Origin of the sequence: Salisaeta longa DSM 21114, assembly GCF_000419585.1 — a bacterium.
GTDB lineage: Bacteria > Bacteroidota > Rhodothermia > Rhodothermales > Salinibacteraceae > Salisaeta > Salisaeta longa.
The window spans coordinates 2,395,001-2,452,671 of the sequence record NZ_ATTH01000001.1 but is presented as its reverse complement, the minus strand read 5'-3'; the positions used below and the strand labels follow the sequence as shown (position 1 = coordinate 2,452,671).

At 63.3% G+C, this 57,671-nt stretch carries 49 protein-coding genes (2 of these 49 running past the window's edge); 37 read left to right on the top strand and 12 right to left on the bottom strand.

The window, feature by feature from the left end; all coding sequences use genetic code 11:
• From dut to SALLO_RS0110215, 4 genes are all read left to right on the top strand, one after another.
• Positions 1-398: the 3' portion of a dUTP diphosphatase gene (gene dut / locus SALLO_RS0110230; protein ID WP_022836211.1), read on the top strand. The gene continues 73 nt to the left of window position 1, outside the view; the window shows 398 of its 471 coding nt (coding positions 74-471); its start codon lies beyond the left edge, outside the window; the stop codon is at positions 396-398.
• Positions 399-495: 97 nt separating this feature from the next.
• A complete protein-coding gene (locus tag SALLO_RS0110225) occupies positions 496-2,097 on the top strand; it encodes a sodium:solute symporter (RefSeq protein WP_022836210.1) in 1,602 nt (533 codons plus the stop codon).
• A gap of 605 nt (positions 2,098-2,702) precedes the next feature.
• Positions 2,703-3,344: a pyridoxamine 5'-phosphate oxidase gene (gene pdxH / locus SALLO_RS0110220; RefSeq protein ID WP_022836209.1), complete on the top strand. Its 642-nt coding sequence runs from the start codon at positions 2,703-2,705 to the stop codon at positions 3,342-3,344.
• 131 nt (positions 3,345-3,475) lie between these two features.
• A complete protein-coding gene (locus SALLO_RS0110215) occupies positions 3,476-4,846 on the top strand; it encodes a hypothetical protein (protein WP_022836208.1) in 1,371 nt (456 codons plus the stop codon).
• 39 nt (positions 4,847-4,885) lie between these two features.
• Here the strand turns inward: SALLO_RS0110215 and SALLO_RS0110210 are convergent, their stop codons facing one another.
• From SALLO_RS0110210 to SALLO_RS0110200, 3 genes are all read right to left on the bottom strand, one after another.
• Positions 4,886-5,524, bottom strand: coding sequence for a hypothetical protein (locus SALLO_RS0110210; protein WP_022836207.1), 639 nt, complete (start codon positions 5,522-5,524; stop codon positions 4,886-4,888).
• Positions 5,525-5,608: 84 nt separating this feature from the next.
• A complete protein-coding gene (locus tag SALLO_RS16545) occupies positions 5,609-7,489 on the bottom strand; it encodes a M56 family metallopeptidase (protein WP_022836206.1) in 1,881 nt (626 codons plus the stop codon).
• On the bottom strand, positions 7,470-7,865 hold the full coding sequence (locus SALLO_RS0110200) for a BlaI/MecI/CopY family transcriptional regulator (RefSeq protein WP_022836205.1): 396 nt from the start codon (positions 7,863-7,865) through the stop codon (positions 7,470-7,472). The genes SALLO_RS16545 and SALLO_RS0110200 overlap by 20 nt, the downstream gene beginning before the upstream one ends.
• A gap of 272 nt (positions 7,866-8,137) precedes the next feature.
• Here SALLO_RS0110200 and SALLO_RS0110195 point away from each other — a divergent pair, with 272 nt between their 5' ends.
• The 3 genes from SALLO_RS0110195 to dnaN all read left to right on the top strand — a co-directional run bounded on the left by SALLO_RS0110195 (position 8,138) and on the right by dnaN (position 11,923).
• On the top strand, positions 8,138-8,695 hold the full coding sequence (locus SALLO_RS0110195; RefSeq protein ID WP_022836204.1) for a hypothetical protein: 558 nt from the start codon (positions 8,138-8,140) through the stop codon (positions 8,693-8,695).
• Positions 8,696-9,081: 386 nt separating this feature from the next.
• The gene (dnaA, locus tag SALLO_RS0110190; RefSeq protein ID WP_022836203.1) at positions 9,082-10,671 is read left to right on the top strand and encodes a chromosomal replication initiator protein DnaA; all 1,590 of its coding nucleotides are present in this window, start codon (positions 9,082-9,084) and stop codon (positions 10,669-10,671) included.
• A gap of 118 nt (positions 10,672-10,789) precedes the next feature.
• On the top strand, positions 10,790-11,923 hold the full coding sequence (gene dnaN / locus SALLO_RS0110185; RefSeq protein ID WP_022836202.1) for a DNA polymerase III subunit beta: 1,134 nt from the start codon (positions 10,790-10,792) through the stop codon (positions 11,921-11,923).
• 154 nt (positions 11,924-12,077) lie between these two features.
• On the opposite strand, the gene SALLO_RS0110180 is transcribed toward dnaN, so the two are convergent.
• A complete protein-coding gene (locus tag SALLO_RS0110180; RefSeq protein ID WP_022836201.1) occupies positions 12,078-12,554 on the bottom strand; it encodes a hypothetical protein in 477 nt (158 codons plus the stop codon).
• 888 nt (positions 12,555-13,442) lie between these two features.
• Between SALLO_RS0110180 and SALLO_RS16540 the strand changes: the two genes are divergently transcribed.
• The 9 genes from SALLO_RS16540 (at position 13,443) to plsX (ending at position 20,556) form a co-directional block, all read left to right on the top strand.
• Positions 13,443-14,567: a DUF445 domain-containing protein gene (locus SALLO_RS16540; protein WP_084696252.1), complete on the top strand. Its 1,125-nt coding sequence runs from the start codon at positions 13,443-13,445 to the stop codon at positions 14,565-14,567.
• A 122-nt stretch (positions 14,568-14,689) separates the two neighbouring features.
• A complete protein-coding gene (locus SALLO_RS0110170) occupies positions 14,690-16,231 on the top strand; it encodes an acyl-CoA dehydrogenase family protein (RefSeq protein WP_022836199.1) in 1,542 nt (513 codons plus the stop codon).
• A gap of 44 nt (positions 16,232-16,275) precedes the next feature.
• On the top strand, positions 16,276-17,010 hold the full coding sequence (locus SALLO_RS0110165) for a PIG-L deacetylase family protein (RefSeq protein ID WP_022836198.1): 735 nt from the start codon (positions 16,276-16,278) through the stop codon (positions 17,008-17,010).
• Positions 17,003-17,548, top strand: a complete 546-nt coding sequence (gene folK, locus SALLO_RS16535) for a 2-amino-4-hydroxy-6-hydroxymethyldihydropteridine diphosphokinase (RefSeq protein WP_022836197.1) — start codon at positions 17,003-17,005, stop codon at positions 17,546-17,548. The genes SALLO_RS0110165 and folK overlap by 8 nt, the downstream gene beginning before the upstream one ends.
• A gap of 9 nt (positions 17,549-17,557) precedes the next feature.
• Positions 17,558-18,232: a deoxynucleoside kinase gene (locus SALLO_RS0110155; RefSeq protein WP_022836196.1), complete on the top strand. Its 675-nt coding sequence runs from the start codon at positions 17,558-17,560 to the stop codon at positions 18,230-18,232.
• Between the two features lie 27 nt (positions 18,233-18,259).
• Positions 18,260-18,469: a hypothetical protein gene (locus tag SALLO_RS0110150; protein ID WP_022836195.1), complete on the top strand. Its 210-nt coding sequence runs from the start codon at positions 18,260-18,262 to the stop codon at positions 18,467-18,469.
• Between the two features lie 89 nt (positions 18,470-18,558).
• Positions 18,559-19,071, top strand: coding sequence for a YceD family protein (locus SALLO_RS0110145; RefSeq protein ID WP_028567135.1), 513 nt, complete (start codon positions 18,559-18,561; stop codon positions 19,069-19,071).
• Between the two features lie 180 nt (positions 19,072-19,251).
• Positions 19,252-19,446 (top strand): 50S ribosomal protein L32, encoded by a 195-nt coding sequence (gene rpmF, locus SALLO_RS18235; protein ID WP_084696251.1) that lies wholly within the window; start codon positions 19,252-19,254, stop codon positions 19,444-19,446.
• Between the two features lie 105 nt (positions 19,447-19,551).
• Positions 19,552-20,556 (top strand): phosphate acyltransferase PlsX, encoded by a 1,005-nt coding sequence (plsX, locus tag SALLO_RS0110140; RefSeq protein ID WP_022836193.1) that lies wholly within the window; start codon positions 19,552-19,554, stop codon positions 20,554-20,556.
• A 113-nt stretch (positions 20,557-20,669) separates the two neighbouring features.
• Here plsX and SALLO_RS0110135 read toward each other — a convergent pair whose 3' ends face one another.
• Positions 20,670-21,401 carry a DUF429 domain-containing protein gene (locus tag SALLO_RS0110135; protein ID WP_022836192.1) on the bottom strand — a complete coding sequence of 244 codons (732 nt, stop codon included), beginning with the start codon at positions 21,399-21,401 and terminating at the stop codon, positions 20,670-20,672.
• 73 nt (positions 21,402-21,474) lie between these two features.
• On the opposite strand from SALLO_RS0110135, the gene SALLO_RS0110130 reads away from it, so the two are divergent.
• Positions 21,475-22,335, top strand: a complete 861-nt coding sequence (locus SALLO_RS0110130; protein WP_022836191.1) for a proline dehydrogenase family protein — start codon at positions 21,475-21,477, stop codon at positions 22,333-22,335.
• A gap of 24 nt (positions 22,336-22,359) precedes the next feature.
• On the opposite strand, the gene fabG is transcribed toward SALLO_RS0110130, so the two are convergent.
• Together fabG and SALLO_RS0110120 are read right to left on the bottom strand one after the other, a co-directional pair.
• The gene (gene fabG / locus SALLO_RS0110125; RefSeq protein WP_022836190.1) at positions 22,360-23,109 is read right to left on the bottom strand and encodes a 3-oxoacyl-[acyl-carrier-protein] reductase; all 750 of its coding nucleotides are present in this window, start codon (positions 23,107-23,109) and stop codon (positions 22,360-22,362) included.
• A 607-nt stretch (positions 23,110-23,716) separates the two neighbouring features.
• Positions 23,717-26,188 carry a DNA internalization-related competence protein ComEC/Rec2 gene (locus SALLO_RS0110120; protein ID WP_022836189.1) on the bottom strand — a complete coding sequence of 824 codons (2,472 nt, stop codon included), beginning with the start codon at positions 26,186-26,188 and terminating at the stop codon, positions 23,717-23,719.
• Positions 26,189-26,394: 206 nt separating this feature from the next.
• On the opposite strand from SALLO_RS0110120, the gene nusB reads away from it, so the two are divergent.
• The 3 genes from nusB (at position 26,395) to SALLO_RS0110105 (ending at position 28,521) form a co-directional block, all read left to right on the top strand.
• Positions 26,395-26,850, top strand: a complete 456-nt coding sequence (nusB, locus tag SALLO_RS0110115) for a transcription antitermination factor NusB (RefSeq protein ID WP_022836188.1) — start codon at positions 26,395-26,397, stop codon at positions 26,848-26,850.
• Between the two features lie 150 nt (positions 26,851-27,000).
• Positions 27,001-27,657 (top strand): metallophosphoesterase family protein, encoded by a 657-nt coding sequence (locus SALLO_RS0110110; protein WP_022836187.1) that lies wholly within the window; start codon positions 27,001-27,003, stop codon positions 27,655-27,657.
• 138 nt (positions 27,658-27,795) lie between these two features.
• On the top strand, positions 27,796-28,521 hold the full coding sequence (locus SALLO_RS0110105; RefSeq protein ID WP_022836186.1) for an ATP-dependent Clp protease proteolytic subunit: 726 nt from the start codon (positions 27,796-27,798) through the stop codon (positions 28,519-28,521).
• A 146-nt stretch (positions 28,522-28,667) separates the two neighbouring features.
• Here the strand turns inward: SALLO_RS0110105 and SALLO_RS16530 are convergent, their stop codons facing one another.
• A complete protein-coding gene (locus tag SALLO_RS16530) occupies positions 28,668-30,179 on the bottom strand; it encodes an OmpP1/FadL family transporter (RefSeq protein WP_051141358.1) in 1,512 nt (503 codons plus the stop codon).
• 263 nt (positions 30,180-30,442) lie between these two features.
• Here SALLO_RS16530 and ndk point away from each other — a divergent pair, with 263 nt between their 5' ends.
• Complete coding sequence (ndk, locus tag SALLO_RS0110095) at positions 30,443-30,871, top strand: nucleoside-diphosphate kinase (protein ID WP_022836184.1); 429 nt, start codon at positions 30,443-30,445, stop codon at positions 30,869-30,871.
• Positions 30,872-30,901: 30 nt separating this feature from the next.
• Here ndk and SALLO_RS16525 read toward each other — a convergent pair whose 3' ends face one another.
• Positions 30,902-31,156 (bottom strand): DUF3098 domain-containing protein, encoded by a 255-nt coding sequence (locus SALLO_RS16525; protein WP_022836183.1) that lies wholly within the window; start codon positions 31,154-31,156, stop codon positions 30,902-30,904.
• A 129-nt stretch (positions 31,157-31,285) separates the two neighbouring features.
• On the opposite strand from SALLO_RS16525, the gene dacB reads away from it, so the two are divergent.
• The 9 genes from dacB to SALLO_RS0110045 all read left to right on the top strand — a co-directional run bounded on the left by dacB (position 31,286) and on the right by SALLO_RS0110045 (position 46,923).
• Positions 31,286-32,737 carry a D-alanyl-D-alanine carboxypeptidase/D-alanyl-D-alanine endopeptidase gene (gene dacB, locus SALLO_RS0110085; RefSeq protein WP_022836182.1) on the top strand — a complete coding sequence of 484 codons (1,452 nt, stop codon included), beginning with the start codon at positions 31,286-31,288 and terminating at the stop codon, positions 32,735-32,737.
• Positions 32,738-32,752: 15 nt separating this feature from the next.
• A complete protein-coding gene (gene mreD, locus SALLO_RS0110080; RefSeq protein ID WP_022836181.1) occupies positions 32,753-33,226 on the top strand; it encodes a rod shape-determining protein MreD in 474 nt (157 codons plus the stop codon).
• Positions 33,227-33,343: 117 nt separating this feature from the next.
• Entirely contained in the window at positions 33,344-34,543 is a 1,200-nt protein-coding gene (locus SALLO_RS0110075; RefSeq protein WP_022836180.1) for a PQQ-dependent sugar dehydrogenase, read from the top strand.
• A gap of 417 nt (positions 34,544-34,960) precedes the next feature.
• Positions 34,961-37,984, top strand: coding sequence for a PAS domain S-box protein (locus SALLO_RS17845; protein ID WP_051141357.1), 3,024 nt, complete (start codon positions 34,961-34,963; stop codon positions 37,982-37,984).
• A gap of 212 nt (positions 37,985-38,196) precedes the next feature.
• On the top strand, positions 38,197-42,078 hold the full coding sequence (locus tag SALLO_RS0110065; RefSeq protein WP_169577921.1) for an ATP-binding protein: 3,882 nt from the start codon (positions 38,197-38,199) through the stop codon (positions 42,076-42,078).
• A 297-nt stretch (positions 42,079-42,375) separates the two neighbouring features.
• Positions 42,376-42,699, top strand: coding sequence for a hypothetical protein (locus tag SALLO_RS0110060; RefSeq protein ID WP_022836177.1), 324 nt, complete (start codon positions 42,376-42,378; stop codon positions 42,697-42,699).
• 112 nt (positions 42,700-42,811) lie between these two features.
• The gene (locus SALLO_RS0110055) at positions 42,812-45,214 is read left to right on the top strand and encodes an FG-GAP-like repeat-containing protein (protein WP_022836176.1); all 2,403 of its coding nucleotides are present in this window, start codon (positions 42,812-42,814) and stop codon (positions 45,212-45,214) included.
• Between the two features lie 257 nt (positions 45,215-45,471).
• The gene (locus SALLO_RS0110050) at positions 45,472-46,254 is read left to right on the top strand and encodes a hypothetical protein (RefSeq protein ID WP_022836175.1); all 783 of its coding nucleotides are present in this window, start codon (positions 45,472-45,474) and stop codon (positions 46,252-46,254) included.
• Between the two features lie 156 nt (positions 46,255-46,410).
• Positions 46,411-46,923, top strand: coding sequence for a hypothetical protein (locus tag SALLO_RS0110045; RefSeq protein ID WP_022836174.1), 513 nt, complete (start codon positions 46,411-46,413; stop codon positions 46,921-46,923).
• Positions 46,924-47,024: 101 nt separating this feature from the next.
• Here SALLO_RS0110045 and glnA read toward each other — a convergent pair whose 3' ends face one another.
• Entirely contained in the window at positions 47,025-48,365 is a 1,341-nt protein-coding gene (gene glnA / locus SALLO_RS0110040) for a type I glutamate--ammonia ligase (protein ID WP_022836173.1), read from the bottom strand.
• Between the two features lie 39 nt (positions 48,366-48,404).
• Positions 48,405-48,893 carry an Lrp/AsnC family transcriptional regulator gene (locus tag SALLO_RS0110035; protein ID WP_022836172.1) on the bottom strand — a complete coding sequence of 163 codons (489 nt, stop codon included), beginning with the start codon at positions 48,891-48,893 and terminating at the stop codon, positions 48,405-48,407.
• 310 nt (positions 48,894-49,203) lie between these two features.
• Here SALLO_RS0110035 and SALLO_RS0110030 point away from each other — a divergent pair, with 310 nt between their 5' ends.
• The 3 genes from SALLO_RS0110030 to SALLO_RS0110020 all read left to right on the top strand — a co-directional run bounded on the left by SALLO_RS0110030 (position 49,204) and on the right by SALLO_RS0110020 (position 53,379).
• On the top strand, positions 49,204-50,148 hold the full coding sequence (locus SALLO_RS0110030) for an NAD-dependent epimerase/dehydratase family protein (RefSeq protein WP_022836171.1): 945 nt from the start codon (positions 49,204-49,206) through the stop codon (positions 50,146-50,148).
• Between the two features lie 51 nt (positions 50,149-50,199).
• Positions 50,200-51,390, top strand: a complete 1,191-nt coding sequence (kbl, locus tag SALLO_RS0110025; protein ID WP_022836170.1) for a glycine C-acetyltransferase — start codon at positions 50,200-50,202, stop codon at positions 51,388-51,390.
• Positions 51,391-51,564: 174 nt separating this feature from the next.
• Complete coding sequence (locus tag SALLO_RS0110020) at positions 51,565-53,379, top strand: hypothetical protein (RefSeq protein ID WP_022836169.1); 1,815 nt, start codon at positions 51,565-51,567, stop codon at positions 53,377-53,379.
• A gap of 725 nt (positions 53,380-54,104) precedes the next feature.
• On the opposite strand, the gene SALLO_RS0110010 is transcribed toward SALLO_RS0110020, so the two are convergent.
• The gene (locus SALLO_RS0110010) at positions 54,105-54,389 is read right to left on the bottom strand and encodes a hypothetical protein (protein ID WP_022836167.1); all 285 of its coding nucleotides are present in this window, start codon (positions 54,387-54,389) and stop codon (positions 54,105-54,107) included.
• A 363-nt stretch (positions 54,390-54,752) separates the two neighbouring features.
• On the opposite strand from SALLO_RS0110010, the gene SALLO_RS18465 reads away from it, so the two are divergent.
• The 4 genes from SALLO_RS18465 to pyrR all read left to right on the top strand — a co-directional run.
• On the top strand, positions 54,753-54,893 hold the full coding sequence (locus SALLO_RS18465) for a hypothetical protein (RefSeq protein WP_022836166.1): 141 nt from the start codon (positions 54,753-54,755) through the stop codon (positions 54,891-54,893).
• A gap of 147 nt (positions 54,894-55,040) precedes the next feature.
• Positions 55,041-56,591, top strand: coding sequence for an acyl-CoA carboxylase subunit beta (locus tag SALLO_RS0110000; protein WP_028567127.1), 1,551 nt, complete (start codon positions 55,041-55,043; stop codon positions 56,589-56,591).
• Between the two features lie 167 nt (positions 56,592-56,758).
• Positions 56,759-57,250 (top strand): Fur family transcriptional regulator, encoded by a 492-nt coding sequence (locus tag SALLO_RS0109995; RefSeq protein ID WP_022836164.1) that lies wholly within the window; start codon positions 56,759-56,761, stop codon positions 57,248-57,250.
• A gap of 196 nt (positions 57,251-57,446) precedes the next feature.
• Positions 57,447-57,671 carry the 5' end (the start) of a bifunctional pyr operon transcriptional regulator/uracil phosphoribosyltransferase PyrR gene (gene pyrR, locus SALLO_RS0109990; protein ID WP_028567126.1) on the top strand. It continues 291 nt past the right edge of the window, so only the first 225 of its 516 coding nucleotides appear in the window; the start codon lies at positions 57,447-57,449; its stop codon lies off the right edge, out of view.

Sequence of the window (57,671 nt, the reverse complement as noted above, 5' to 3'; positions counted from 1 at the left end):
GTCATGCCACCGAGCACAGCGCGGGCCTCGATTTGCGAGCGGCCGTTCCAACAGATGATCCCGTTACCCTGGCCCCCGGCGCCCGCGCGCTCGTGCCCACCGGCCTCGCCCTCGCGCTGCCCACAGGCTACGAAGGGCAAATTCGTCCGCGGAGCGGCTGGGCGCACAGACACGGCATCACGGTGCTTAACAGCCCCGGCACCATCGACGCCGATTACCGCGGCGAGGTACAGGTGCTGCTCATTAACCACGGCGCGGAGGCGTTCACGATTGAACGCGGCGCGCGCATCGCTCAGCTCGTGGTTGCCCAACACCGGCGCGTGGAGTGGCGCCCCACCGACGAGCTGCCCGCCTCCACCCGGGGCGCGGGCGGCTTTGGATCGACCGGAACCGCCTAATGGCGCCCAGCGCGTTGCACGCGTGCGGCGCACTTGATTAACTTGGCAGCGCTCTGGCGTTGCCTTCGGCCCCTATTCACCCAACCTGTCGCTCATCATGGACGGAAACGCTCCCATTGGTGCCATTGATCTCTCGATCATTGCCGGGTACTTCCTCATCGTTTTTGGCATTGGCTACATCATTGCCAAGCGCACCGAGAGCGGTGACGACCTCTTTTTGGCCGGGCGCAGCTTGGCCTGGGGGGCCATTGGCTTTTCGCTGTTTGCCTCCAACATCTCCAGCACCACCCTCATCGGCCTCGCGGGCGACGCGTACCGCACCGGCATTGCGGTGTCCAACTACGAGTGGATGGCGGGCGTGGTGCTCGTGTTCATCTCCATCTTCTTCATCCCGTTCTTCATTCGTTCCGGGCTCACCACCATCCCGGAATACCTGGAGAAGCGATTCGATGTGCGCTCGCGCAAGTACTTCTCCGGGCTCTCCATCTTCACCAGCATCATGATTGACACCGCCGGCGGCATTTACGCGGGGGCGCTGGTGCTCAAGGTGTTCTTTCCGGAGCTGCTGCCGGGCCTGGAGGGCACCACGGACTTCATTGCGACGTGCTTTCTGCTGGCGCTCGTGGCGGGGCTGTACACCGCCGCCGGGGGCCTCGCGGCCGTCGTGTATACGGATGTGCTGCAGGCCGTCATCCTAATTATCGGGTCGACGTTTGTGGCGTACGAGACCTTCGCGCAGTTTAATTTTTCGTGGGAGGCCGCCACCGCCCAACTGCCTGAAGGCCACCTGTCGCTTATTCGGCCCATGGACGCTGAAGGCGTGCCCTGGCTGGGCACCCTCATTGGCGTGCCGGTGCTGGGCTTTTACTACTGGGGCCTCAACCAATACATCATTCAGCGCGTGCTGGGGGCCAAAGACCTCGACAACGCGCGCTGGGGGGCCATGCTGGGCGGCGCGCTCAAGATCTTGCCGCTGTTCATCATGGTGCTGCCGGGCGCGTTTGCGCTGGAGCTGTACCCCAACCTCAGCCAGCCGGATCAGGTGTTTCCAACCCTGGTAACCGACCTGCTGCCTGTGGGCGTGCTGGGCCTCGTGATGGCGGGCTTGGTGGCCGCAATTATGTCGAGCATCGACTCGACGCTCAACTCCGCCTCCACCCTCATCACCATCGACTTCATCAAGCCCAACCGTCCGGAGTTGACGCCCAAGCAAGTGGGGCGCATTGGGCGCATCACAACGCTCGTCCTCATGCTGGTGGCCGCCGCGTGGGCTCCTGCGATTTTGGAGTTTCAGGGGCTGTGGAGCTACATTCAGCAGATGCTTTCGTACCTTGTGCCGCCGGTGGTGGCGGTCTTTCTGTTTGGCGTGTTTGATCCGCGCGCCAATGGCAACGGCGCGTTTGCTACGCTGCTGGGCGGACACGCGCTCTCGTTTGTCACCTTCCTGCTGGTCCTCAACGGCTTCATCACGATTCACTTTACCATCATTGCGGGCATTCTTACCGCGCTGTGCTGCGTGCTCATGTACGTAGCGTCGCGGGCGTTGGGCGATGCGCCGGCCGAGGAAAACGTGGACGATCTGACGTGGGCGGGCCGCGCGCTGGAGACGCCCGACGCGCTGCCCTGGTACAAGGATTGGCGGGTGCACGGCGGGGCCGTGCTGACCCTTACGGCGATTATGCTTGTCATCTTTTGGTAGAGGCCGGTAGAGGCACAACCCATGTTATCCACACCGGCCGTGGGGCTGCGTAAACAATTGCGCATGAGGCACCGCCCAATGCAAGCCCCGACCACTAGCCGCAAGGAACACTACGGTTACAACCTAAACCCCTGGAAACAATAGAGTTAGCTCATCATGACGAATCTTCACGGAATCGCGGATCTGCGGCGTCTTACGTGGACAGGCGACGGTGCCCGATACATTACCCACACTTATCCACAAGTTATCCACACCGGATAGAGGCTAAGAAAGGGCTGCCCGGTACGTCGGTTGGCGGGTGCCAGGGCGATCGGCCGGTGGACAAATGAAAAGGCACCGCAGGTTCCCACAGCCTGCCGTGCCTTTCCATCACTCGTTCGGTTACATCAGAGCAAGCATCATGCGAACACTGCTCGTTGATGTATGAGCGATACGTATGAGCAGCCAACATTCGTACAGGATTTGTTCGGGTTAACAAGAAATATACATTCCTGGCATTTCCGTCATAAATCATGCGAAGTCCCTGAGGGGGGCCATGCGCAGAAACGCCCGTTGTTGTCCAGTCGTTTGGGCGGTGTGCTTTGCTTACTGATCTAACCGGGCTTATGGCTGACCTTGCCGACCTCCGCGAAGAATACGCACAACAGACGCTCGACCGCGACACGCTAGCGGCCACGCCGCATGAGCAGTTTGAGCAGTGGTTTGCGGAAGCGACGACTGCTGAAATTGAGGAACCCAACGCGATGACGCTCGCCACGGTGGGCGCCAACGGCCAACCCTCGGCGCGCATGGTGCTGCTGAAGGGCGTCGACGCCCGCGGGTTCATCTTTTACACCAACTACCGCAGCCGGAAGGGGGCCGAGCTGGCCCACACGCCGAAGGCCGCGCTTGTGTTTTGGTGGGAAGCGCTGGAGCGCCAGGTGCGCGTTGAGGGCGCGGTGGCTCAGCTGCCGGACGACGAATCGACCGCGTACTTTCACCGCCGCCCGCGGGGGAGTCAGTTGGGCGCGTGGGCCTCGCCGCAGAGCGACGTGATTGCCGACCGCTCGGTGCTGTCGGCGCAGTTGGAGGCGGCACAGGAGCGGTTTGGCGACGCCTCGGAGATTCCGCGGCCGCCGCACTGGGGCGGCTACGTGGTGCAGCCGCACAGCGTGGAGTTTTGGCAGGGGCGCCCCAACCGTTTGCACGATCGCCTGCGCTACCGGCGCACCGACGACGGCTGGAGAATAGAGCGCCTCGCGCCGTAAACTGACCTCGCCCTTTGGAGCCACAAAGCCACGGTTACCGCATCAGCCAAGCGTGAAAAGGAAGTCCTCTCGACTTCACCGATGGAAAAGTACCTGCGGACCCTTTGCCGACCAAATTACAGGTGCCTGCTATGACGCTAACCGCGTTTTATTCACGTCTGCGGGGCGCTCTGCGTCTCGGTGTTGTCCTGGTTGCCGTGTTTAGCGCCGCCGGGTGCGTGAGCACGCAAGACCGCTACGAGGAGGCGCAAGCCCTCACGGCGGAAGGGCGCTACGTGGAGGCTACGCGCTACTACGTGCGGGTGCTGACCGAAGAGCCGTCATGGACCGACGCCCGCGCTGAGTTGCGGGCGGTGGGCCAGCGCGCGGTGGATCGGCTGCTGCAGACGACGGAACGCCACGCGGCGGCCGAGCGGTACCAAGCGGCGGTCGCGTCGCTCCGCACGGTGGACGACCTGCGCGCGGCGGCTCGGGGCGTCGACGTGTCGCTCACCGTTCCCTCCAACTACCAACGCTACCGCGCCGAGATGCGGCGGGCCGCGGCCGATGCCCTCATCGCACGGGCGCAACGCGCTGAGGACGCCGGCGACTGGCCCGACGCCCACGCGGCGTACACCGAGGCCCGCTCCTACATCGCCACCGAGGCGCGCCGAACCGCCCTCAATCAAGCCCAGGCCCGCGTGCTGGTGCACTGGGGACAACAGAACATACAGAAGGGCCGCTTCCAAACGGCCTACAAGCGGCTGGGCCAGGTGACGCAGTTCGTGAAATCCGGCCATCCGCTTGCCGAAACGAGCCGAAAACTACAAGCCGACGCCGTAGCGCGCGGTACGCGCCGCGTGGCCTTTCTTCCGGTCACCCAAGACGGGCGCGCCGCGACGCGGCTGCCCGACATCTTTCTGCCCGACCTGAACCACGTCCTGGCGTTCGACTACTGGACCGCTGCGCCGCTGTTTGTTGCCCCCGTCAATCCGGTGCGCCTGCGGCGGGCCCTGCGGCGCTATGGCTTTTTCGCCCGCCCGCTCTCCGATGAACAGGCGGTAACCGTGGGACGACGCGTGGATGCCGATTGGGTGGTGGCGGCAACCCTCACCGATATCGAACAGACCGAGGAGGTCACCGAGCAGACGTCCCACCGCGTGCCGTGGCGCCCGCCGTCGAAGGGCCGCCACGCGACGTCCGACCGCGCGCCCAGTACCGCACGAGATACCAGCTACGTCGTCCAAACGGTTGAGAAGGAGCTAGCGGCCACCGCGCACTACCGTATCATCGACGTGGACAACGGATGGGTGTTGGAACGCGGCACTACCTGGCTCCGGCACGAGGCCCCTGTGCAACGGGCCCGGTTTGCCGGCAACTGGCGCCAGCTCGTGCTTCCGCCCGCCCAGCGCCCGCTCTTTAACGGCACGGCCCAGCGCGGCTGGACCAACCAGGCCATCGACCGCTTCGCCGCCGCGCTTAGCGCTTCCGTCTTTGAGGACGTGCTCGACGAAATCGAATAGACACGCGGGCGCAGTCCGCGAGGCGTTTTTAAACACAGCCTAGTCAGCTTGCAGGCACGCGAGAAGACGGGCGGGGGCCACGCCGGGCTTCAGGTCCTCTACCGGCTCGCCGGTGTCGGGAAGCAGCGTCACCGTGAGCCAGCTATCGCCCGATGCGTTCCGGTGCTGGGCCAGCCGCACCCCCGCGCTGCGCTCGCCATGGCTCGTAACCGCCGTAGCCGTGTGCGGGCGTCCCGGAAAGGGCGTGCTGGACGGCAAGGCTGCGCGCACGGTGGCCAACACCTTCCCGGCCCCTTCGATGGACGCATCCGGCAACGCACAGTACAGATCCACGCTATACGAGCGGCCAAAGTTGACAAACAAATAGGTGAAGTTGGGGGCAAGCGGCCGCCAGTGCAAATCGATGCGGCCGTGCCCTTCCGTGAGGCGCTCGACGGCCGTCAGCAATTCCGGAAAGTGGTCCTCCAGACCGTCCATCATGCGGCCGTAGCCCTCCATTTCGGCCTGCATGGGCGGCACTTGCGCCAACCCTTCGGCCGCCTCAAACGACGCCTTGTTGAGCCACTGCTGGATGGCCGGTGTGCTGGTGATGGCCTCGCGCACGGCATGCAAGGACTCCGGAAAGAGCGGCGCGAGCCGGTCGGTCCATTCGTCGACGGTGGGAGCAGGGGCAGCCATTACGGGAGCATCGGGTCGGAGAAACGACAGGACGGCCGTCGGGGGCCGCCCTGTATCTGACGGGTAGCGCGGGCCGCGGTTCGGTTACTCGCGGCCGCCGGGGGTGCGGGTCGAATCGCGTTCCAAACGCTCCAGGCGGCGCTCCAATCGCTTGGCCTGCTGCTCCATGCGCTCGGCCTGACGACGCAGCCTTTCGGCTTGCTCGCGCAGGGCGTCGAGCCGGTACTGCTGCATCGTCTCCGTATGCCGCGACCACTTACGCAGCGCCTCCTCGCGGGCCTGCTCCACACGCTCCACAAACGCCCGGAGGCTGTCGCGCGATAGGCCCTTCGGCGGCCACAAAAGCTCATACTCCTCGTCTGTTCGAATATCGAGCGTGTCCGTTGAAGCATCTAACAACGAGTCGACGTCGACGGAAGCATCCAAGAGCGAATCGATAGCCGTGGACGCGCCGAACAGCGAATCCGCGTCGAGCCGTTTCATCGTCTGCAGCAACGAGTCGCGGTACACCTGGAGGCTATCGTGATGGCCAAGAAAAAGCGCCTGGAGGCCCTCGGTGAGTCCTCGAATGCCCATCACAAAGCCCCGGAGGCCCGTTACAAGGCCGCGGCCCGCCACGATGCCGTCCGCCCACTGCTGCGTAACCGAATCGGGCAGGGTGCTGTACGCGATGCGGCCCTCAGCGCCGATGATGAGGGTATCGGCCGGTCGGCGGCCGGTCTTGATGACGATAACCCGCTGCGTGGAATCCTGCGTGACGGTGACGTCGCGTCTGATCTGTACCGAATCGGGGCGCGCGGCGGGGGCCGGCGACGGCGTCGGGACTGCGGGCGGGGGCACCGCGGCCTGAGGCGGCGCGGGTGGCGCCGATGGTTTTGCAGCGGCCACGGGTGCCGGGCGGTTCGCCTGTGTGGCTTCCTGCGAGGCGCACGCCCCGCCAATGGCTACCAGCAGGAGCGCGGCGATGCTGGCCGTTACCACCGACGCCCGCGCGGGCTGCGCCGGATGGGCTGCGCCCACCAACCGCCGGATGCGCCCCAGCACCGAGCCGTCGGTAGCCGCTAGCGCCGCGGCATGGGGCCGGACCGGTGCAGACCGCTCAACCAGCGCGGCCAGCGCTTGCACATACGCCTGGCGCGGCGCCCCCAACGCCACCGTGCCGTCGTCGCAGCAGTGCTCACGGGCCACATCCACCTGATGCGAGATCCACCAGACCCCGGGATGGTAGAAGAAGATTGTTTCGGCTGCGCGTTGCACCCAGCTCACCAGCACATCGTGGCGGCGCACGTGCATCAGCTCATGCAGCAACAGCGCCTCCACCTGATTCGTGGGCAGGCCGGTGAGCAGCCCGGTGGGCACCAGAATGAGCGGACGCCACCAGCCCATGAGCAGCGGGCTGTCGACGTGCGGCGACTGGCGCACGGTAACGGGCCATGGCAGCTCGGCGCGGGCGCACAGCCGGCACACCCGGCGTATCCACGCGGAGGGCAGCGGCTGCGTGTCGCGGCGCCGCAGCCATGCCGCATAGGCAATGCCGCCGCTGAGCCGCAGCAGAAGCACGGTGGCGCCCACAAACCAGCCCGCAGCCAGCCAGGGCACCCAGGGCTGCACCCACGCCTGTACCAGCGCGGGCCACGGCGCCGGATCGGGCGTCATGGGCGGCAGCGCGCGCACTACCACCACGGCATCAGGGGCAGCGGGCGCCGCAGCCATCGGGGATGCCACCGGGCCCAGGACACTCCACGTAACCAGCGGAGCGACGCCCACAAGCCCCAGCGCGCCCAAGCTCCACCCGTAGCGTGCCCGCGCCGACGGCCGGCGCCATGCGCATGCCAGCTTCAGAAGAGCCGCGACAAGCACGCCCTGCCACAGCGAATGCACAATCACCCAGCCCGCGCGGGCGGCCATGGGATGCTGCAGCAGCGCACGCACGCTATCCGCTACGTTAGGTATCAGATCGATCATCGGAAGCCTCCAAGTCGTCTACGAGGGCACGAATTTCGTTCAGGTCGTCATCCGAGACGCGGTCGCGGCCCAGCGCGCGCATCACAAGGGCCCGCAGCGACCCGCCAAATGCGCGATCCAGCAAGTCATCGATCAGGCGGCGCTGCGTGGCCGGCTCCGAGACCGCAGCTTCGTACACATGCGCCCGTTGCGACTCGTCGCGCGTGACGAGGCCCTTGTCCAGCATAATTTGCAGCAGCTTGAGCACCGTGGTGTAGCCCGCCTCGGCGCCCAGGTGCTCTTGCACGGCGCGCACAGTGGACGGGCCGCGCTGCCAGAGCACGCGCAAAATCGACAGCTCGGCGTCGGTGGGCATGGGCGGATCGGACGAAGCCATAGGCGTCTCGGATAAAGTACGATGTTTTTCGTATGTTTGTACGAAGATATTCGTACGTCCGATGCGCGTTCCCGGTGGCGTCAAAAAAGTTGAGGCGAGGGGGCCGGCGCCTCCGCGTGCATGAATTCTGCTGATCCAGCCGGGCGTTAGAATCCTGGAGCGCCCCACGGCACTTCAATGATTTTGAGTTTACATTGACGCCACACCACAGCCGCGGGCCGTTGCTCCGGTGGCTTTTTCTCCCTAACGCGAACAGGTGAATGAACGCAATAATGCCCTCTGCCTCGCGCGCCTGGTCTTGGCGCTTGGGCGCATGGATTACAGCAACGCTGCTCGTGCTCCTGCCGCTTGCGGCGATGCCCTTCACCGATGCGGTCCACTGGACCGCCGGCGACTTCGTCTGTGCCGGTGTGCTGCTGTTTGGGCCGTTGGCACTGTACGAGGCCGCGGCGCGACGCGTGCACCGCGGTGTGCATCGCGCGGGCATCGCGCTCGGGCTGCTCGCTACGGTCGTTCTGCTGTGGACCAACGCCGCCGTGCACGTCACCGACAGCGCAGCCGATGCGCTGTACAGCGGGGCTGCGTTGCTGGGGCTTGTTGGGAGTATCGTCGCGATCTGGCGGCCGACCGCCGGGGGGCGCGTGCTCCTCGCAACGTGCGGCGCCCTGGCAGGGACCTGTGCCGGAGCGTGGGCCGCCGGGTACGTGCCCAACGTCCACGTCTCGCTCGTTGAGGCCCTGGCCCTCACCGGATTATACGCTGCGCTGTACGGCGCCGCGGCCGTCCTCCTTTTGGGGGTTGCCCGCCAGCGGGCTGCCAACACGGCCTAACCGACGCAATTCGTGGGACGCGTCCGGCACACAACGTAAGGCCGACGCACGGCTCCCGCCTACTCGCCCCGGCCTTTGCCGCGGCACCGCTGCGCGCCCTCACGCACGGTAGGCAGTGCCCGCTCCAACGTCTTTCTTGATTGTACTATTTCTGCACGAACGCATCTTGACGTTCGCCCGTGCAATGGTTACCGTGGGACGTCCAGGGTGCTACAAAAACAAGCGGTCGCCAGCACGAAGCGGTTTCTCAGGAGTCTCCCGCACGCGGCCCGCCTGTGCTTCGGGGAAGATTGCGCCATCGGGTCGTGCCCCACGCCTCATAGTTCACTGATCTCCGTCATCGCCGGTGCGCGACAGTACGCACGGGCTTGCTTGCTGTGTAGCGTATGGATGCTTCGGCTGAATCGGTTTGGAAGGAATGCCTCACGCATATTCGCCCGCAGATCAGCGAGCAGAGCTACAAGACGTGGTTCAAGCCGCTGAAGGCGCAGTCGCTGCGTGAGGAGGAAGGCCTCCAGAAGCTCACCATTCAGCTGCCCAGTCGGTTCTACTACGAGTGGCTCGAAGACCACTACTTCTCGATGCTGCGCAAGGCCGTCACCGAGGTGTTGGGCACGCAGGGGCGCCTCTTTTACGACGTGGTCATTGAGCAAGACAACCCCGACGACCCCTCGCACGATGGCGCGTCGATGCAACTGCCCGCGCGGCGTTCGGACGAGCAGCCCCCCGCCGACGAGCAGGTCCCGTGGTCCGAGGGCGCCGGCGCATCGGCGCCCAACGACGAATCGTCCGACGCCTCGCTCGATGCGCGCGCCACGCCCACGCCGCCCCAAACCGCCTCGGCGGCGCGGTCGACCAATGACGCTGAAGCCTCTGCTGCCAAGGCCGATGCGCCGCCGGTGAGCAACCCCTTTGCTATTCCCGGCATCCAGGAGAACAACATCGACAGCCAGCTCAACGAAAGCTACGTCTTCGAGCGCTTCATTCAGGGCGACTGCAACCGCCTCGCCCGCAGCGCCTCGTGGGCCATTGCCCAGGAACCGGGCGGCACCAACTTTAACCCGTTTCTTATTTATGGCGGCGTCGGGTTGGGCAAAACCCACCTCATCCAAGCCATTGGCAACTACGTAAACAGCCACTACACCGAAAAAAACGTCCTCTACGTCTCCAGCGAGCGCTTCACTAGCGAGTTTGTGCAGGCCATTCAGCGCAACCGCGTGAGCGACTTCTCGATGTTTTACCGCCAGATCGACGTGCTCATCGTCGATGATGTGCAGTTCTTTAGCGGGAAGGAGAAGACGCAGGAGGAGTTCTTTCACATCTTTAACGCCCTGCACCAAAACGGCAAGCAGCTCGTCCTCTCGGCCGATCGCCCCCCGCGCGACATTGAGGGCATCGAGGAGCGCCTGCTATCGCGCTTTCAGTGGGGCCTCTCGGCCGACGTGCAGCCGCCCGGGCTGGAGACGCGCATTGCCATTTTGCAGCGCAAGGCCGAAGACGACGGCATCGAGCTCGATCAGGAAGTCATCGAATTCATTGCCCACAACATCAAGAGCAACATTCGGGAGCTGGAGGGCTCGCTCATCCGCCTGCTCGCCCACTCCACGCTGCACCAGCGGGAGCTCGACATCGACCTGGCCAAAGACGTGCTGCGCGATCTGATTCAGGACCGCCAGGTGAACCTCTCCGTCGAGGAGATTCAGCGTATCGTATGCGACTACCTGGACGTGGAGGAGGACCTGATTCGTGCCAAGACACGCAAGCGTGAGGTGGTGCGCGCGCGGCAGATTGCCATGTACTTTTGCAAGCAGCTTACCCAGCACTCCCTCAAAACCATCGGATTGCACTTCGGCGGCCGCGACCATTCCACCGTCATCTACGCCAACAACACCGTAGAAGACCAGATCGAAACCGACACGCAGTTTCGCAACATGGTGGAAGACCTTCAGCGCAAGATTGAACTCCGCGCCCGATAACGCCCACCCGAAGCGGCATCCTCACGCCGCCTTCACCACCGCCGCAGCGGATCTCCGCCCGGCCGCTTTCGTAACGTAATAGCCTCTATTTGCGCCCTGTGCTTAGCGACCGAACGCCATGAAATTTACCGCCTCCAGCCAAGATCTGCTTGATGCCCTGAACACCGTGCGCGGGGCCGTGCCCTCCAAAAGCACCCTACCGGTGCTGGAATGCGTGCTCTTTGAGCGCGACGGCGACGTGCTGCGGCTCAGCGCCACCGATCTTGAGATCTCGATCGTGCAGCGCGTGCCCGTTCAGTTTGAAACCAACGGCACGCCCGGCGCAACGCCCATCGCCGTGCCGGCCAAGCGCCTCATCGACACGCTGCGCGCGCTCCCCGAGCTCCCCATCTCGTTTGCCGCCGATGCGGACTTCGAGATTACGCTGGAGACCGACGCCGGCCACTACAAAATGGCGGGCTACGACGGGGCCGACTTCCCCGACCTGCCCGACCTCTCCGGCGGCCGCGAGGTGTCTGTCGAGGGCGCCGTGCTCAAGCGGGCCATCGACCAAACCAGCTTCGCCGTGAGCAAAGACGCCCTGCGCCCGGCCATGATGGGCGTCTACTTCCAGCTCGGTCCCAGCGAAACCCGCGTGGTGGCCACCGACGGCCATCGCCTCGTGCGCCTGGAGCTTGCCGATCTCACGGTAGACACCGAAACCAACTTCATCCTTCCGCAGAAGGCGGCCAAGCTGGTGGGCAAGGTGTTCGATGACGACGACCTGTGCACCATCACGGTCGACGACGGCCATGCCAGCATCACCGCCGACGACGCCCGCGTCCTGGCGCGCCTCATCGACGAAACCTACCCCAACTACCAGTCGGTCATCCCCGACAACAACGAACAACTGCTTACCGTCGAGCGCGAGCAGTTCCTCAGCGCGGTCGAGCGGGTGGGGCTCTACTCCTCCAGCATGACCAACCAGATTCGCCTGGACATCGCCCCCGATCAGGTCACCATCTCGGCGGAAGACGTGGAGCGCTCCAGCGAGGCGGAAGAGGTCGTGACCGCCGACTTTGACGGCGAGCCCATGGAAATCGGGTTTAACTCGGAATATCTCACGGAGGTGCTGGGCAACGTGGATGCCGAGGAAGTGGTGATGCACCTGAGCACCCCCAACCGCGCCGGCATTGTGGTGCCGCAAAAGCAAAAAGACGGCGAAGACATCCTGATGCTCATCATGCCGGTGATGCTCAACACCTACGCGTAGAGGCTGCAGCTACCTCAAAGCGGTAATGGCCCCGCGCGCTGTGCTGACCCAACGGCGCGCGCGGCCTCGGGCGGACGCATCAAGAAACCTTGCAATGGGCGTTGCTCCGAGCGTAGGGCAACGCCCATCGGTTGGATGGGTCCGCGCGATGGCGTCAGGCCTCGGGCGATCCTTTCTTGAAGGCCGCCGCTCCAATGGCACCTCCAATGGCCCCGAAGATCGCGTACACAACGCCTCCAATGACGAAATTGAGCAGCAGTCCCATAACGCTGGGCCCTTGCTGCATCTGTTGCATCATTTGACGACGCTGCTCGGCGCTCATCTGGTCGCCCATGTACTCCATCATAAATGACTGCATGGCCTGCTGCATGCCCAGCCCCAGCGGCATCATCACCGCAAAGTTGAGCACCGAGCCCACGATAAGCCCGACGATAGCCGCAGCCGCACCAATCAGCGCCCCCTCGCCGCCTTCGATGGTCACCTGTTGCGTGTTGGTGTAGTGCCAAACCGCCGCCATCGCCCCACCGATGACGCCCGCACAACACAGCACATTAACCAGGCTCAGGAATGACGTGCTGAAGATGCCAACAACGACACCGCCCACAAGAATAGACGTTTGCTTGGGAGTCATAGAACCACCGGATGTTCGATGAGCGTTCAGTTTGATGGACGTTGCCCGAAAACCCCTCGTGGACGTGCTGTCACGATGACTTTTCAAACAAAGCCTGTCAGAGAAGGTAGCGGTCGCGCAGCATAATCGAAAGGCGGGGCGATCGCATAAATTTGGGGGTCGTGCTGACGGAGATCAGGAGTGATTTACAAAATGACGATGACATGCCCTGAAAACAGGAGTTGACTTCGATTCGTTCAAGGCGAATTCACGATGAATCATGCAATGGCTCTGTCAGCACGTCTCGCTGATTGCAATGTACGGCAGGTTTTTGCTCGTTTGTGGAGATTGCCACGTCGCTTCGCTCCTCGCAATGACAAGATGGGTTAAATGCGGAAACGATATATGAATGGTTCAGATGGCTGTTCAGACGGGTTTGACCAACTGCACGGCCAACACCAAAAAGCAGTATACGCCTTGTCATCGCGAGGACTGAGAGGCCTTGGTCATGCCACTGGTGCGGACGCGAGGCACGCGGGGGCCAGAGGTCATGCCCGTGGTACGATCTCCATGTACGAAAGGATACGCACGACTGCAGAGATTGCATCACAGGCTTGACCTTCGGCCTCCCATCTGGGATGACCTAAAGGGTCTCACTTTCAGTATGACCTGACGCCCCCCTTCCAAGGCATCCAGGATCGTTGCATCAATCTTTGGGGTTCCCACTAACACCCCTCATGAGTCCTTTACAAAATGACGACAGCATACCTTGGAAGGAAGAGCCATCTTTGAAGGGCCCAGGACGGATTCACAATTGCTCATGCTGTTGCCCTGAATCGAAAGGCGTAACGAAAGAAATGGCGCATGCGTTAGCACGATGCGCTCCCCTCCCCGACGGCATCAATCTGAATGGACGCTCCTTCTTCCTCACGCTCCCCGGCCCCCGGCCGGCGCCTGCGGGCCGCTGTGCGCCGCGTGTGGCGCCGACATCGTCCGCAACCGCCATCAGCCCCCGACGCCCACGAAGAACCGCCGCGGCGCGTGGGGAGCTATGCCCAGTGGCTGCCCCTTCTGCGGCTTGTGCCGTGGGGCTTGGCCCTTTTGTTTGTCGTCTCGTTTGTGTGGGACGTGCCCGCAGCCACGCTGTCGGTGGCGGGCCATACGTGGTCTACCAAAGGGCTGCTGCGCATCCTCACGGTCAGCGGACTCATTGGGTTTGGCACCAACTGGCTGGCCATCACCATGCTCTTTCAGCCGCGCACGCCGCGGCCCATCTTTGGGCAGGGGCTCATCCCTGAGCAGCGCGAGCGGGTGGCCTGGCGCCTCGCCGACGCGGTGAGCGACGAGCTCATCAACGAGCGCATCATTTTGGAAAAGCTGGAGCAGAGCGGCCTCGCCGCGCGCTACCGTGACAAGGCGGTTGCGCTCACCGCCGACCTCGTGGCCGATCCTGACGTGCGCGGCGCGCTGAAACAGGCGGCCCGCGATGCCCTGCGCGACGCCCTCGCGGCCCCGCACGTACAGGAACGCATCGTGCAATTTACCGAAGAACAGCTGGAGGCACATGCGCAGCAGGGCGTGCCCGGCTTGGCGCTCCGCGCCTATCGCGCGCTGCGGGAGGACGACTTTCAGGAACGCCTGCGCGAGGCCGTAGCCCACTTGCCCGCATCGGTCGACCCGCTGCTCGACGAGCTCGACCCGCTCATCGACCGCCTCCCGGCGCACGTGCGCCTGCGCGGCCCGGCCATCGAGGCCGCCCTCACACGCGCGGTGGTGCAATTTGTGCGTTCGCTCAACGTGCAGCGCATCATCCGCGACAACGTGGCAGCCTACGATGAGCAGCAGCTCGAACGACTACTCAAACGCACCACCAACGAGCAACTCAACTACATCAAATATCTGGGCGCCGTACTGGGCGTGGTGGGCGGCTTTATCATATGGGCCCCGGGGCCCGCGCTCGGGGTGCTGGGCGGCAGCGGCCTCGTGCTGTACCTCATCGACGAAGCCCTTTACCGCTACCGCCGCGATTCGTAGCATCTTCGTTGGAAGCGATTGCAGACGCATGCGATCTTTTGATCCTGTGGCCCGTTACACAAACGTAATGCGGTAATAAGCACCCGCCATCCGCCAGTCGTTCACTGACGTTCCCCTTTTTCATGCAAATAGCCTCTTACCTGTCAGAAGACCTCGGGGCCTCCGTCGACTTCGAGACCTTCCACGAGAACTTCCGCAGTAAGATTGATCGCGTGTTTAACATGCGCGGTGACCTCGATGCTGCAAGCCTGCAGCGCGGATTGCCGCCATTCATGATGCGGGAAATCCAATCGTGCACGCCCCTCTCGGTGTTCATTCCGTCGGCCTATGGCGGGCGCGGCGGGCACGTGCACGAATGCCAGGCCATCCTGGCCGCCGCATCGTACGAATCGCTCGCGCTCTCGCTCACGCTGGGCATTAACGGCGCGCTCTTTCTTCAGCCCCTGGCCAAGTACGGCAACGAGGCCGTAAAGGCACCCGTCTTTAAGCGGTTTATTGAAGACAAAAACATGGGCGGGCTCATGATTACCGAGCCCGATTATGGCACCGATGCGCTGAGCATGCAAACGTCGTACACCGAAACCGACGACGGCTACCACATCCAGGGCACCAAGCATTGGGCCGGGCTCACGGGTTGGGCCGACTTCTGGCTTGTAACGGCGCGCCGCCAGCACGACAGCGGATCGCTGGGACGCGACATCGACTTCTTCGTGGCCGACACCAACCGCCCCGAGCAGCTCATTGAGGTTGAGGAGCTCTACGAAAACCTGGGCCTCTACATGATTCCGTACGGGCGCAATAACGTGGACATTCGCGTGCCCACGGCGCACCGCCTGGAGCCCGAAAGCACGGGCATTAAGATGATGCTCGACGTGCTGCACCGCAGCCGGATTGAGTTTCCGGGCATGGGCATGGGCTTTTTGAAGCGCCTGCTCGACGAGGGGATCGCGCATTGCAGGGAGCGCTACGTGGGCAAAAAGCCGCTCACCGCATACGACCAGGTCCGTGCGCGGCTCGCGCGCATGCAGGCGGCGTTTACGGCCTGCTCGGCGATGTGCCTGCACACCAGCGAAACCGCCGGCTTGGCGCACAACATGGCCAGCGAAACGGTGGTGGCCAACTCCACCAAAGCCGTCATCACCGACCTGATGCAGGACGCCTCGCAATCGCTCCTTCAGCTCATGGGCGCGAAGGGCTACAAGCTGGACAACATCGCCGGCCGCTCGGTGGTCGACAGCCGTCCGTTCCAGATCTTCGAGGGCTCCAACGACGTGCTCTATCAGCAAATCGCTGAAGGGGTGCTCAAAAAGATGCGCCGCGCGAAAGAATCGAACCTGCAGCGCTTTCTCGCGGACTTCGCGCCGACTGAGCGCGCCGCGGACTACTTCAAGGACACGCTCAGCTTTTCGGCCGACCTGTCGCTCCCGCAGCGCAAACTGGTCGAACTTGGCAAAATCCTGGGGCGCGTCGTCTCTATGGAGTTCATCATTGAGCTCGGCGACCGCGGCTTCCGCAGCGACTTGATCTCGAATGCGCTGCACAGCTTCCAACGCGACGTTGCGGGACGCATCGCCAGCCTTCACCACCGCCCGACGGCTGAGGTGGCCGAAGACTACGAAGAGGGCGCCTCGTGGCTCTCCTTCGTGCAGCCATCAGAGGCGTAATCCGTGGGCCAGCGGCCGCTTTCTCGTGATTAGTGTCTGATTTTATGGCTTCGGTTCTGTTTGTCTTTCCGCACCCCGACGACGAATCGTTCGGTCCGGGGCCCGCGCTGGCCCGGCTGCGCCGCGAAGGCCACGCCGTGCATCTGCTGACCCTCACGCGCGGCGAAGCCACGTCGCAACGCGAGCGGCTCGGCTATTCGAAAGAGGAAATGGGCGCGGTGCGTGCCCGCGAGATGGAAGCCGTTGCCGGGGCGCTCGACCTCTCGTCGCTCACCGTGCTGCAATACCCCGATGGGGAGCTGGCCGCGGGCGACCCGCTCGCGCTGGAAGCCACCATCGAGGAGCACGTGGAAGCGCGCCGTCCCGACGTGGTGGTCACTTACCCGGTGCATGGCATCAGCGGGCACCCCGACCACCTGGTGACGCACGCGGTGGTGAAGCGCGTGGTCGCCAAGCGCTGGCGCGACGGCCGCGCCGTGCCGCGGCGGCTGGCCTTTTTTGTCCTTCCGCCGACCGACGGCGACCGCCCCGAGCACCTGCAATCTACGCCCGAAGCGGCCATTGGGGCGTGCATGGCCGTCACCGATGACGACCTGGCGCGCGGCCACGCGGCCCTCGCGTGCTATGAAACGTACGCACCGGTGATCGAAGCCCAGCAGCCGCTACAGCAAGTAACCGACGGCGTGTGCTTTCAGCTGTGGGGTGAAGCGGCAGGGCCCCGCCGCACCCATCTCCTGGAGCAGCTGCCCGTGACCGTGTCGGCGCCCGCGTATGCCTGACCCCGTGCTTGCCTTTGCGGCCCTCGGCGCGAACCTGGGCGATCGGTGCGCGCGCCTGCAACAGGCCGTTGATGCCCTCGCCGCGCTGGCCCACACCCGCATCGTCAACCTATCGGACGTGTACGAAACCGAGGCGCACACCCGCAGCCCAACGGACACGCAGCCCGATTACCTCAACGCTGTCGTGGCGCTTCGCACCGCCCAGTCGCCCGAAGCGCTGCTGGACGCATCGCAGCGCATCGAGCAGCAGGCGGGCCGCAAGCGCTCGCCCGATGCCCCGCGGTGGCAGCCGCGCCCGCTCGACATCGACTGGCTGGCCGTGGGGCCGCACACGTGCAGTACCGCGCGGCTCACGCTCCCGCACCCGCGGCTGGCCGACCGGCGGTTTGTATTGCGCCCGTGGGCCGACTGCGCCCCGAACTTCCACGTGCCCGCACCGTTCGAAACGACGGTACACGCGTTGCTTCATCAATGCCCCGACCGCAGTGCTTGCCGGCCTGCGGTTTCCTGTACGCTCACCTGGCCGTCTGACGCTTAACCGCCGCGCATGCCCGATTCCTCCGCGCTGCCCGATCACCTCAACTACATCGTCATCGAAGGCGTCATTGGCGCCGGAAAGACCACGCTCGCACGCCTACTCTCGCGTCGGTACAACGCGCGCCTCGTACTGGAGCAGTTTGACGACAACCCCTTCCTGGAGCGCTTTTACGAGAACCGCGCCCGCTGGGCCTTCCAAACCCAACTGGCCTTTTTGGCGAGCCGCTTTCGGCAGCAAAAGGACATGGGCGCGCCCGATCTGTTTCACCGCGCCGTGGTGAGCGATTATGCGTTCGACAAAGATCGGATCTTTGCGCACCAGAACTTGTCGGGCGACGAACTTCAGCTCTACGAGACGATGTTTCGCATCATGGAGCCCAACGTACCCACGCCCGACCTCGTGGTCTACTTGCAGTCGACACCCGAGCGGCTGATGCAAAACATCAAGCAGCGCGGCCGCCCGTACGAGCAAGACATGGATCCGGCCTACATCGCTTCGCTGCATGAGGCGTACAACCAATACTTCTTTCACTACCAGAAGAGCCCGCTGCTCATCCTCAACGCAGCCGCCATCGACTTTGTAGACCATGCCGACGAACGCGAAGAGCTGCTGTCTCACATTATGGATGCCGCCCCCCAGGGCACCACATACGTGAACCTGCACGCGTCGTCGTCGACCGCTTAACCTTTTCGTTTCTCTCGCTGTGCGGGCATGGAGTATGTTGTTTTCGCTTTCATCTTCTATTTCATCTTGCAGGCCTCCAGCAATTTGGTGATGGCCCTGCGCGGGGCTGGGCAGCCCCAACCGCCGCCCAACCACAACTGGCGCGGCCCCTCGCCCAGCGACTACACCGGCGAAGAGCGCGCGCGCCCCGAGTATTGGGGCTGCGACGTACGCGATGCACAGTGGACCGACTTGTAGCGCCGCATCACGGGCCCGCCACGGGAACATATCCGCCCCACATGCGGCGTACAACCTGATCCACTGGTTCTGAAGCTTTGGACCTTGCTATGCTTCGTGTAGACATTACGCCATACAACGACGGGGTGCATCGCCTTGCGCTTACGCCCGAGGCCGAGGCGCTTGATCTCCCGGAGGAGGCTGCACCGCTGCGTGACGTCTCCGTCGACCTCACGCTGGATGTGCGCCGCGACCGCATCCTTGTTCACCTTGTCACCGAGGCGCTGGCCGAGTTGACGTGCGACCGCACGCTGCGCCCCTTCGACCAGCCCTTAAGCGGCCAGTACAGCGTACTCTTTGGGCCCGAACGGCTTGTGGGCACCGGCGCCACCGAGACGTACGACGAGGTGCGCTTGCTGCAGCGCGGCGACCGCTTCATCGACCTCACCACGGTGGTGCGCGACACGCTGCTCCTCGACATCCCTCAGCGCAAAGTGGCCCCCGGGGCCGAAGACGAGGCCATCGACCTCAACTTTGGCCCGGCCGATGCAGACGACGAAGCGCCGGCGCGCGCCACCCCCGAGTGGAAGCAAAAGCTGCAACGTCTTCAGGACGACGACTAGGCTGTGGCTGCCCCCCTCGCAGCGTGCGCCCGTTGATTTATCAACCACAGCCTGGACGATGGGCGCGTGCTAATTCTGCGCAAAATACATCTGCCGTCCGAACTGCACGCGGGCGCCGTGCTTACATACATTCTGCTTCACCGATTGTCACGCACCGTATCGTAGCCCGACCAACCTGTCATGGCCGTACCCAAGAGACGCCACTCGAAATCGCGTTCCCGTAAACGCCGTTCGCAATACTACAACGAGCTGAAGGCACCGCAGCTCATGGAATGCAACAACTGCGGCCACCCAAAGGTCATGCACCGTGCCTGCCCCGAATGCGGGTATTACCGCGGCCGCCAAGTGGTTGAAGTGCCTGAAGAAATCTACTAGCGTTGCCGTATGGCGCCCAGCTTCGTGGTACCGTATGATTTTATTGCCGCGGTACCCTATGTTAAGCGGCGCATCGGTCTTCTCTCATAGGTTCTTGTAGCCCACATGTCCGCCCATATCGCCGTTGACGCCATGGGAGGCGATCACGCCCCTGCGGCTGCCGTTGAAGGTGCCCTCAATGCCGTTCGCGCTGCCGATGGTGCGCTCGCTGTTAGCCTCTTTGGCCCTCAAGACACGGTGCAAGGCGCGCTCGACGCGTACGGCGACATAAGCGATCTCCCGCTTCATGTGGTGGATGCCCCGGATGTCATCACGATGAATGATGCGCCTGCCACGGCGATCAAAACCAAGCGGCAGTCCTCCATCCATCGCGGGCTGCAGGCACACAAAGAAGGCGCTGCCGATGCGTTCGTGAGCGCGGGCAACACCGGCGCCGTCATGGCCGCCTCCATGTTTATCCTGGGGCGCATTGCCGGCATTGAGCGGCCCGCCATCATCGGGTTTTTTCCGAATCTGCGGGGCACCTCGGTAGTGGTGGACATTGGCACCAACGTAGACTGCCGTCCCGAGCATCTCGTGCAGTTTGCCCGCATGGCCAGCGTGTACCGCACGCACATGATGGGCGACGAGCGGCCCTCGGTGGGGCTGCTCAACATTGGCGAGGAACCGGGCAAGGGCAACGAGCAAGCCAAAGCGGCCTACACGCTTCTCAAAGACGAAGACCGCATTCACTTCATCGGGAATGTGGAAGGGAGCGACCTGCTCCACTATGCCGCTGACATCATCATTTGCGACGGCTTCGTGGGCAACATCTTGCTGAAGTTTGGCGAAACGATGACGACGGTTCTCTCGGAGCTGACCCGTCAGGAGATGGAGCGCCAACAGCTGGCCCCCGATGAACAGCAGCTCGTGGCCGGCGTGCTGGGGGAAGTCAAGAAGTCGTTTGACCACGACACACGCGGGGGGGCTCCGCTGCTTGGCGTAAACGGCGAGGTTATGATTGGGCATGGACGCGCCACCGCGGGCACCATCGAGCAGATGATTCGCGCTGCGGCGGACCTTCAAGCCAGCGACGTTACGAAGGCCCTGACGCAGTCGTTTGGCGATTGACACGCGGCCAAAGACTACGCCCGTCGACTGTCACGCGCCGTGCAGGTGCATGTGCACGCATTTCTGCAGTACCAGCCTCTGGAGGATCAGCGAACGACGCGCGGCACACGGCATCAGTACCAGATCTCCATCCGCAGCCCGCGGTTGTTGCGGGAGGGGTTGCGCGGCACGCGGCGGGCATCGCCTTCGTGCATGGCGCCGGCCACAGCGCACACCGCATGCGCATCGAGCACATCGGTCGCTGCTGCCACGCGCGTGGGGTACTGGCGCATCGCATCTTCGATGGACGGAAACAACGCCCGCAGTAGGCGCGCACGCGCCGATCGCCCATCTGCGGTATGTTTACTCGCGGCCATCGGGGCGTCATCGTTGAGCGCGTAAAACGCACACTCCGGATGCACCTCCCGTATCCGTTCCTGCCGCGCGGGCGACATCGCGCGCTGCACCGCGCGCATCTTGGGGATGAGGTGCCAGGCCTGAATCGTAAGCCCCGGAGCATCCGGCCCACTGGCCCGGTTGATGGCGCTGGCTTCTTTGTGGCTTTGTGCCGCAAGCGCCTCCGCTACCGGCGGCGAGAAGACACTGCTGCTTCGCGGATGCCCAAGCAGCGCCCGGGCGTCCCGATCGCACGTGCGACCGCCCGGCTGGGCAACGTCGGGCAGCCCAATCACCATGTCGACCCCCACGTAGGCCGCGTCCTGCGTGGCGCGCAGCACAGCCTCAAAGGTGGATGCCACCCGCCGCGCGACGATGCCCGTGGACGGCTGCCACCCCACCACCAACCATCCCCCCGGGCACCCATCCACGCCCGCAACCCATACCGCATCGCTCGTAGTTTCAAGCATTTTCCCCAACTTCTTTTGTGCCTCTCGGTTACGTTTTGGAAGCGCTTCGCGCCCCCACTTATCTCTACTGCCTATGAAGTTGCCGTTCGTTCTTGCACAGCGTTTCGTTGCGGGCGAGACGCTCGATGCTGCACTCCCCACCGTTGATGCCCTCAACCGCAAGGGCCTCCATGTTGCGCTCGATCTGCTGGGCGAACATGTGCACAAGCGCGACGTGGCCGAAGCCTCGCGCGACGCCTATCTGGAGCTCATTGATGCGCTGGCGGAGCACGCGCCTCCCAACCGGCGCAACCGCATCTCGATCAAGTGCTCGATGCTGGGCCAGCTCATCGATACCGATTTTTGCCTCGACAACCTGCGGACGGTGTTGGAGCACGCGGCGCGCCACGATATGTTTGTGCGCCTCGACATGGAAGGCAGCGACCTCACGCAATCCACCCTGGACCTGTTCGAGACGGTCTACCCCGACTTTGAGGGCTACGTGGGGCCGGTGCTGCAGGCCATGCTCAAGCGCACCGCCCGCGACATCGATCGGATGTGCGAGCTGGGGGTTAGCGTGCGCCTGTGCAAGGGGGCGTACGGCGAACCCAAATCGCTGGCGTATCAGCAGATGGATGAGATCCGCGCCCACTACATCGAATACATGGAGCGCCTGCTGCGGCACACGCCGTACTCGGGCATTGCCACGCACGACGACCGCTTGATTGATGCAACAAAAGCCTTTGCGGACGGGGAGGGCATGGGCCCCGACCGCTTCGAGTTTCAAATGCTGTACGGCCTGCGCCACGAAACGCAAGTCCAACTCGCGCAGGACGGATACAACATGATGGTGTACGTGCCCTACGGCACCGAGTGGTTTCCGTACTTTTCGCGGCGCCTGCGCGAGCGGAAGGAAAACGTGTGGTTTGTGCTCAAGAACCTGTTCCGCTCGTAGCGCGCTTGCGCACCCGCCGGTTGCCTACATCGCAAGGCCGCCGTCTACGTGCAGCACGTGGCCGGTGATGTAGCGGGCCTCGGGGTCGGCCAGGAAGAGCACGGCGCGCGCGACCTCCTCGGGCGTGGCTGGACGTCCGAGGGGCACGGCGCCCAACATCGCCTCGCGGGCGTCGTCGCTGAGCTCATCGGTCATGTCGGTGGCCACGTAGCCGGGCGCTACCACGTTTACCGTAACGCTACGGCGCGCAAGCTCCTTGGCGAGGCTCTTCGAAAAACCAATGATCCCGGCCTTCGAAGCCGCGTAGTTCGTTTGGCCCGGGTTCCCCATCACGCCGACAACCGACGAAATGTTGACGATGGCGCCGGCCCGCTGGCTCATCATGGGGCGGTAAGCGGCCTTGCAGAAGTTAAACACCCCCTTCAAGTTTGTATCCAGCACGTCGTCCCAATCCGCTTCCTTCAACCGGAGCATCAGGCCGTCGCGCGTGATGCCCGCGTTGTTCACGAGCACATCCAGCGATCCCCACGCGTCCGTGACCGACGCCACCGCCGCCTCGGCGGCCTCCAATTCTGCCACGTCGCCCTGCAGGGCCATCGCCTCGACGCCCTGCGCCTCCAACGATGCAACGAGCTCTTCTGCCGCCTCGTGCGACGACCGGTACGTAAACGCCACGCGCGCGCCGGCCTCGGCGGCCGCAGTTACAATGGAGCGGCCGATGCCACGCGTGCCGCCGGTGATGAGAACGGACTGATCCGACAAATCAAAGGTCATGGAGCGAAGAAATTCGTGAGTGCAAGAGAGCAACGGGTACGATGAACCGCACCACGCGCCGACAGATCCGTGTGGATAACCTGTCGATAATGTGTGGATAACTCGCCCCATGGTCGGCAAACCGACCTCCCACCCGATGTGGATAACGCGTGGACAAATTGTGGGTAACTTGTGGATAACGTGTGGATAACTCCGATCCGCTCATCCCCCAGAAGCGGACTGTTGATAAGTCCGAAGTTATCCACACTTTACTAACAGTTATTAACATTTCGCCCGATGTGGATAACTTGTGAGTGCTATTTCGGGGCTATGGAGCCGCTGCGACCGAAATGTGGATAACTCACCTCAAATCGCCGTTTATATCTGCAGAGCGGGGGTCTACCGCTTCGATTTTGTGGATAACTCTGTTAATAACTTTGGTGAGACGGGTCAGATGACGCCACGCTCTTGTGGAAAACTAAGTTATCAACATATCCACAGCCCCTACAACAACAACAACCTAGCTTCTCTAGAGACCTAGACTAGCACCTAGGGCTGTGGATAACTGCCAAATCCTTCGGCAGCCCACACGATATACAACCGGTATAGCATCGTATACCGCATCGCTTCAGCGCCACCGGCGACGCCAAATCTTGCGCCCGTCACTTCGCAGCCAAATTGCTCCGCTGTGCTTCGTCGATCGAATGACGGCGCCGTGCTCCTCCCAACGGTTGACGACCGTTGGTGCTGGAAAATCAAATCGGTTATCTACACCGGCAGAGATCAGTGCACGTACCTGCGACGAATCATCGGAGATAGCACGTACCAGTGGCAGTCGACTGCTTGTTGAAGAGCCGTGGTGCGCAACCTTCACAACATCAGCGTTCAGTGCATCCCCGTACCGGTACACCAACCATCCCTCGCCCCGGTGCTCCACATCTCCTAGCAATACCCACTGCGTGGTGCCGTATGCAATGCGCAGAACCACCGAGCGCTCATTGTCCCCAGACATCGCGTACGTGTGACGTCGCGGTGGCGGCCCCAGCACTTCCACCATTGCAGACGAGATATCCAGCGTATCTCCAGCTTCTACATACCGCACCGGCACCTTCAAACTATCGACGAGTCGTTCAAACGACGCGATCAAACGATTACGCGACGCCCACTCCGTGCGAACGACACGCTGAACGCCAACGCTACGAAGCACCGACAACGCGCCACCGAGGTGATCGGCATCGGGGTGTGTGATGACCAGTGCGTCCAACGACGTGATGCCTTGGCGCTTCAAGAACGGGACAACCACCGCGGCCCCCGCATTGGTAAAGCGCGTCTTGGGACCGGCATCCACAAGCACGTGCTGTTCGTTCGGGAACGAGAATAACATCGCATCGCCCTGCCCCACATCGAGCATCACCGCATCCATGCGCGGATTGTCTCCCACCCTGACAGCAGATGCGAGAGCTCCACAAGCCAGGATGCCAATGGATGCAACGGCCAGCCCCCAGCGCCAGCGCGGCCGTCGCCATTGCGCGAGCGCCCCGAGGCCTGCTCCAAAAGCGAGGATATGCACCCACGACCAGGCCGGCGTTTCCCAGAGGGTCCATCGCAGCCACGTGGCCCCACGCGCAACAATCCACAGCAGCCCCTGCACGCTTGCATCGGCCGTGCTGCCAAACGCGCCCGCCGCCAGAGGCACCGGTGCGCAGCACACCACCAACAGGCCGCTTAAGAGGACGAGCGCCGTGAGGGGAATGGCAAGAACATTGAGCAGCAGCCCTGCAAACGCAACGCGTCCGAAGTGCACCGCCAGTACCGGCGCGGTGGCCAGCGTTGCAGCCACAGACGTTGTAACGACCGTAACGATGTGCGGCCCCCACCAGCCCTCCGTCCAGCGTGTAGGCAGTGCATCCACCAGTACCGGGTTCAACACCACGATGCCCGCTACGGCTGCAACAGACAGCTGAAATCCCACGTCGAACAGCATTGGAGGCCGTAGCACGAGCAAAACGATCATGGCAAGGCCAAGGCTGTTCAGCGCGGTGGAGGATCGCTGAATGATGGCGCCGCCAATGAAAATAATGGCCATGACCACGGCACGCACCACCGAGGCCTGCATGCCCGTGAGAAGCAAGTAGGTGCCCAGCAGCACAATGGTACTCACAGCCCGCACCCACTGCATGGTGACCCACGGCATGGACGCGCGCACCAGGAGCGGCTTGAGCAGCAAAAAGATAACCATGCCCACCAGCAGCACGTGCAACCCCGACACGGCCAGCAGGTGCATGAGCCCGGTTGCTGCAAATTGGGCCTCTCGTTGTGCCGAGAGCCCCGAGCGGTCGCCAAGGAGAAGCGCACGGAGGACGCTTTGCGTGGTGGGGCGCTGCCCAAAGGCGTCGATCGCGCCGCGTACATGGGCGCGGGCCGCGTACGCTGCAGCGTCGAGCCACGTAGCCGCAGTGCCGCAGGTCTGCAGCAGAGACGCCCGCTCAAGCGTCATCGTCCAGTACACGCCACGCCGCGCCAGATAGGCCCGGTAGTCAAAGGCCCCTGGGTTGCGGCGCGTAGGCGGCCGCTGAAGGCGTCCTGTGACCACTACGCAGGTCCCATCCCGCACATCGGGATGAGCCGCGCGATCATCGACCCACCGCGTCACCTGAACGCGCCCCGTGACGGCCAGGGTATCCAGCGGTCCTTGCCACGCCGTCGCTCGCATGGTAAACCGAAACGCCCGCGACGATCGGGACGGCGGGGCATCGACCACGCCGCGAAGCTGAATGCTGCGTTCCGGGCCACGGTCTGGAACGTAGGAACGGAGCGCGTGTGGCGCCGGGCGTTGGTAGATGGCCATGCGTGCGCCGCCCATCGTAAAAAACAGCAGCAAGGCGACGCAAAACCGAAGCAGCGGAGCGAGTGATACCAGCCGCTGCCGGTCGATCCACTGCGCTGCCCCGGCCACGGCACCGCCCACAAGCGCAAGCGCGCCCCAGTGCCACACCGAGACGGTAAAAGAAACATTTGAAGCAGCCACGCTAGCAGCAAGCGCCCCTGCCAGCCAGAGGGCGGGGTAGGCCATCCAACGCGGCGTAGCAGAAACAGGCATACTTTTGAAGGATTGTGTGATGGGCCAACGGGATAGCAAAGACACGTTGAATTGCATCACGCAACATGCCCGCATCTATTTGCAGAGGGCATGAAACCAGCGTCCGCCCCGAACCCTTTCCAAGGATGAGAGATAGTACACAAGCTGTTTAGACCGCGTGTCGCCTGTTGCGCGTCACGCCCCTTCCCGATAGATTGCTACGCGTTATGAGCCGCCGTACTACTCGCGAGAGCGTTATGAAAGCCCTCTTTGCCCACGAGCTATCGGGGGAGGAGCTGTCGTCGGTGTGGCGTCATATCGTGCTTCCAGAGCTGTCTGACGATCCGAGCCAGGAAGCCTTTGCCGACACGCTGCTCGCCACGACGGCGGAGCGCCGCTCGGAGATCGACCGGGTGCTGGCGAAGCACGTAAACAACTGGGATCTCGATCGCATTGCGCCGATCGACCGGGTGCTGCTGCGCATGGCGACGTGCGAGCTGCTGGCCCTTGAGGATGTGCCGCCGAAGGTGAGCATTGACGAGGCCATCGAGATTGCCAAGCAGTACAGCACGCCCAGCAGCGGGCGCTTCATCAACGGCGTGTTGGATGCCGTGCTGGAGGATCTGAAAGCACAAGGCCGTGTGCACAAGACGGGCCGCGGGTTGGTGGGTTTTGAAGCCTGAGCGCTGATTGTGGCCTACGACCCCTTTACAGCGTTGAAACAGCCCGCAGTTGCCTTTTTGTTAACAGCTTCGCAACATTAACGGTACTGCAGATGCAGTACACGTTCTCGTATCCACTTTTTTGACAGCCGCATCAAGCGGCCAACTGCAATGGGGCTTATCGCAATCGGTGATATTCACGGGTGTGCCGCCTCGCTGGATGCACTTCTCGACCGGCTCGGGCCCACGTCCGACGACCACTTGGTGTTCATCGGCGACTACATCGATCGTGGCCCCGACTCGCGGGGCGTCATTGAGCGCCTGCTAAAGCTGCGCGACGAGGTGCAGTGCACCTTCCTGCGCGGCAACCACGAGGCCCTTATGCTCGGCTACTTCAACGAAGGCGCCTTCAACCTGTGGCGCATCAACGGCGGCCTCTCAACGATGCACAGCTACGTGGATGGCAGCTCTGAAATTGAATTTCCAGATGCGCACATCGAGTTCGTCCGCGAGACGAAAATGCATTACGAAACCGACGACTTCTTTTTTGTGCATGCGGGCTTGCAGCCGAACCTCACCATCGCCGAAAACCTGGAGGAATCCAACGAAAAGGTGTTCTTGTGGGAGCGGGCCCACCTCGAAGCCCCAGAGTACGCCTGGGAAAAGACGGTGGTGTGCGGCCACACGCCACGGCCGAAGCCCATCAACAAGGAGAAGCTGCTCATGATTGACACCGGCTGCGTGTACCACATGCAGCCCGAGATGGGCACGCTCACGGCCGTTCACTTGCCGGAGCGCGAGTTTGTAAGCGTCGACTACACCGGATAGTGGCCGCCGGGTGCGTTGCCCAAGACCAGGCTACGCCGGTATCGTTACAGCTGCGCCGCGTGTGCAGAGGAACCATCGTATTTTCGGACAGGTTGCACACGCCGCATTGTCTTCCGCCACCTACGATCAGGTCCTGCAATGGTCGACGACTTTATCAAATTCAGTAAGAGCCTTACGTCGCTGCCCAGCAGCATCTACAGCGGGGGCATGGGCGATCAACCCATGTCGGGCCTTGTGCCCATGGTGGTTGAGCAAACCACGCGCGGCGAGCGGGCCTACGACATCTTTAGCCGCCTGCTAAAGGAGCGTATCGTGTTTATCGGCACGCCGATTAACGATCAGATCGCGAACCTTACGGTGGCCCAGCTGCTGTACCTGGCCAGCGAAGATGCCGACCGCGACATCAACCTGTACATCAACTCGCCGGGCGGTGTCATTTACAGCGGCCTGGGCGTGTACGATACCATGCAGTACGTGGACGCCCCGGTGGCCACTATCTGTGTGGGGCTAGCCGCGTCCATGGGGTCGGTGCTACTCGCGGCCGGCGAAGCGGGCCGGCGGGCATGCCTCCCCAACTCCCGCGTGATGATCCACCAGCCGTTGGGCGGCGCCGAAGGGCAAGCCTCCGACATCGAGATCCAGGCCAAGGAGATTTTGTGGCTGAAGGATCGGCTGTACCAGATCCTGGCCCACCACACCGGCAAAACGACCGAAAAAATTGAGGACGATGCCGACCGCAACTACTGGATGAGCGCCCAGGAAGCCGCCGAGTATGGCGTCGTCGATAAGGTGCTCAATCCCGGCAACCTCAAAAAAGTGAGCGGCGACGACGAAGGCGATGATGACGACGGTGACGACGACTAACGATGCCGCGACGTCTCTAGCAGCACACGCGCCTCCGTCGACGAACCGACGGAGGCGCGTTGGTTTGTACCGCACGTTTGTGCTGCACGGCCGCTTCGAAGCAGATAGCCGTGCTGCGTGGCGTTGCAATGGCCGGCAACCGCCTTCTAGAAGGCCACACGGAGGCCTACCAGCACGCGGTTGTGGCGAATGTCCTGTGACACCTCGGGGGCATCAATCGTGATGTCTTCGCCGGGTACAAAGGCGTTGCCGTACGGCGCGTAGGCATTGGCGCTGCTGAGGCGCATGTAGCCGATGTCGAGCATCGTGTTGGGCTCCAGTGCGTAACTCACGCCTGCGGAATAGAAGCGCCGCGTCCGGTCGACGCCCGTCTCCACCGGATCGGGCTGAAGCGCAAATCCGGCCCGCAGCGTTACCGGTGCAAGTTCCACCGCGCCGCCCACACGCACATCCAGCGTGGTGCCAAGATCCTCAAGCACGCGGTTGTCATCCGCGAAGGACACATCGTCGCTCTCCAGCCGGGCCTGCGACCAGTCGACCAGCTCGGCGTCGGCGGCCAGGAGGTAGCGCCCGCGCTCGACGGTGAAGCCCGCGCCAAAGCGCCACGGGGTTTGCACCCGGTAGCTGAACACATTGGCCGCTACGTTGCCCGCGGCCAGCGATCCGCCGTCATCGAAGAACGTCTCGATGCGCCTTCCAAACGTCTCTTCAATGGATTGGTACGTGGGCGTCTCGATGGTAAATCCGGCGCGCAGGCCCTTCACCACCTCGGCCGAGAGGCCCGCCCGGGCGTTGAATCCGGTGATGTTGGCCTCAATGCGCTCCAGCACATTCAACTGATCGAAGCCAAAGAACTGGCGGCCGTTGCGGATGACGTTGTAGAGGCTGGCATCGTTGGAATTGTTGACGTCAAACTCCTGATAGAACCGGTCGAACGTGTACGAGCCGAACGTGACGTTGAGGCTCAGGCCCACCATCACGCGCGGCGCCACGGCCCACGCCCCGCCCAGGCTGCCTTCGGTAAGGCCGCCCGTTTTGTCCAGGTCTTCGGCCTGCCGGATGGTGGTGCCAAACGAGCGCCCCGGCGCCACGGCTTGATCGAAGGGATAGCGCCCGGCCTGGTAGTCGCCCGAGAAGAACTCAATGGCCCCGGCGTCGAAGGCCGTAAGGGGCAGCCCCGTATCGAAGAACACAAGATCGCCGCTGTCGACCGTAAAGTCGCCACGTGCCGGCAAAAACGTATCGGTGATGGAGTTGGCCCCGTTGCGGCCGCTGTACGATACGCCGCCCTGAAAGCTGTACGTTTGCGAGAACGCGGCGCCAATGGTGAGCGCGCCCCGGCTGGTGGGAAAGACATACGCGCCGCCCACATCCCCCAAGCGGTAGCTGCTACGACTGAGCGAAGCGCTTGTGGTGTGGGTGGGCGAGGTGTAGCGCAGATCGTCGCTCAGGAATTGTCCGGTGAAGCTGCCGCCCAGCACCGACTGCGGGAGCCAGCCAAGGCCGGCCGGGTTTTCATGCAACGCCGTGTAGCTCGCGCGGCCCGCGAGCCCGCCCGCCCCGGCCATGCCCGTAAGCTGCGCCCCGGTGGCCGGTAGCGGCGTCGAGTAGCGCAGCACGTCGGCTACAGACTGCCCGTGGGCCGTTGGAACAGCCATTGCGCAGAGCAAAACGGCAAGTGCAAAACCGAGAGAGGAGCGATTCATGGGGATCACCAGAGGTTTGAAAACGACGAGCCGCTTGGATACATCGCAAGGCATTTCAGAAGCCGCACGGGGTGCGCGTGGGGTAACACACAGGTCGTATTACCGTCACCTGTGAAAAAGATTCACGGATGCCTAACACCGCGCCGTCACCTTCGTGTTGCAGCTGTCGTACAGGAACCAACGACTCTTTTACGAACCAATAAGCAAACCGAACGATGGCTACCGAACGAACGCTCGCCATTCTCAAGCCCGACTGCGTACGCAAGGCGCTCGTGGGCGAAGTGCTGCGGCGCATTCAAGATGCCGGCTTCACGCTGCGCGCGCTCAAGATGATGCAGCTTACCAAGAAAGAGGCGGAGGGCTTCTACGCCGTACACGAAGGCAAACCGTTCTTTGACAGCCTGACCGACTTCATGTCGAGCGGGCCCTGCGTGCCGGTGGTGCTAGAGAAAGAAAACGCCATTGCCGACTTCCGCACGCTCATCGGTGCCACCGATCCATCGGAGGCAGACGACGGAACCATCCGGAGCGACTTTGCCGACTCGATTGGGGAAAACATCGTGCACGGCTCCGACTCGGTAGCAAACGGCAAGAAGGAAGCCGCCTACTTCTTCCCGGAGCACGAAATCGTGGCCAACGGGTAAGCGCAACCGCGCGTGCACGGCTCGGCGGCGCTATGCTTCGGCGTCGTCGGGCCGGGCCGGGCGCCACAAAATGGCGTAGATGATTTCGAGGTAGCCAAAGAGGATGATGAGAGGGGCTACGTAGAGCGAAATCACGCCCAAAAACTCATTCTCCAGGCGCATCAGCCCGAAGCCCAGGACAATGCACACCAGCCCAACGAGCAGGAGCGTGTAGTTGCGCTGCTGAAAGACGGGGGTGTTGCTGCGCGAGCGTCGGCTGCGCGAGCCACTGGGCGATTGAGCCATGAAACCTGGAGATCAAGTACTGCTTGAAAGAGCCAACCATGCAGACCGTGAGCCGCACGACTCACGTGCGCCCTCTACCAGAGGGCGTTTGGCAGGTTCCAGCAAGGCAATGAACGGACAGAGTGGGGCATGATGGGGCATTGGATGGGGCGACGCGCCCTCGCGCTGTTGGTACTGGTGGGTGGAAGTTTGGTGTTGGGTGCCCGCCCGCCGGTCGCTCCATTGGCCGAACAAGTGAATCGCCTGCTTACGCGCTGGAACGCCGAAGATACCTTTTGGGGCGTGTACATAGCCGACGCCACCACCGGGCGCATGCTGTATGGTCACAATGCCCAGAAAGCCTTTCTGCCAGCCTCAAACCAAAAAGTGCTCACAACCGCCACCGCGCTCAGCACGCTGGGCAGTACCTATCGGTACCAAACCGAGCTTCGGTTTGACGGGCGCGTTGCGGGCACGGTGATGCGCGGCGATTTTGTGATTGACGGGTCGGGCGATCCGACCTTTGGAAGCTACGAGATGGGCGGTGGCGACCCGCTCGAAGCCTGGGCAGAGCGTTTGGCACGCATGGGCGTTACGCGGCTTGAGGGGCGCCTCATCGGCGACGACGACGTCTTCGATGACCGCGCGTACCCCGAGGGCTGGGATATTGATTACGTCACCGAGCAGGCCGGCCGGTACATGGGCGTGCCTGCCGGGGGGCTGTCGTACCGCGACAACGTGGTGGCCGTGCGCATCGCGGCCACGCGGCCCGGCCGCCCGCCCGCCGTGTCCGTGCGCCCCGAAGGCGCTGTAACGATCCGCAATGACGCCACCACAAGCCGCCGCTGGCGCGGAAGCACCGTGCAGGTTGAGCGCACGTTTCGGGGCAACACCATTCGCCTGACCGGCACCGTGGCCCGCTCTTACCGTGGCATAACAAATGTGCCCGTTACCAACCCGACCACCTTCACGCTGCAGAGCTTCGTAGACCGCCTGCACGATGCGGGCATCGAGACGGCGCTCACCCTCATTGACATCGATGACCTGGCAGACGAGCCCCCGACGGCCGATCCGTTGTTTGTATCGGTATCGCCTCCCCTGCGCGACATCATTGAAGCAACCAACAAAGAGAGCAACAACTTTTACGCCGAGCAGCTGATGCGCACGTACGGGTGGGGCGGATCGGCGCGTGGCGGGGCGGCGCGCACCGAGGCGCTGCTGCGCCGTGCCGGGGTTCCGCCCGGGCGCGTGGAGGTGTACGACGGGTCGGGGCTATCGCGCAAAAACATGGTTACGCCGCAGGCTATGGGCAAGCTGCTCGTGCACATGGCGCGGGACAGCGAGCGCGAAGCCTTTATGGCTTCGTTGCCCGCGGGCGGCGAGCGGAACACCACGCTCGATTATCGGCTCGCCCACATTCCCATCCGGGCCAAAACGGGGTCGCTTCGCTTCGTGCGAGCCCTCAGCGGGTACGTCACCCGCCCCAACGACAACCGCGTGGTCTTTTGCATCATCGCCAATAACTATGTGGGCGGCTCGTACCTTGTCACGCGTACCATCGACGACATCGTGCGCACCCTCGCCACCACAACCACCCGCTAATTCCGCCACGCTTGCATGGCCCTTTCGCCCCGTCGTCTGCTGGCTGCTGTTGCTGTGATGCTGGCCCAATGGCTGGTGCTGGGGCGGTTGGCGATTTGGAATAGCGTACCGGATGCGCCCCTTCTCTTCTTGGCGTGGTATGCCCTGCGCACCAACCGGCGGGCGGGCGCCGTCATGGGGTTTGCGCTGGGCCTGGCGATGGACGTCATCTACGGCACCTGGGGCATCTATGCGCTGGTGAAGACGCTCATCGGATTTTTGTTGGGCGCCGTTGCCCTAGACGACCGCGAGGCACTGCGCATTCAGGTGCAGCAGGCCTTTTTGGGAGGGCTTGTGATTGCGCTCTTTCATAACGGACTCGTGGTTATTCTGCTGGCGCTGCAAACAGAAAGCAGCAACGCTGTGCTCGTCAACAGCGTGTGGTTGGGCTCGGCGGTGTACACGGGGCTTCTGGCCGTTATCGCGGCGCTCTTTGCAGATGGGACGTAGCGGGTCGTAATTCCTTTGTGACCGATGCCCGCCCGGCGCGCGCGCTATTGACGGCCGCCGCGCTGCCTCGTATGTTGCGCAATCCATCCGTCCTGCTGGTTTAACTGCCCGTATGTCATGCGCTACGCTGGTTCCCTTTGCTTCGCCCTCGTCCTGGTTCTCTTGAGTACCGGGTGCGCAAGTGAATCGGGCGCGCCGTCGTCGCAGGCAACCGCCGATCCGGTGGCCGCGCCGTCCGATCCGGAGGTTGTGCTGGCGCGTGTCACATCAGAAGAGGAGACGTTCCGGGTGGTGCGCGTGCTGGAAGGCCTTGTGCATCCCTGGGCGATCGACTGGCTGCCGGACGGGCGCATGCTCATCACCGAGCGCACCGGCCGCCTGCAACTGGTTACCAACGGGACGCTCCAATCGGTGGCCAACGTGCCCGACGTGTGGGATGAAAACCAGGGCGGGCTGCTCGACATTGCGGTCGGCCCCAACTACGCGACGGACGGCTGGATGTACATGACCTACTCGGCCCGCGAGGGCGACGTGGGCGGCACGGTGCTGGCACGCGCAAAGCTTGACGGGGCCCGCCTGACGAACCGCGAGGTACTGTACAAGCAAACGCCGTTTCTGGCGCCCGATTACCACTTTGGATCGCGCATTGTTTTTCCTGGCGATGGAACGCTCCTCGTAACGCTTGGTGAGCGCGGGCAGCGGCGGGAGGAAACCGTCGAGATACCGGGCAACCACCACTCCATCGGCACCACCGTACGCCTCAACCTAGACGGCAGCGTTCCGCAAGACAACCCGTTCGTGGGGCAGCCCAACGCGCGCCCCGAGGTGTACACCTACGGCCATCGCAACCAGCAGGGCATGGCCATTCATCCCGAAACCGGCGACGTGTGGCAGCACGAGCATGGGCCCTACGGTGGAGACGAGCTCAACCTGATTGAGCCGGGCAATAATTACGGGTGGCCGAAGGTGAGTTACGGCGAAACGTACACCTCACCGCATCGCCCCATCGGGCAAACCGAAGCACCGGGAGTTGTGCAGCCTGTTGTGTTTTGGGATCCCTCGATTGCCCCGTCGGGCATGGCCTTTTACACCGGTGACAAATTTCCGAACTGGAAAAATCAGATCTTCTTGGGCGCCCTAGCCCGTCAGCAGGTGCGGCGCATTGTGCTGGACAGCACCGAGGTTGCCCATCAAGAACGCCTCCTGTTCGCCGAGCTTGGCCGCATCCGGGACGTAGCGACCGGCCCCGATGGGTACTTGTACCTGCTTGAAGACGCTGAAAATGGTGCCCTCTACCGCCTTGAGCCCGTGCAATAAAGCCAAAAGGCGCAGCCCATTTCCTGAAAGGCCGGATACCGCCGAAAGCTTCATCCAAACTTGGTATTATCACCTGGCCTCATATCGAAATTATTGTGTAGTTTATTGACGCCGAACATAGTATAAAAAATCGCATCGTCCACTTTTCTGCGTGCCGGGCTGCGGCGCGCATCAGGCTCCGGATGGGACCACTCGGCAGGCGGGGCATGCCGTAGACGTGGCTGCAACGCACGTCTGCCTGGGCGGACGTTTGATGCTTTTCCGATGTCTTTTCTTGGCTCTTCATGAACAACCATGGGTCGCGCCAACACGCGCAGCATTGATGCGCTGAGCTTCGGTTTTCAAGAAGCGGCGGCACGCATTGCGCGCTTAGCACATCGTTCATTTTCGTGCAGGGGGGTCGCCATTTCCGTTCATATGGCCGATGCCGCATGGTACACCGTGGCCCATGCCGGCGAGGACGTAGACCCCAGTGCCGAGCTGTGCGCGCGCATTGCCGCATCGGGCGACGCGGTGGGGCCAGACGCGCTTAAGTCTGCGGCGCAGCAAGAAGACACCGGGCGGCCTATGTTTCTGCGTTCAACCTCGCAGCTCCGGTGTGTGGGGGGCATCGCACTGAAAGACGACACGGGGCGGTGCTTTGGCGCGCTGTCGCTCTGGGGGCATGCCCGCTCGTCTTCAGATGAAAAGCGCCAGCGGCGGTTGCGTGATGTAGCGCGTACCGTGAGTGATGCCTTTACCGCGCACATGTCGCGGGGTGGCGAAGACATCCGTACGAGCACCTATCGCAAGATGATCGACGATGCGGGCGATGCCGTGTTTGTCGTGTCTCGTGATGGACGGTTTGTGGATGTGAATGCGTCGCTGGCCACCTTGCTGCAACAGCGCATCACGAAGCTTTTGAACCGTTCGCTCTATCAAGTTCTCGATACTGGAACCCACACCACGGCAGATGTGCGCCGCATGATCAAGACGGTGCACAACGGCCGGTCGCGCCGGTGCACGCTTACCTTGCGCCGTGCCGATGGAGCACCCGTAGAAACCGAAGCGCGCCTGCAGTCCACCACCTACCTGGGCTACCCGGCGGTTATGGGCATCGCCCGCCGGGCGGCGGGCGACGCAGCGCCGAAGACCAACACCCGTTCGAAGGCGACGTTGCGGGGCATGGCAGAAGCTACGCCCGGCGTGTTGTACGATTTTCGAGTTGCGCGCGATGGCTCGTACGTGGCCGACTTTGTGAGCGCGCAGACCGAGTCGGTCCTGGGCATCGCGCCTAAACCGTACGAAACATTTTTTGAGCGATTTGTCGATTGCCTCCCGGCGCCGCACCCGAAGCAGATGAAGACGTCCATCGAACAGGCACTGGAGATGCAAAAGTCGTGGACCTACGAGACGCCCTTTGTGCGGCCCGACGGGCGTAAGATCTGGCTGGAGTGCCGCTCCAACCCGCAGTGGAAGGGCGACGTGCTGGCGTATCAGGGCATCATCATCGACATCACCGAGCAGCGCCGCACCGAGCGCGCGCTGCGCCGCAGCGAAGCCCGCCTGCGCGGTCTGGCCAACAGCCTGCCGGGCGTCATCTTTCAGTTCCAGGCCACAGAGGAGGTGCCAGCCACCGACCATGAAGCGCCTGATCGCGTGGAGGCACTGCCCTACACGTTGCCCTATGTGAGCGAAGCAGCCGAAGACATTTTGGGCCTCGACCCCAACGGCCCAAACTTGCTGGGGACGTTCATAGAGCGCGTTCCCTCCGATCATCGCGCGACGCTGCTTTCCTCCATTGCCGACCGCGTGCGCAACCCGAAGCCCTGGTCCTTTGAAATACCGTACGACCACCCGAACGGAGAGCGCATCTGGCTGCAAGGAGCTTCAACCCCCGACGCCGACAGTGATGTGTCCGTGTACAACGGCCTCTTGCTAGACATCACAAGCCGGCGCGTGGCCGAGCAAGAAGTCAAAGAAACCAAAAACTTTTACGAGCAGATCCTGGACGCGCTTCCGACAGAGCTCGCCGTGTTTGATCGAGACGCGCGGTTCGTGTACGTCAACAAGAGCGGCGTCTCCAACCCCGAGGTGCGCGACTGGATCATAGGGTGTACAAACACCGAGTACTGCCAGCGTAGAGGACTTCCGGAAGCGATAGGCAAGCGCCGCGACGCTGCCATTCGATCGGTCGCGCGCACGCAAGAGGCGGAAACGTTTGAGGAGGTGATTCCCGGCCCCGACGGCCCGCGCTATTACCGGCGCACCCACAGCCCCATCATTGGGCTGGACGGCTCGGTGGAATACGTCATAGGGCACGGGCCCAACATCACGGAGCAAAAAGAAGCAAGCCAGGCGCTCCGCAACGAGCGCGACCGGCTGGCGACCCTCTTTAACGCGCTCCCCATTCCGCTGGTGCAGGGGCGCCTGCACGAGGATCGGATGCGGTTTCATTCGGCCAACCCGGCCTTCCGCGAAACCTTTGGCACGTTCGACGCTCCCGAGGCTCCTGAGCTGTGCAGCAGGCTGGCACCCGAGGCCATGGACGAGGCCCGCGCCCTAAACCGCACCTTGCTGGAGGAAGGGGCGGTGCGCGCAGAGGTGCGCCGCAAGACCGTTGAGGGGTACCGCGATTTTGAAGTACAAGCCGTCGTACGCACGTCGTCGGGGCGCAGCCCCGAGGTGTACGCCACCTACGTCGACATCAGCGACCGCGTGGCGTACGAGCGCGGGCTGCAAGAGGCCAAGACCAAGGCCGAAGAAGCCGCGCGCCTCAAAAACGCCATGCTGGCCAACATGAGCCACGAGGTGCGTACGCCCCTCACCGCCATTTTGGGCTTCTCGGAAGTGCTCGCCGATGAGCTTGCGGCCGAGCACGAACGCTTTGCGCGCCTCATCCACCAAAGCAGCAACCGCCTGCTGCGCACCCTGAATGCGGTGCTCGATTTAGCGCGCCTCGATGCGCAGGCCTACGCCATGCACACCGAGCGCCTCGACATCCGCGAGCTGATTCGCGACACCGTGGCCATGTTAGAGGCACAGGCTGATGAAAACAACGTGACCCTTACCGTCCACCTTCCCGATGCGCCCCTACAGGGGACCTACGACAAAAATGCCATTGAACGCGTGCTTACCAACCTGCTGGGCAACGCCATCAAGTTTACGCCGCCGGGCGGCACCGTGCAGGTACGCGCCGAGCGAACCGATGGGTGGGCGACGATAGCGGTGGAAGATACCGGCATTGGCATCAGCAAGGCCTTCATGGAAACGATTTTCGAGGCCTTCACGCAAGAGTCGGAAGGCACCAACCGGACGTATGAAGGCACAGGGCTGGGGCTTTCCATTACCAAGCGCTTGGTAGAGGCCCACGACGGAACCATTGCCATCGAAAGCACCAAAGGCGAAGGGACCACGGTAACGGTGCAGCTGCCCTGCGAAGAAGGTGTGCCCGCTGACTAATCCGCGGCGCACACGTGCACGCCACACCGAGTCTAGCCCTTCCGACTTGCAACTGTGGTTACGACACGCCATGTTGCAGCGTCCTATGTGTCAAAACACCAGACCGCGAAGGTAGCGCGTGCTAGGTCGGCTCGCTTCACGCAGCCCAGGTTCGAGTGCGCTTGGTGCTTTTTCTCCTTGATGGACGGGTTGGCATTGCTCCTATGCAGTTTTTGAGCCGTTTCCTTCTTGCCGCCGTGGGCCTCGTCGTCGTTGGCTTTCCGCTGATGGGGCCTAGCAGTCGTGCACAGCCCCCACAACAGCGCTACACGGTCGAGGATGGGCTGCCCAACAATCACATCACGGCCCTGGCCCGCACAGGCAACGGGCTGCTGTGGATTGGGACGGCCGACGGGCTGGCGGTGTACGATGGGCACCGCTTTCGGTCCGTCGCGCTCCCTGCTGCTATTTCTAAGGATGTCGTAACAGCATTGCGGCCGATGCCGGACGGTTCGGTATGGGCCGGCATCGGCCACGATGCCGTGCAGGTGCGCCTGCAGGGCGTTCAGCGCTACGTGGTGCTCGACGAGCACTCGGTGACCGACATTGTCGTTCAGAACGAGCGGTTGCGCTTCGTAACCGACTTTGCCGTGTGGACGCTGCCGCGCGGTGCGGGCCAGCCGGCGCGCACCCGGTTTCGATACAAAACGCTGCGCGGCGTGACGAATGTGTGGGGCGCGGCGGTGGATACCCGGCAACGCCTCTGGATCTTGAACAGCGGGGAGGGGCTGGGCCGGGTCAGTCGCGCGGGCCGCGTTTCATTCGTGCATCCTGCCATTCCGGACGCCTCGGAGGGGGCTGCAGAATACGGCGACCTGCAGATTTGTAGTGGGCGCCGCGGGTGGGTGGTGCGGGGAAGCCAGCTGTTGGCATTCAATGCCGAGGCCCCGGCCATCCGCACGCTCAAAGAAAAAGCACAAGGGCTGCCCGCAAGAGCAACGCTCGCCTGCGGAGAAGAAGGAGTTTATGTATTTCAAGGCGGGGCCGTTGCGTACTACAGCCACGCGCACCAGACCGTGCAGCGCGTGGCCGCGCTCGACGCCGAGCCGACGGCCCTGCAGCGCGATGCCAACAACCACCTGTGGATTGGGACCCGGCGCGGATTGGTGCAGCACGTGGGTGGCGGCATCCGGTACATCCGCTCGGTGGAGGGCACGCGCATCCGCACGGGTACAGGATTCCGGACGATGGGGACCGCGCTATGGGCGAATACGTGGGGCGAGGGGCTGTTGCAATTACGTCCTACCCGCAGGCGCGTTACGCCGGGCGGCCACATCCGGTGGGTGTTTGCGCATAGCGCCGAGGAGGCGCTGCACGCGCTGGCCTCGCCCCGGCGGGACTGGTACCGGTGGACGCCAGACGCCGGATGGGTGCGGCAAGGCGTTGCCCGCGGGGCCGTGCGCGGGTACGTGGACAGCGCGGGCGTAGGGTACTTCTGGCACAACAACGGCTTGTACCGCCACGTGCCAACGGCCGATACGGTGCGGGGTTTGCGCCTGCGCGCCTGGTCGGTCGATGACTCACAGCATCACCTGATGGGCCCCTCGCCCACCGGCGATATTATTCTGTTCGACGAAGGATATCTTCTCCGGCTACAGCGCCCCGACGGCGCCGTTGTCGATACCCTCGCGTGGGTGCCCGAACACGCAACCTCGCAAGGGCGCCGGTTGCATGTTGACAGCGCCGGGCGCATCTGGTGCCCGTTCCGTGGAAGTGGCGTGCTGCGGGTTGATCCATCTACCGGCACGGCCGAAACCTTGCTGGAGGGAACCGTCGTGGAGAAGATGACGGCCGCGGGCGATAGCCTCATCATGGCCAACACCAACAACGGCCTGTACGTCATGGATCCCGCCACGGGGGCGGTCGTCCGGCATTTGACGCGAGCCGATGGGCTGCTTGCAAACGACGTAAACGGCAGCCGATTGCTGCGTGACACGCTGTACGTTGGGCACCAAACGGGCGTTACGCTGATCCCGTACCAGCGATTTGCTCGGTATCCTGCACGCCCCACCGCCCTACTCACTGGGTTGGAGGTGGGCCTGCACAACCGCCCGCTTGCTGCATCGGAAACGTTGGCTGTGGGCGACCGCACCATCGGCTTCTCGTACACGGGCGTTAGCCTGGCGTATGCCCACCGGGTGCAGTACGAGGTGCGGTTGATGCCACGAGACACCACGTGGCGCGCCACCCAACGGTCGTTTACGCGTTTTACGGACCTGCCGCCCGGCACCTACCGCTTTCAGGTACGGGCACGCCTGGGCCATCGGGCCGCCGGTCCGGTGGCATCGTACGTGTTTACCATGCCGCCGCACCTGTACGAGCGGTGGTGGGTTCAGGGCGTCATCGTCCTTCTGCTGTTGGGCGTGGCGCTTGGCGGGTACCGCTGGCGCATTCGCCGGTACGAGCGCCGGCAAACCCATTTGCGTCGCGTCGTTGAGGAGCGCACGCGCGAGCTGGCCTACGAAAAAGAGAAAACGGAAGCACAAGCCGAGCGGCTTGCGGCCCTCGATGAGGCCAAAAATCGTTTCTTTGCCTACATCAGCCACGAATTTCGCACGCCGCTAACGCTTATCCTCAACCCGCTGCGCGACGCCTTCCGAGCCGCCACGCACGAGACGGCCACCCTGCCCGTGAAGGAGCTGCGTCCGATCATCGACAACGCCTATCGGCTGGAGCGCCTCGTCGACCAGCTGCTTGACCTGGCGAAGCTCGATGCCGACGAGATGACCCTCGACTGCCAGGTGGTGGATGTTGCGTCGCTTGTGGCCCGTACCGCCGAGGCCTTCGCATCCATGGCAGAGCGGCAATCAATCGATTTGCAGGTGCACCAGCCGTCAGAAGCCGTGCCGGCCTCGGTGGATGTCGACAAGATAGAGAAGATCGTGACGAACCTTCTCTCGAATGCCCTGAAGTACACCCCCGAAGGGGGGCGCATTACGGTGCACGTTGCCCGCGAGATGCACGGGGCAGAACCGCGCGTACAGCTCAAGGTGGCAGATACCGGACCGGGCATCGCGCCCGAGGCCCAGCACCACATCTTCGAGCGGTTTGCGCAAGCCCACGCGTCGGCCGCCGATCCGCCGGCAGGAACCGGGCTGGGCCTTACGCTCTGCAAACAGCTCGTGGCGCTGCACGGCGGGCAGATTGCGGTGGAGAGCACGCCGGGCCATGGGGCCACGTTTACCGTAGAACTTCCGGTGGAGGTATCGCCGGACGCAGCGTGCGAAGACGTAGCGCCTGCCCTTGACGCCCCGGCTCCCCACGTCGCCGAACGACCCGCCGCGGGCGACGGGGCGGCGGAATCTGCTGCGGAGCGCATCCTGGTGGTAGAGGACAACGCCGAGATGCGGGCGTACCTGCGCGATAAGCTCGCAAACCAATGGGAGGTGCGCGTGGCCGAAGGCGGGGCGGAGGGCTGGTCTGCCGTGCAAGACCAGCCGCCGGCACTTGTGTTGAGCGACGTGATGATGCCCACCTTCGACGGCTTTGAACTCTGCCGCCGGATAAAGGCCGACGACGACCTGCGCACCATCCCTGTGCTCTTGCTCACGGCGCGCGCCAGTACAGACGCCACCGTGGAGGGGCTATCGTGCGGGGCCGACGATTACATCCAGAAACCCTTCGACATCGAAGAGCTCCGGCAGCGCATTGCCAACCACCTGGCGGCCCGCGCGCACCTCGAAGCGCAGTACCGCAGCGAGGTCAAGGTTGGCGCAACGGTGGTGGATGCGCAAGACGCGCCCTTCGCCGAGCAACTGCTAGAAACCATCAACAAGCACATCAGCAACCCCGACCTAACCGTCGGGCAGCTGGCCGAAGAAACGGCGCTGAGCCGTCGGCAGTTTACGCGCCGCGTGAAAGAAGCCACCGGCGAACCCCCAGCGACCTTCCTGCGCACATATCGCCTTGAGCAAGCCCAGCAGTTGCTGGACCAAACCCCCGAAACGGTGGCCGAAGTCGCCTACGCCGTCGGGTTCAAATCCACCTCTTCATTTTCGCGCTCCTTCCGAAAAGCTACGGGCCTGTCGCCCACCGAGTACATGGAGCAGGCATGAGAGCGGGCGGCCGGGCGCCCAAAAAAGACCGCTGACTGCGGATATGGCCGCTGCTGCACACGAATCGGCCGATTGCGCACAGGATTTGGTTGGACATTGGGCGAGGGAGTTGTTTGGCTGCATGACACCGGCCCGCGCTGTACGCGTCGGCCGCCAATCATTCATCGCATAGACGCCAACCTCGTCATGACACATCTACGAACGAAGCTGCATTCATCAATCGTCATTGTTCTCGCGTGTGGTCTACTCGCCGCACTGTCCGCCTGCGATTCGGGCGGCTCCAACGATACCGCCTCTGTGGATGGTGATGTAAAGGTAACCCTGGAGGGCCCTCCTGATACGCGTGTTGGGCTTAGCGTAACCTATTTCGATGCGCAAGGGCTAAGCACAACGGCCGAGAACGTCACCCTTACCGGAACGCCCATCACGCGCGACCTCGAAGACGGGCATGCGGGCTACCGCGTAACGGCGAGCCCGAACCCCACAACCGCCGATCTTACGCTCACCCTTACAAGCGACGGGGCGACCGTCGATACGGACAGCGAGGGAACGACCGGCGAGTTTGGGCTCACGACGTTTGTCGTGGAAGGGGGCGAGACGCGCGACGTCAACCTGCAATAAGCCCAATAGCGCACGGGACAACGATTCCTCCTGCGGCTCGGTCTGTCGTCTCGGCAGATAGAACCGCGGGGGGATTGTTCATATCGTAGCTACAATCAACCGAGATTTAGTGATGCAATACGCAATGCTACCGCCAGCGCCGCGCGCGTTGGTACGCCATGTTTTCTCGTTTCGAACGGCCGTTCTCATTCTATTCGGGTGGGCCGCGGTGTGGAGTCACACGGGCGCAACGGTGCGGGCCCAGCAGCTGTTGGCGTCTCCTACGGTGCCCACAAGCGGCGGATACGGCATTGACGTAGCATCCGTGGGCGACCTTAACGGCGATGCCACGCCAGATCTGCTGGTGGGGGCCTCCGGATCCACCGTGCAGGGCGTGTCGGGCGCCGGGCGTGCATACGCCGTGAGCGGGGCCACCCAGCGCGTCATTCACACGCTGGTGCCTCCTACGCCGATGGCCGACGGCTTCTTTGGGCGTCGTGTGACGGGCCTCGGCGACATCAACGGGGACGGCGTTCCAGAGATGGCTGTGGGTGCCTGGCAAGAACGCGCCAACGGATTTGAGCGGGCCGGACGGGTGCACGTCTTCGATGGCTCTACGGGCGCCCACCTGCACACCGTCACCTCCCCCAATCCCGAAAAGAACGGATTTTTCGGGCTACAAGTTGCGGGTGTTGGAGACGTAAGCGGCGACCAGATGCCCGATCTGCTTGTGTCGGCGATCCGTGAAGACACCGACGGCGATTCCTTTGCCCAGGACGATCAGGGGCGCGTCTACATCTTCAGCGGAGCAGACGGAAGCGTGGTGCGTACCCTGGAGCCGCTTGGGTCGCTGGCCAACTTGGTGATGGCACAGTACGGCATTGCCGTGGCGTCGCTGGGCGACCTCGACGGCGATGGGACGCCCGATCTGGCCGTGGGGGCCAATCAGCAAAGCACGGCGGCGCGCTCGCAAGAAGGAGCGGTGTACGTGTACAGCGGACGCACCGGGCAGGTGCTCGCCGAGGTCTACTCGCCGCGCGCCGAAAATTTCGGGCGGTTTGGGCAGTCTGTGGCAGCAGTCGGCGATCGTACCGGCGACGCCGTGCCCGAGGTGCTTGTGGGCGCCGTGGGGGAAGATGGAGGAGGCACGTACAATGCGGGCCGGGCGTACATCCTCGATGGTGCGCAGCTTGCAGCAGGTCAGCGAACCGTCGTCCGTCGAATCGAAACACCGAACCCCGAGCAGTTTGGCAACTTTGGCTGGGCGGTGGACGGCGCAGGCGACATCGATGGCGACGGCACGCCCGACCTGTTGGTAAATGCCGTAGGGGAAACCGCCGGAGGCGTCGACGATGCCGGGCGCGTGTACATCATGAGCGGAGCAAGCGGGGCCATGCTGTACCAGCTGCGCTCCCCCAATGCCGGTATCGATCACGCGTTTGGCACGGCAACAGCCGGCGTCGCTGACTTTAACGCCGACGGCCGGCCGGACGTGCTCATTGGAGCGCCGCAAGAAGACATCGGCGCCACAGTAGGCGCGGGCCGCGCGTATCTGTTCAGCCCGACGGCGCGCGCAACGGCCTCCGTTACCTCAGATGGCATCCATCCCTTTGGCGCCACCGGCGTCGCCATCGATTTTGCCAGCGTAAGCGGCAGCGGGACGGTGACGGTAGAGCGTTTTGGCTACGGCCCGGTTGGCACGGGGGGCATCAGCGAGCGCAACGTGAGTGCGTACCGGTTCGTCATCACGGCCAGCAGCGGACTGACGTTCGGCGATGCCGCCGCCGTGCGCTTCGATGTAGCGGATCTCTCGGGAATCAGCGATCCTGCGGCTGTAACGGCGTATAAGCGAGAGGCGCCCGGCGTGGGCTCATTTGCCGAGGTAGCAACCACGTACGATGGCGCCTCGAACGAGCTCGTGGCCACCACCGGCAGCTTCAGTGCGTTTGTGTTTGCCAGCGAGACGGAGCCCCTGCCTGTTGAATGGGCAACGGTCAATGCGAAGGTCGATGGTCCGGTGGTTCGCCTTACGTGGGCCACGGCGAGCGAAACGGGCAATGCCGGGTTCAATGTGCAGCGCCGTGCCGGCGAGGCGTTGGCATGGACCACCATCGGGCACGTAGAGGGCCGGGGGACGAGCCAGCAGATGCAATCCTATCGGTTCACCGACGGGAGCGCTCCGTATGCGGCCGACCGGTTGGCGTACCGCATTCAGCAGGTCGACACCGATGGATCGGTCGCGTTTTCTGAGGTGGTGACGGTACAGCGGAATGCATCGGCGGTTGAGTTACGCGCTCCGTATCCAAATCCAGCACGCGAACAGCTTGTTGTGCGATACGCCGTGCCCACGCGCCGCCCGGTAACGCTCGTGCTCTATGACGTTCTGGGGCGCACCGTGCGTACCGTGGCCCACACGTCTGCACGGGGGCGCAACATGCAGCGGGTAGATCTGCAGGGACTGGCAAGCGGGCTATACATCCTTCGGCTAACGGCGGGATCGGTGGTGCGCACGCGAAAAATCACGGTGCTTCGCTGAGGGCGTTGCCGGGACGCGCCAATTCCCAAACGATTGGAGCGGGCCCCGGTGTGCGCGTTGCGACAAACCCTGTGCCGCGTCCGACAAATCGGGGTGCAGGCGCTCTCAGGGCTTGATATTGCTGCTTCAGGCCCGCAACCTAACCGTCGCGTCACAACTCGATCAATCTCGCACAGCATTCTTCTCAAGTCATGTACACACAGCAATCCACACCATCTCGCATCTCTTGGCCCCGCATCTCATGGCGTGTCGTCGCCATGCTCGCCGTCGCCCTATACGTCGGCGGGTGTGGGTCGGCCGCGTCGTCTCTTGACGCGTCGAAAGTAAAGCAGGCCGAGGAGGCCGCTGTGCCCATCATCACCGTCGATCAGTACATCGACATGTCCGGCATGCAGGAAAGTGGCGGGCTCGCGTCGGGCAGCGGGGCGGGTGCGTTCATGCAACGCTTGCTGGATGACGAGAGCTTCGGTCTGCGCCCCATGGTCGATCTGCTGCACGAGAAAACCTACAACGTGTATGCAGAGCGCCTGCCCGTGCGGTTCTTGCCCGAAGATGAGGTGATTGGCAGCACGCGCTATCAGCAGTTTCAGCTCCTCGACGACGCCTCCAGCGATGCGCGCCTGCAGCGTGTAAACAGATTGCTGGTGCCCAAGAACTACAAAAAGTACAACCTGGGCCAAGATGCACTGCTCGCCGATCGGCAGCAGAAGATGTTTGCAGCCGTTCCGGAAGGCGTCGATGCACTGCTGTTTGTATCAGCAAACTACGCGATGGTCGAAGACAATCCGTTCTGGTACTGGTTCTTGCCCATCAGTCCCGATCGCGCCTATGTGGAAGCAACGGTGCGCATGGAGATGATTAACCGCAACGGAGAGACCATTCTGGAAATGAGCCGCACGGCGCGTTCCAACAATCACCTCAATACCGTAGGCGGCATTAGCATGGAGCCTGAAAAAATTCAGGGGCTGTGCAGCGAAGCCACAAAAAAAGCGGTTGCCGCCATCGACGTAGCCACCAAGAAAGCACTTGCGGGCTCGTAAGGTAGCCGGGCGGCTGCGTCCGCCATCAGCATCGAAAAGAGTATCGAGTCGCTCCGGCGCTTATGCCGGACGGTAGGCCCCCACTGTCCCGGGCACGTCTTGCAGTCACTCGCGCGGCAGTGGGTTCATTGAACGCTAATCACACCACGCAGTCTCATGACACAAGCACGTACGACGTTCTTTCAAACGCTCATCGCGTTTCTATTTCTCATCGGCGGGTTGGGAAGCAGCGCGGCCCCAACGGCCCAGGCCCAGTCGGCCAAGAACGCCATCTATACCGAGGTCGCTGGTAACTCCCTCCTGTACTCTGTAAACTATGACCGGCGCTTTTCCGATAAAATAAGCGGTCGCCTTGGCGTGATGACAGCCGGTGCTAGCGGCGTCAGCCTCACCGCTTTCCCGCTGATGGGCAACTACCTGCTCGGCTCAGGCAGTCATCGGTTGGAGCTGGGCTTAGGTCCGCAGATCTTCCTCGTGTCAATTGACGGAGGTAGCGGAGACCTTGCCGGATTTGACGAAGAGGGTACGGCTATTGCCGGTACGGCGACCATTGGCTATCGCTACCAGCCGATGGATGGCGGATTCCTGTTTCGGATCGGCTTCACGCCGTCCTTCTCGCAATTTGGCTTTCTGCCATGGGCCGGACTGAGTCTTGGGTACGCGTTCTAAGTACTGGATACGTGTGCGCAAGGATGCACCAAAGGGCCGCTCCGGCATGTCCGGAACGGCCCTTTGCGTGTGCAAACCTCAGAAGTTGTTTGGCGAATGTGTTAGAACGTTTCCAGGTAGCGCTCCAGCTCCCACGGCGAGACCGACGCTAGGTAGCCGGTGTATTCTTGCGTTTTGGCCTGGATAAACTTCTCGCTGACGTGTGCACCGAGGGCGTCGAGGACGACGTCGTCGGCCTGGAGCGCGGTGATGGCCTGGCCCAGCGTGCTGGGCAGCGTCTCGATGCCGCGCTCTACGCGATCGGCTTCGGTGAACTCGTAGATGTTTTCGCGAACGGGTGCCGGGGCCTCCAGTCCGCGTTCGATACCGTCGAGGCCGGCATGCAGCATCACGGCCAGGGCGAGGTACGGGTTGCAGGAGGGATCGGGCGAGCGCAACTCGATGCGCGAGGAGGCCGGGCCGCGCGCGGCGGGCTTACGCACAAGCGCCGAGCGGTTGACGTCGCTCCAGGCCACGTAAATGGGCGCTTCGTAGCCCGGCACCAGTCGCTTGTACGAGTTAACCGTGGGGTTGCAGATGGCGGTGAGCGCCGGGGCGTGCTCCAAGATGCCGCCCAAAAAGGCGTAGGCCGTGTCGCTCAGGCCAAACTCGTCGCTGTCTTCGTGGAATGCATTCTCGCCGTCGGAGAACAGGGAGATGTGCGTGTGCATCCCCGAGCCGTTGATGCCAGCGATGGGCTTGGGCATAAACGTGGCGTGGACGCCATGCAGCTCCGCCACGGCGCGCACTACCGCCCGAAACGTGGCGATGTTATCGGCGGTGGTGAGGGCGTCGTCGTACTTGAAGTCGATTTCGTGCTGGCCGGCCGCCACCTCATGGTGACTCGCCTCTACCTCGAAGCCCATCGACTCAAGCATGTAGATAATCTCGGCCCGGATTTCTTGCGCCAGGTCCTTGGGGCCAAGGTCGAAGTAGCCGCCGGCGTCGTGCGTTTTGGTCGTGGCGCGGCCCTTCTCGTCCTTCTCGAAGATGAAAAATTCCGGCTCGGGGCCCGCGTTCATCTCGAAGCCCATCTCCTCAGCCCGCGCAATGGCGCGCTTCAAAACAAACCGCGGATCGCCGGCAAACGGCGCGCCGGTCGTCGTATTCATCACGTCGCAAATGAGCCGGGCCGACACGGTGTCGTCGCCGCGGCGGCTGCGCCAGGGCAACAGCGCAAACGTATCGGGGTCGGGCTCCAGGCGCATGTCCGATTCCTGAATGCGCACAAAGCCCTCAATCGACGAGCCGTCGAAGTAAATGCCCTCGTCGAACGCCTTCTCGGCCTGATGCGCCGGGATCGATACGTTCTTGACGGTGCCCAGAATGTCGGTAAACTGCAAGCGAAGAAAGTCGACGTCGTTCGCCTCAATGGCGTTCAGAACGTCTGTAGCGGTAGCCATAGTGCAGAAGGTGGCGTAAAGTGAAGGAAGCAGCGGACATCAGGCCGAGCGCTCTTCGTAGAGTTCACCCGGCGTCACGGGGACGGTGCGGGTTTCCTTGAAGGTGCTCAAGACGATGCTGGTGGACGTGCCGCTCACCCCCGGCAAGGCCTGCAGGTCAGAGAGCAGGCGCTCGAGGGTGGTGGTGTTGCGCGTGCGAATTTTGAGGACGTGCGAGCCGTCGCCGGTAATGGAATGCAGCTCCAGCACCTCTTCCATGCCGCTTACGGTCTCGATAAAGTTCGGGTAGTGCTCCGAGCCATCCACCGACACGCGAATAAAGCCGGTGATGTCGAGGTGCAGCCGCTTGGCATCTACCACGGCATGATAGCTCGCAATAACGCCCCGATCTTCGAGCTTGCGCATGCGCTCGCTGACGGCCGAAACCGACAGGTTCACGTGCTCGGCCACGGTGCTGCGGTTCATGCGGCCCTCGCGCTGCAACAGCCGAAGAATTTGCGCGTCGATCTCGTCAATCTGGTGTGGCACGTGCGTCTTGCCTGATTTATTTTTGTCACAGTCGCATAAAGCCGCAAAATATTTTGTGTTTCGAAAAATAGGCTGGCGGTATTTATTTCACAGAACCTGCGTATGGCGTGGGGCCGGGTCGGCGCGCGGGTGCTTTCCTGATCTTCATCGCTGCTCTGCAGGGCTTTCACCGAGGGGGGTGGACATGCTGCGATGTGTTTTCGTTTATGGAAGCGGTTCCGAACGTGGGACTTCACCGTTCGTATGAATCCGAGAAGCGCACCGCCCGTGTGCCTTTGCGGATGCTCACCCTCACAGCGCCACGCACGGCATGCCTCGGATACTCGTCACAGGAGCTAACGGTCAGATTGGAAGTGAACTTGTGGCGGCGCTGCGGGCGCGGCACGGCCACCGGGCGGTGGTGGCGCTCGATCTGGAGGCGCCGCGCCAAAACGGCGTCGACGCGCCGTCGGTGGTGGGCGACGTGCGCGATCGCGCGCTGCTCGAAGACACCATGGCCACGCACGACATCGACGTGGTGTACCACCTGGCGAGCTTGCTCTCGGCCACGGGCGAGCAGCACCCCAACCGGGCCTGGGACGTAAACATGACGGGCCTGAAGCACGTGCTAGACCTTGCAAAGGAGCGCGGGCTGCGGGTGTTTTGGCCGAGCTCCATTGCCGTCTTTGGCCCCTCCACGCCACGCACCGATACGCCGCAGCGCACCGTGCTCGATCCGGCGACCATGTACGGCGTCACCAAGCGCAGCGGCGAGCTGCTGTGCCAGTACTACCATCGGCGATATGGCGTTGACGTGCGCAGCCTGCGCTACCCGGGGCTCATCAGCTACCAGACGGTGCCCGGCGGCGGCACCACCGATTATGCCATCGACATGTACCGCGCCGCGGCCCGCTCCGAACCGTACGTGTGCTTCCTCTCCGCCGGCACGCGCCTTCCCATGATGTACATGCCCGACGCCCTGCGCGCCACGCTCGACCTGATGGATGCCCCCGCCGCTGCCCTTTCGGTGCGCGACAGCTATAACCTGACGGCCTTCAGCTTCTCGGCGGAAGAGCTGGCCGCGCACCTGCAGGAACGGGTTGACGGCTTCTCCGTGACGTACCGCCCCGACGAGCGCCAGCACATTGCCGACAACTGGCCTGCCACCATCGACGACAGCGCCGCCCGTGCCGATTGGGGGTGGGCGCCGCGGTACGACCTGGCGGCCATGACCGACGACATGCTGGCGCACCTGCGCGACCGCGTCGAAGCCTGACGCTGCCGCGCCCTGCCTCATACCCTCTCACGCTCTACGTGCCCCTACGCTATGCCTGATACCGCAACGGCTCATTTCCGCGACGAACTCGACGCCATCAAAGAGGCCGGCACCTACAAAGAGGAACGGGTGATTACCTCGCAGCAAGATGCCGACATTGAGGTGGCCTCGGGCGATCATGTCATTAACTTTTGCGCGAACAACTACCTGGGGCTCGCCAACAATGCCGAGGTGATGCAGGCCGCCAAAGACGGCGTCGACGAATTTGGCTTTGGCGTGGCCAGCGTGCGCTTTATCTGCGGCACCCAAACGGTGCACAAGCAGCTGGAGGATGAGCTGTCGGCCTTCCACGAAAAAGACGACACGATTCTCTACAACTCGGCCTTCGATGCCAACACCGGCTTCTTTGAGTCGATTTTGGGCCGCGAGGATGCCATCATCAGCGACCGCCTCAACCACGCTTCCATCATCGACGGCGTGCGGTTGTGCAAGGCCGACCGTTACGTGTACGATCACTCCGACATGGCAAGCCTGGAGGAGCAGCTGCAAGATGCGCAGGATGCCCGCGTACGGGTGATTGCCACCGACGGCGTCTTCTCGATGGACGGCGACGTGGCCAAGCTCGACGAAATCTGCGACCTGGCCGAGCAGTACGACGCGCTGGTGATGGTGGATGAGTGCCACGCCACGGGCTTTATGGGAGATGGCGGGCGCGGCGCGAGCGAGGCCAAGGGCGTGCTGGACCGCGTGGACGTTATCACCTCCACCTTGGGCAAGGCGCTGGGCGGCGCCACCGGCGGCTTTGCGACCGGCCCGCAAGAAATCATCGACCTGCTGCGGCAGAAGTCGCGCCCGTACCTGTTCTCCAATGCCGTAGCGCCCATGATTGCGAACGCAAGCCTGCAGGTGCTGCGGCTGCTGCAATCGAGCGATCAGCGGCGCGCGCAGCTCTGGGACAATGCGACCTATTTCCGCAATACGTTGGAGGCGCGCGGCTTCGACCTCAAGCCCGGCAACCATCCCATCATCCCGATCATGCTGTACGATGCCAAGGTGTCGGCGCAGATGGCCGATGACCTGCTCGACCGCGGCATCTACGTGATCAGCTTTAGCTACCCGGTGGTGCCCAAAGGCGAAGCCCGCATCCGCGTACAGATGTCGGCTGCCCACACGCGCGCCCACCTCGACCGCGCGCTCGACGCCTTCACCGATGTGGCCGAGGCGCACGGCGTGCTGTCGTAGCGCCGTGCCAGGGGCCCGCGTGCCGCTTTGGGGGCGGTGGCAACACCTGACGGGTTGAAGAATGGAAAAAGGCGCACGTGGTGCGTATCATACAGCCCCTGCACCGGTCAGCGGCCGGGCAGTGGTCGTGCGCATCCGCTCATCCGCGCCTGTTGGGCCCGTTCCCCTGTGCTTATGCCAACCGATACGCTCATTGCTGCGCTCACGGCGCAGTTGCATCAGTCGTTGCCTGCCACCCAAGCCTACCGGCCCGAAGACTGGGCGGGCCGCGTGCCGCCGCCGGTAGAACACTTCTTGAAGGCGCTGGCGCGGCACCAAAGCATCCGCGAAGCCGACCGGCTGGAAGCCGCCACCTCGGGGTGGGTCAACTACGACGCGCCGGCGCTCCAGGACGCCGCCCAGCAGTTCTGGAACGCGGTGCAGGCCCATCCACAAATTCCGGCCGACGCCTGGGCCGATGCCTGCACGCAGGCCGCGCGCTACGTGGTGCAGTACCTGGTGGACCCGGCGCAGACGCTGGCCGCGTTTACCTACGCCGATGTGGATGGCGCCGTGCCCACCGCCCGCGTCGAGCGCCACCTCGACTTCTTTCAGCCCTACGGCTACCTGGCGCGGGCCCTGAGCGGCTACATCGAAAAGCGCGGGCTGGACACGCTGACGGCCCAAAAGCTGACGACGTTCATTGCGTACGTAGACGCCCAGTACACCAGCGATTACGCGGCCGCCGCGTGGCAGAAGCTGTTGCGCCCGCTGTTTGATTTGGCCGCCTACGCCACGGGGACGCGCGCGCTGCGTGCGGGGGTGCTCCGGCAATTTTTTGAAGCACGTGAGGCGGAGGCGTGCGCCCAGGCCCTGCCCGCCGACGACGCCCAGGCGCTCACCCCCGACGCGCTGATGGAGCACCTGGCCCCCAGCGAGGCCGCAACGAGCGCCGCGCCGCCCGACTGGTTTGTGAACGAGGTGCAGCGCACCGACGACGCCCCGAGCGGCTCCATCTTTCGCCGCGCTGCGGCCGACGACGCAGCCGACGACGCCTCCACAGGGTCAGCGCCCGCGGACGAGACCTCTGCCGAGGACGACGACGCGCCGCCCGCGCCCAGCGAACCGGCAGCCGCCCCCTCCGAAACGAGTGACGCTCCTGAAGCGAGCGATACGTCCGAAGGCGACGCCGCACCAGACGCCCCGGCGGTCGACGAACCGGCAACAGCCGACGACACGGCAGCCGACGACACAGCAGCCGACGAGGAACCGAGCCCCTGGCCGCCGCCCGGTACCGAGTGGCCGTCGTATGAAGACGACGAAGCGTCTGCCGCCGATGCCGCTCCCGGCGCACCTTCCGCCGACGCCTCCGCGCCCGACAGCGCCGGTACGGACGACACGCGCGCCGGCGCCTCCGCTGACGACGAGCCCGCGCCGTTGTGGAAACGATTTCAAAGCAGCGACGACGAAAACGCCAAGGCGCGTACGGAGCCCGCCGACGCCTCCAGCGCGGCCGAAGAGGAGAAGACGCCGCTGTGGGCCCGGTTTCAGTCCGAGAAAAACCAGAAAGCCGCCCGCCGCCTGGCCGCCGACGAGTCCTCCCCGGAGGCCCCTGCGGACCAAGCCGCTGCGCCCGCCGCCGATACAGACGCGCCCGACGCGCCGCGCACGCCTGATGCTGACGCCTCGCAGCGCGCGTCGGCAGCAGAGCCAGCAGAACCGTCGGCGCCCGCGCCCAGCGCCCCAGCGGATACCGGCGAGCCGGTGAGCGTGCTGGAGGAAGACGTGCTGGGGGCCAATGCCGAGGCCAACCGGGCGATGTATGTGCGCCAGTTGTTTAGCGGCAACATCGACGCGTATGAGCGCGTGCTGCGGCGGTTGCGCACGATCGAGACGTGGAGCGAAGCCTCACAGTTTATCGCGCAGGAGGTCTTCCGGAAGCACAAGGTCAACATCTACAGCGACGCGGCCGTCAGCTTCACCGATGCCGTTGAAGCGCGGTACGAGTAGAAGCGCAAGCGAATACAGCAGGGGGCGCTGCGCCGGATGAAATAGATTCGTGCACTTTCAGGTTGGCCACCACCTCGTCGACAAACCCGCCTGCGGGTTTGTGTTAGCGCTCTCTAGCACAGCTTGGCGCGTTGCTATCCGTCCAATTGTACAAGCTCGAAGTGGCTGCGCCGTTTTATAAGCCAACGTGGGTCTCCTAAACGACGCTCACCACAGTATCAGGTGTTACGGCTGCCCGGACGAATCCACCGTATCCAGGCTCAAGATAGGCTTCGATAACGAGCCGATGGCCCCCTGCATGAGTCAGGGCAATGTCTGACGCTCCGGTTACGGTCACATCTACTGTTCGTGATGCGCTGGGGTGCAAGTCGCCCAACACGTATTTGTTGCCCGTCACGTGCAGCACGACCGAGTGAAGTGGCACATCGCCCCGGTTTTCTATCGTGACCTCGGTCTCCCCTGATGTACAGCCCACAAGCAAGAGCAGTAGAAGTACGATGCCCGCTGTCCACTTTGCAATCAGATAACTCTGCATACTGCCCACCGTTTTCATTGGCATTGCGATACCCGCTGTTCAATGCTAGGGGTAACGGCGCGTGGCTCCCAATTTCCTATTCCGAGGTAGTCGTCAGCTGTTAATCCCGAATCACCTGCAGCATGTGGACCATCGCCGCCTCGGGGTCGACGCCCACCCATTCCTCAAAGTGATCCAGAATGGGTGCCTGCTAGTACGCCTTTGACCAGTGCTGCTCATCGTCCAGATCGATGGCCAACCGGTACCAGTGCAGCCGTTCGGCATCGATGTAGTTCAGGGGTGCTGATAGCCGACGGTGCAGCGCCTCGACGCTGGGCCACGGATCGCGGTAGCGCGACAATTCCTCCGCTGAAGTTGGGACCAGCCGCGTGTGGAGAACCTGCTGCACAGCCTCGGCAGTAAGCGCCTCGTAGTGGTCGGGGCGAATCTTGGCGACGGCAAACGGGCCATGCGAGTCCTCGAACGAGTGGCCCAACCGCTGATGTTTGTAGACACGTGAGCGAATGAGACGGTCGAAGAGTGCGGACTTATCGAAGTCGGTCGCGAGTCCGCCGGGTATCCAAAGTTGATGGTGGATGAAAACGCCGCTTGGAAACTGAAGTAGCCCCTCACCATGCCTGTGGAAGAAAGGTGTATCGAGCGGTGCCATGTGTATTACGGATATCGGGAAAATTTGCTGTTCCGGGGCAAATCCGTTAGTCAGGATAGTAGGTTGAAGAGCCGAAGCGGACTTTCTGAGTCGCCCCCGATTCGTTGATGAAGATCGTGGGCTTGCTCTCCTAAAAATAGAAGATGCGCCGACGCCGCTGATCCTGGAACGAATGGCTTCCCTTGCGTCATGCCGGAGCGGGACGATGACTTTCTACAACTGGTGCGCCAGAACGAAGGGCGCCCCCGCACCATCTGCCGCGTGTATGCGGACTCGCTTGAGGCACAGCTGCTCGATCCGTTGGAGCGACGGGCAACTGTGCACCGCTGATTTGAGCTGCAAAATATGATTGGTGCGCGCTCGGACGCGTGCGCGGCTCTACGGGATCTTCATTGAAGGGCGCGGCGCGTTCCCCTACTTTTGGAAGCGCATCCGCCGATGCTTCGCTACCGCTTTTCGCCGACCGCCCCCGCGCTTATGTCCGATGATCGTCTGCAAGACCTCGACCGCCGCCGCGCTGCCGCTGCCAAAAGCGGGGGCGAGGCGCGCATCCAACGGCAACACGACAAGGATAAGCTCACCGCCCGCGAGCGCATCGACATTTTACTCGACGACGGTTCGTTTGAGGAGCTTGGCACGTTCGTGCGGCATCAGTCCACCGACTTTGGGCTGGAGGACAAGCGGCCCTACGGCGATGGCGTGGTCACCGGCTACGGCACCATCGACGGGCGCCTCGTGTACGTCTTCAGTCAGGACTTTACGGTGTTTGGCGGCTCGCTGGGCCGGGCGCATGCCGACAAAATCGTGAACGTGATGGAGAAGGCGCTGCAAAACGGCGCGCCGGTCATTGGGCTGAACGACTCGGGGGGCGCGCGCATCCAGGAGGGCGTGGTATCCCTGGGCGGCTATGCCGACATCTTCAAGCTCAACACGGATGCCTCCGGCGTCATTCCGCAAATTTCGGCCATCATGGGCCCGTGCGCCGGCGGCGCGGTGTACAGCCCCGCCATCACCGACTTCACCTTTATGGTGGAGGGCAGCAGCTATATGTTTGTGACGGGGCCCAACGTGGTGAAGACCGTCACCCAGGAAGAGGTGACGAGCGACGAGCTGGGCGGTGCGCGCACGCACGCAAGCAAAAGCGGCGTCAGCCATGTCACGTGCAGCAACGACGTCGACTGCCTGCTGCGCATCCGCGAGCTCATGAGCTATCTGCCGCTGAACTGCGAGGAAGACCCGCCCCGCGTGCCGCGTGCCGAGGTGCAGCACACCACCGATCCGGAGACGCTGAACACGCTGGTGCCGCCGGAGCCCAACAAGCCGTACGACATGCACGGCGTGATTACGGCGCTGGCCGATGACGGCGACTTCTTTGAGATTATGCCCGACTACGCCGAGAACCTGATCACCGGCTTTACCCGGCTGGGCGGGCGTCCGGTGGGCATCGTGGCCAATCAGCCGGCGGTGCTGGCGGGCGTGCTCAACATCGACGCCTCGCTGAAGGGCGCGCGCTTCGTGCGCTTCTGCGACGCGTTTAACGTCCCGCTGCTGGTGCTGGAAGACGTGCCGGGCTTCCTGCCGGGCACCGATCAAGAGTGGAACGGCATCATCAAGCACGGCGCAAAGCTGCTCTATGCCCTGTGCGAGGCCACCGTGCCCAAGTGCACCGTCATTACGCGCAAGGCATACGGCGGCGCCTACGACGTGATGAACTCGAAGCACATTGGCGGCGACCTCAACTTTGCCTGGCCCACCGCCGAGATTGCCGTGATGGGGCCCAAGGGCGCGGTGGAAATCATCTACCGGAAGCAGCTGGCCGCGGCCGACGACCCCGAAGCGGCGAAAGACGCGTTTGTCGAGGAGTACCGCGAGAAGTTCGCGCATCCGTACGTGGCCGCCGAGTACGGGTACGTAGACGATGTGATTAAGCCGAGCGAGACGCGGGCGCGCCTGATTCGGGGCTACGATATGCTCGAAAACAAGGTGGTGAATCCGCCGAAGAAGAAGCACGGCAACATTCCGCTGTAGCGCTTCAAGGGCGCGCGGGCGCCGGGTGGGGCAGATGTCGGGAGGCAATCGTGCGGCGGAACTGCCCGTTGAGCGCCCGGGTTTGCTGAAGTGACAGCAGGCCGCACCGCATCCGCGCATGCAGCGCCCGCTGCCTCCACGATGGATTCCAATCAGGTCGCCCCGGCATGTCGACGCTCCCACAGCAGCAACGCCTAGACGAAGTCCGCACTATCTTTAAGGCCTTCCTGAAGAAGCGCAACAAGCGGCAGACGCCCGAGCGCTTTGCCGTACTGGAGGCCATCTACAGCACCGATGATCATGTAGACGCCGACGAGCTCTTTGTGCGCCTGAAGCAGGACGGCACACGCGTGAGCCGGGCCACCGTGTACAACACGCTGGAGCTTTTGATGGAGTGCGACCTCGTCGTGCGCCATCAGTTTGGCAAGAACCAGGCGCGCTACGAGCGGGCCTACAGCTACTGGCAGCACGACCACCTGATTTGCATGGATTGCAATGAGCTGTTTGAGTTCTGCGATCCGCGCCTGCAGAGCGTGCAGGAGATGGTGGCCGAGATCTACGACTTTGATATCAAGCACCACTCGCTGAATATGTACGGGCGGTGCCAGCGCGAGAATTGCCCCAACCGCACCGAGGAGGCCCCGGCCGCCGAAGCCTAGGCTGTGTTTGAAAAATAAGCGTGAGCGCGCGCCCGAGGGGGAAGCCGGAGCTGCACGGCGTTCGAAGCAGGGGTAGCGGGTCTACCGCGATGCAGAACAACACAGCAGCAGCGGCTCTCCAACCGGGCGCAGTCCGCGAGGTGTTTTAAACACAGCCTAAAATAGTCCATCTGATTCCGTACGCCCGATGGTTGACATGACGCGCACGCTCATCTTATCGTCTGAACAAGTGCAGCGCACGCTGCGGCGGCTGGCCTACGAAATCATTGAGCGGAACGAGGGTGCGCGCACGCTGGTGATTTTTGGCATCGCCAGGAGCGGGATTCCGCTCGCCGAGGCCGTAGCCGCACACATCCGCGACATTACGGGGGCCGACGTGCAGGCGGCCCCGCTCGATGTCACCCCGTTTCGTGATGACGCG

Excerpts from the sequence above, each read along its gene's own strand:
- SALLO_RS0110225 (WP_022836210.1), top strand. The coding sequence starts at position 496 with ATGGACGGAAACGCTCCCATTGGTGCCATTGATCTCTCGATCATTGCC.
- pdxH (WP_022836209.1), top strand. The coding sequence starts at position 2,703 with ATGGCTGACCTTGCCGACCTCCGCGAAGAATACGCACAACAGACGCTC.
- SALLO_RS0110215 (WP_022836208.1), top strand. The coding sequence starts at position 3,476 with ATGACGCTAACCGCGTTTTATTCACGTCTGCGGGGCGCTCTGCGTCTC.
- SALLO_RS0110210 (WP_022836207.1), bottom strand. The coding sequence starts at position 5,524 with ATGGCTGCCCCTGCTCCCACCGTCGACGAATGGACCGACCGGCTCGCG.
- SALLO_RS16545 (WP_022836206.1), bottom strand. The coding sequence starts at position 7,489 with ATGATCGATCTGATACCTAACGTAGCGGATAGCGTGCGTGCGCTGCTG.
- SALLO_RS0110200 (WP_022836205.1), bottom strand. The coding sequence starts at position 7,865 with ATGGCTTCGTCCGATCCGCCCATGCCCACCGACGCCGAGCTGTCGATT.
- SALLO_RS0110195 (WP_022836204.1), top strand. The coding sequence starts at position 8,138 with ATGCCCTCTGCCTCGCGCGCCTGGTCTTGGCGCTTGGGCGCATGGATT.
- dnaA (WP_022836203.1), top strand. The coding sequence starts at position 9,082 with ATGGATGCTTCGGCTGAATCGGTTTGGAAGGAATGCCTCACGCATATT.
- dnaN (WP_022836202.1), top strand. The coding sequence starts at position 10,790 with ATGAAATTTACCGCCTCCAGCCAAGATCTGCTTGATGCCCTGAACACC.
- SALLO_RS0110180 (WP_022836201.1), bottom strand. The coding sequence starts at position 12,554 with ATGACTCCCAAGCAAACGTCTATTCTTGTGGGCGGTGTCGTTGTTGGC.
- SALLO_RS16540 (WP_084696252.1), top strand. The coding sequence starts at position 13,443 with ATGGACGCTCCTTCTTCCTCACGCTCCCCGGCCCCCGGCCGGCGCCTG.
- SALLO_RS0110170 (WP_022836199.1), top strand. The coding sequence starts at position 14,690 with ATGCAAATAGCCTCTTACCTGTCAGAAGACCTCGGGGCCTCCGTCGAC.
- SALLO_RS0110165 (WP_022836198.1), top strand. The coding sequence starts at position 16,276 with ATGGCTTCGGTTCTGTTTGTCTTTCCGCACCCCGACGACGAATCGTTC.
- folK (WP_022836197.1), top strand. The coding sequence starts at position 17,003 with ATGCCTGACCCCGTGCTTGCCTTTGCGGCCCTCGGCGCGAACCTGGGC.
- SALLO_RS0110155 (WP_022836196.1), top strand. The coding sequence starts at position 17,558 with ATGCCCGATTCCTCCGCGCTGCCCGATCACCTCAACTACATCGTCATC.
- SALLO_RS0110150 (WP_022836195.1), top strand. The coding sequence starts at position 18,260 with ATGGAGTATGTTGTTTTCGCTTTCATCTTCTATTTCATCTTGCAGGCC.
- SALLO_RS0110145 (WP_028567135.1), top strand. The coding sequence starts at position 18,559 with ATGCTTCGTGTAGACATTACGCCATACAACGACGGGGTGCATCGCCTT.
- rpmF (WP_084696251.1), top strand. The coding sequence starts at position 19,252 with ATGGCCGTACCCAAGAGACGCCACTCGAAATCGCGTTCCCGTAAACGC.
- plsX (WP_022836193.1), top strand. The coding sequence starts at position 19,552 with ATGTCCGCCCATATCGCCGTTGACGCCATGGGAGGCGATCACGCCCCT.
- SALLO_RS0110135 (WP_022836192.1), bottom strand. The coding sequence starts at position 21,401 with ATGCTTGAAACTACGAGCGATGCGGTATGGGTTGCGGGCGTGGATGGG.
- SALLO_RS0110130 (WP_022836191.1), top strand. The coding sequence starts at position 21,475 with ATGAAGTTGCCGTTCGTTCTTGCACAGCGTTTCGTTGCGGGCGAGACG.
- fabG (WP_022836190.1), bottom strand. The coding sequence starts at position 23,109 with ATGACCTTTGATTTGTCGGATCAGTCCGTTCTCATCACCGGCGGCACG.
- SALLO_RS0110120 (WP_022836189.1), bottom strand. The coding sequence starts at position 26,188 with ATGCCTGTTTCTGCTACGCCGCGTTGGATGGCCTACCCCGCCCTCTGG.
- nusB (WP_022836188.1), top strand. The coding sequence starts at position 26,395 with ATGAGCCGCCGTACTACTCGCGAGAGCGTTATGAAAGCCCTCTTTGCC.
- SALLO_RS0110110 (WP_022836187.1), top strand. The coding sequence starts at position 27,001 with ATGGGGCTTATCGCAATCGGTGATATTCACGGGTGTGCCGCCTCGCTG.
- SALLO_RS0110105 (WP_022836186.1), top strand. The coding sequence starts at position 27,796 with ATGGTCGACGACTTTATCAAATTCAGTAAGAGCCTTACGTCGCTGCCC.
- SALLO_RS16530 (WP_051141358.1), bottom strand. The coding sequence starts at position 30,179 with ATGGCTGTTCCAACGGCCCACGGGCAGTCTGTAGCCGACGTGCTGCGC.
- ndk (WP_022836184.1), top strand. The coding sequence starts at position 30,443 with ATGGCTACCGAACGAACGCTCGCCATTCTCAAGCCCGACTGCGTACGC.
- SALLO_RS16525 (WP_022836183.1), bottom strand. The coding sequence starts at position 31,156 with ATGGCTCAATCGCCCAGTGGCTCGCGCAGCCGACGCTCGCGCAGCAAC.
- dacB (WP_022836182.1), top strand. The coding sequence starts at position 31,286 with ATGATGGGGCATTGGATGGGGCGACGCGCCCTCGCGCTGTTGGTACTG.
- mreD (WP_022836181.1), top strand. The coding sequence starts at position 32,753 with ATGGCCCTTTCGCCCCGTCGTCTGCTGGCTGCTGTTGCTGTGATGCTG.
- SALLO_RS0110075 (WP_022836180.1), top strand. The coding sequence starts at position 33,344 with ATGCGCTACGCTGGTTCCCTTTGCTTCGCCCTCGTCCTGGTTCTCTTG.
- SALLO_RS17845 (WP_051141357.1), top strand. The coding sequence starts at position 34,961 with ATGGCCGATGCCGCATGGTACACCGTGGCCCATGCCGGCGAGGACGTA.
- SALLO_RS0110055 (WP_022836176.1), top strand. The coding sequence starts at position 42,812 with ATGCAATACGCAATGCTACCGCCAGCGCCGCGCGCGTTGGTACGCCAT.
- SALLO_RS0110050 (WP_022836175.1), top strand. The coding sequence starts at position 45,472 with ATGCTCGCCGTCGCCCTATACGTCGGCGGGTGTGGGTCGGCCGCGTCG.
- SALLO_RS0110045 (WP_022836174.1), top strand. The coding sequence starts at position 46,411 with ATGACACAAGCACGTACGACGTTCTTTCAAACGCTCATCGCGTTTCTA.
- glnA (WP_022836173.1), bottom strand. The coding sequence starts at position 48,365 with ATGGCTACCGCTACAGACGTTCTGAACGCCATTGAGGCGAACGACGTC.
- SALLO_RS0110030 (WP_022836171.1), top strand. The coding sequence starts at position 49,204 with ATGCCTCGGATACTCGTCACAGGAGCTAACGGTCAGATTGGAAGTGAA.
- kbl (WP_022836170.1), top strand. The coding sequence starts at position 50,200 with ATGCCTGATACCGCAACGGCTCATTTCCGCGACGAACTCGACGCCATC.
- SALLO_RS0110020 (WP_022836169.1), top strand. The coding sequence starts at position 51,565 with ATGCCAACCGATACGCTCATTGCTGCGCTCACGGCGCAGTTGCATCAG.
- SALLO_RS18465 (WP_022836166.1), top strand. The coding sequence starts at position 54,753 with ATGCCGGAGCGGGACGATGACTTTCTACAACTGGTGCGCCAGAACGAA.
- SALLO_RS0110000 (WP_028567127.1), top strand. The coding sequence starts at position 55,041 with ATGTCCGATGATCGTCTGCAAGACCTCGACCGCCGCCGCGCTGCCGCT.
- SALLO_RS0109995 (WP_022836164.1), top strand. The coding sequence starts at position 56,759 with ATGTCGACGCTCCCACAGCAGCAACGCCTAGACGAAGTCCGCACTATC.